52 protein-coding genes, 1 other RNA gene, 2 pseudogenes and 1 other annotated feature are annotated in these 57,061 nt (G+C 53.7%); of the genes and pseudogenes, 20 read left to right on the top strand and 35 right to left on the bottom strand.

Going from position 1 to position 57,061, the window contains the following annotated elements; all coding sequences use genetic code 11:
* Window positions 1-502 precede the first annotated feature (502 nt).
* Window positions 503-2,263, top strand: a complete 1,761-nt coding sequence (locus AC3Y5R_RS07655; protein WP_489920834.1) for a colicin-like pore-forming protein — start codon at window positions 503-505, stop codon at window positions 2,261-2,263.
* A 20-nt stretch (window positions 2,264-2,283) separates the two neighbouring features.
* Here the strand turns inward: AC3Y5R_RS07655 and cui are convergent, their stop codons facing one another.
* The 6 genes and pseudogenes from cui to AC3Y5R_RS07625 form a co-directional block, all read right to left on the bottom strand.
* Complete coding sequence (gene cui, locus AC3Y5R_RS07650; protein ID WP_489920833.1) at window positions 2,284-2,811, bottom strand: colicin immunity protein Cui; 528 nt, start codon at window positions 2,809-2,811, stop codon at window positions 2,284-2,286.
* Between the two features lie 61 nt (window positions 2,812-2,872).
* Window positions 2,873-3,185 (bottom strand): annotated as a pseudogene (locus AC3Y5R_RS07645) (recombinase family protein); the annotation flags it as partial.
* Window positions 3,186-3,320: 135 nt separating this feature from the next.
* Window positions 3,321-4,280 carry a ferrochelatase gene (hemH, locus tag AC3Y5R_RS07640; RefSeq protein WP_489920832.1) on the bottom strand — a complete coding sequence of 320 codons (960 nt, stop codon included), beginning with the start codon at window positions 4,278-4,280 and terminating at the stop codon, window positions 3,321-3,323.
* A 116-nt stretch (window positions 4,281-4,396) separates the two neighbouring features.
* Complete coding sequence (gene adk, locus AC3Y5R_RS07635; RefSeq protein ID WP_158783844.1) at window positions 4,397-5,041, bottom strand: adenylate kinase; 645 nt, start codon at window positions 5,039-5,041, stop codon at window positions 4,397-4,399.
* A 236-nt stretch (window positions 5,042-5,277) separates the two neighbouring features.
* Entirely contained in the window at window positions 5,278-6,150 is an 873-nt protein-coding gene (locus AC3Y5R_RS07630; protein ID WP_489920831.1) for a DUF6024 family protein, read from the bottom strand.
* Window positions 6,150-6,548 carry an NUDIX hydrolase gene (locus tag AC3Y5R_RS07625; protein WP_489920830.1) on the bottom strand — a complete coding sequence of 133 codons (399 nt, stop codon included), beginning with the start codon at window positions 6,546-6,548 and terminating at the stop codon, window positions 6,150-6,152. Before AC3Y5R_RS07625 ends, AC3Y5R_RS07630 begins: the two co-directional genes overlap by 1 nt.
* A 346-nt stretch (window positions 6,549-6,894) precedes the next feature.
* On the opposite strand from AC3Y5R_RS07625, the gene AC3Y5R_RS07620 reads away from it, so the two are divergent.
* Window positions 6,895-7,770 carry a LysR substrate-binding domain-containing protein gene (locus AC3Y5R_RS07620; RefSeq protein WP_489920829.1) on the top strand — a complete coding sequence of 292 codons (876 nt, stop codon included), beginning with the start codon at window positions 6,895-6,897 and terminating at the stop codon, window positions 7,768-7,770.
* Window positions 7,771-7,858: 88 nt separating this feature from the next.
* Here the strand turns inward: AC3Y5R_RS07620 and htpG are convergent, their stop codons facing one another.
* The 4 genes from htpG to dnaX form a co-directional block, all read right to left on the bottom strand.
* Window positions 7,859-9,736: a molecular chaperone HtpG gene (htpG, locus tag AC3Y5R_RS07615; RefSeq protein WP_489920828.1), complete on the bottom strand. Its 1,878-nt coding sequence runs from the start codon at window positions 9,734-9,736 to the stop codon at window positions 7,859-7,861.
* Window positions 9,737-9,834: 98 nt separating this feature from the next.
* Window positions 9,835-10,440, bottom strand: coding sequence for a recombination mediator RecR (gene recR, locus AC3Y5R_RS07610; protein ID WP_158783848.1), 606 nt, complete (start codon window positions 10,438-10,440; stop codon window positions 9,835-9,837).
* The gene (locus AC3Y5R_RS07605) at window positions 10,440-10,769 is read right to left on the bottom strand and encodes a YbaB/EbfC family nucleoid-associated protein (RefSeq protein ID WP_489920827.1); all 330 of its coding nucleotides are present in this window, start codon (window positions 10,767-10,769) and stop codon (window positions 10,440-10,442) included. Before AC3Y5R_RS07605 ends, recR begins: the two co-directional genes overlap by 1 nt.
* Window positions 10,770-10,812: 43 nt before the next feature.
* On the bottom strand, window positions 10,813-12,744 hold the full coding sequence (dnaX, locus tag AC3Y5R_RS07600; protein WP_489920826.1) for a DNA polymerase III subunit gamma/tau: 1,932 nt from the start codon (window positions 12,742-12,744) through the stop codon (window positions 10,813-10,815).
* Window positions 11,407-11,468 (bottom strand) — a sequence feature (DnaX frameshifting element). Its footprint overlaps the gene before it by 62 nt.
* A 483-nt stretch (window positions 12,745-13,227) precedes the next feature.
* Here dnaX and AC3Y5R_RS07595 point away from each other — a divergent pair.
* On the top strand, window positions 13,228-16,803 hold the full coding sequence (locus tag AC3Y5R_RS07595) for a hypothetical protein (protein WP_489920825.1): 3,576 nt from the start codon (window positions 13,228-13,230) through the stop codon (window positions 16,801-16,803).
* Window positions 16,804-16,866: 63 nt separating this feature from the next.
* Here AC3Y5R_RS07595 and apt read toward each other — a convergent pair whose 3' ends face one another.
* Entirely contained in the window at window positions 16,867-17,418 is a 552-nt protein-coding gene (gene apt / locus AC3Y5R_RS07590) for an adenine phosphoribosyltransferase (protein ID WP_489920824.1), read from the bottom strand.
* A gap of 207 nt (window positions 17,419-17,625) precedes the next feature.
* Between apt and priC the strand changes: the two genes are divergently transcribed.
* Genes priC through rsmS form a run of 3 tightly spaced genes read left to right on the top strand, consistent with a single transcriptional unit; the run spans window position 17,626 to window position 18,608 of the window.
* Window positions 17,626-18,156, top strand: coding sequence for a primosomal replication protein PriC (gene priC / locus AC3Y5R_RS07585; protein WP_489920823.1), 531 nt, complete (start codon window positions 17,626-17,628; stop codon window positions 18,154-18,156).
* Between the two features lie 39 nt (window positions 18,157-18,195).
* A complete protein-coding gene (locus AC3Y5R_RS07580; RefSeq protein ID WP_489920822.1) occupies window positions 18,196-18,441 on the top strand; it encodes a GlsB/YeaQ/YmgE family stress response membrane protein in 246 nt (81 codons plus the stop codon).
* Between the two features lie 17 nt (window positions 18,442-18,458).
* Window positions 18,459-18,608, top strand: coding sequence for a pleiotropic regulatory protein RsmS (gene rsmS, locus AC3Y5R_RS07575; RefSeq protein ID WP_489920821.1), 150 nt, complete (start codon window positions 18,459-18,461; stop codon window positions 18,606-18,608).
* Window positions 18,609-18,621: 13 nt separating this feature from the next.
* Here the strand turns inward: rsmS and acrR are convergent, their stop codons facing one another.
* On the bottom strand, window positions 18,622-19,263 hold the full coding sequence (gene acrR, locus AC3Y5R_RS07570; protein WP_489920820.1) for a multidrug efflux transporter transcriptional repressor AcrR: 642 nt from the start codon (window positions 19,261-19,263) through the stop codon (window positions 18,622-18,624).
* A 140-nt stretch (window positions 19,264-19,403) separates the two neighbouring features.
* Between acrR and AC3Y5R_RS07565 the strand changes: the two genes are divergently transcribed.
* From AC3Y5R_RS07565 to ykgO, 4 genes are all read left to right on the top strand, one after another.
* Window positions 19,404-20,588, top strand: coding sequence for an efflux RND transporter periplasmic adaptor subunit (locus AC3Y5R_RS07565; protein ID WP_489920819.1), 1,185 nt, complete (start codon window positions 19,404-19,406; stop codon window positions 20,586-20,588).
* Between the two features lie 17 nt (window positions 20,589-20,605).
* On the top strand, window positions 20,606-23,758 hold the full coding sequence (locus AC3Y5R_RS07560) for an efflux RND transporter permease subunit (protein WP_489920818.1): 3,153 nt from the start codon (window positions 20,606-20,608) through the stop codon (window positions 23,756-23,758).
* Window positions 23,759-23,949: 191 nt separating this feature from the next.
* Window positions 23,950-24,207, top strand: a complete 258-nt coding sequence (locus AC3Y5R_RS07555) for a type B 50S ribosomal protein L31 (RefSeq protein WP_489920817.1) — start codon at window positions 23,950-23,952, stop codon at window positions 24,205-24,207.
* A 9-nt stretch (window positions 24,208-24,216) separates the two neighbouring features.
* Entirely contained in the window at window positions 24,217-24,357 is a 141-nt protein-coding gene (ykgO, locus tag AC3Y5R_RS07550; RefSeq protein WP_489920816.1) for a type B 50S ribosomal protein L36, read from the top strand.
* A 110-nt stretch (window positions 24,358-24,467) separates the two neighbouring features.
* Here ykgO and AC3Y5R_RS07545 read toward each other — a convergent pair whose 3' ends face one another.
* The 4 genes from AC3Y5R_RS07545 to AC3Y5R_RS07530 are packed head-to-tail and all read right to left on the bottom strand — an operon-like array spanning window position 24,468 to window position 27,023.
* Window positions 24,468-25,346 (bottom strand): metal ABC transporter substrate-binding protein, encoded by an 879-nt coding sequence (locus AC3Y5R_RS07545; protein WP_489920815.1) that lies wholly within the window; start codon window positions 25,344-25,346, stop codon window positions 24,468-24,470.
* The gene (locus tag AC3Y5R_RS07540) at window positions 25,343-26,215 is read right to left on the bottom strand and encodes a metal ABC transporter permease (protein ID WP_489920814.1); all 873 of its coding nucleotides are present in this window, start codon (window positions 26,213-26,215) and stop codon (window positions 25,343-25,345) included. The genes AC3Y5R_RS07545 and AC3Y5R_RS07540 overlap by 4 nt, the downstream gene beginning before the upstream one ends.
* Window positions 26,212-26,898, bottom strand: coding sequence for a metal ABC transporter ATP-binding protein (locus AC3Y5R_RS07535; RefSeq protein WP_489920813.1), 687 nt, complete (start codon window positions 26,896-26,898; stop codon window positions 26,212-26,214). Before AC3Y5R_RS07535 ends, AC3Y5R_RS07540 begins: the two co-directional genes overlap by 4 nt.
* Window positions 26,898-27,023 (bottom strand): hypothetical protein, encoded by a 126-nt coding sequence (locus AC3Y5R_RS07530; protein WP_489920812.1) that lies wholly within the window; start codon window positions 27,021-27,023, stop codon window positions 26,898-26,900. Before AC3Y5R_RS07530 ends, AC3Y5R_RS07535 begins: the two co-directional genes overlap by 1 nt.
* Window positions 27,024-27,313: 290 nt before the next feature.
* Between AC3Y5R_RS07530 and AC3Y5R_RS07525 the strand changes: the two genes are divergently transcribed.
* The 3 genes from AC3Y5R_RS07525 (at window position 27,314) to hha (ending at window position 28,439) form a co-directional block, all read left to right on the top strand.
* Complete coding sequence (locus AC3Y5R_RS07525; protein WP_489920811.1) at window positions 27,314-27,667, top strand: hypothetical protein; 354 nt, start codon at window positions 27,314-27,316, stop codon at window positions 27,665-27,667.
* Between the two features lie 143 nt (window positions 27,668-27,810).
* On the top strand, window positions 27,811-28,191 hold the full coding sequence (gene tomB, locus AC3Y5R_RS07520) for an Hha toxicity modulator TomB (RefSeq protein ID WP_489920810.1): 381 nt from the start codon (window positions 27,811-27,813) through the stop codon (window positions 28,189-28,191).
* 29 nt (window positions 28,192-28,220) lie between these two features.
* A complete protein-coding gene (gene hha / locus AC3Y5R_RS07515; protein ID WP_158783865.1) occupies window positions 28,221-28,439 on the top strand; it encodes a hemolysin expression-modulating protein Hha in 219 nt (72 codons plus the stop codon).
* 50 nt (window positions 28,440-28,489) lie between these two features.
* On the opposite strand, the gene ffs is transcribed toward hha, so the two are convergent.
* An RNA gene (ffs, locus tag AC3Y5R_RS07510) (signal recognition particle sRNA small type) lies at window positions 28,490-28,586 on the bottom strand.
* Window positions 28,587-28,811: 225 nt separating this feature from the next.
* Between ffs and AC3Y5R_RS07505 the strand changes: the two genes are divergently transcribed.
* Window positions 28,812-29,123, top strand: coding sequence for an MGMT family protein (locus AC3Y5R_RS07505; RefSeq protein ID WP_489920809.1), 312 nt, complete (start codon window positions 28,812-28,814; stop codon window positions 29,121-29,123).
* A 24-nt stretch (window positions 29,124-29,147) separates the two neighbouring features.
* Here AC3Y5R_RS07505 and AC3Y5R_RS07500 read toward each other — a convergent pair whose 3' ends face one another.
* On the bottom strand, window positions 29,148-29,705 hold the full coding sequence (locus tag AC3Y5R_RS07500; RefSeq protein WP_489920808.1) for a YbaY family lipoprotein: 558 nt from the start codon (window positions 29,703-29,705) through the stop codon (window positions 29,148-29,150).
* Window positions 29,706-29,919: 214 nt separating this feature from the next.
* On the opposite strand from AC3Y5R_RS07500, the gene tesB reads away from it, so the two are divergent.
* Complete coding sequence (tesB, locus tag AC3Y5R_RS07495; protein WP_489920807.1) at window positions 29,920-30,780, top strand: acyl-CoA thioesterase II; 861 nt, start codon at window positions 29,920-29,922, stop codon at window positions 30,778-30,780.
* A gap of 95 nt (window positions 30,781-30,875) precedes the next feature.
* Here the strand turns inward: tesB and amtB are convergent, their stop codons facing one another.
* The 5 genes from amtB to AC3Y5R_RS07470 form a co-directional block, all read right to left on the bottom strand.
* Window positions 30,876-32,165, bottom strand: a complete 1,290-nt coding sequence (amtB, locus tag AC3Y5R_RS07490; RefSeq protein ID WP_158783869.1) for an ammonium transporter AmtB — start codon at window positions 32,163-32,165, stop codon at window positions 30,876-30,878.
* Window positions 32,166-32,200: 35 nt separating this feature from the next.
* On the bottom strand, window positions 32,201-32,539 hold the full coding sequence (gene glnK, locus AC3Y5R_RS07485) for a P-II family nitrogen regulator (RefSeq protein ID WP_009114005.1): 339 nt from the start codon (window positions 32,537-32,539) through the stop codon (window positions 32,201-32,203).
* 265 nt (window positions 32,540-32,804) lie between these two features.
* A complete protein-coding gene (locus tag AC3Y5R_RS07480; RefSeq protein ID WP_489920806.1) occupies window positions 32,805-34,574 on the bottom strand; it encodes a SmdB family multidrug efflux ABC transporter permease/ATP-binding protein in 1,770 nt (589 codons plus the stop codon).
* A complete protein-coding gene (locus AC3Y5R_RS07475) occupies window positions 34,567-36,333 on the bottom strand; it encodes a SmdA family multidrug ABC transporter permease/ATP-binding protein (protein WP_489920805.1) in 1,767 nt (588 codons plus the stop codon). Before AC3Y5R_RS07475 ends, AC3Y5R_RS07480 begins: the two co-directional genes overlap by 8 nt.
* 47 nt (window positions 36,334-36,380) lie before the next feature.
* Window positions 36,381-36,839, bottom strand: coding sequence for an Lrp/AsnC family transcriptional regulator (locus tag AC3Y5R_RS07470; RefSeq protein ID WP_158783289.1), 459 nt, complete (start codon window positions 36,837-36,839; stop codon window positions 36,381-36,383).
* Window positions 36,840-36,953: 114 nt separating this feature from the next.
* Here AC3Y5R_RS07470 and AC3Y5R_RS07465 point away from each other — a divergent pair, with 114 nt between their 5' ends.
* Window positions 36,954-37,991: a PLP-dependent cysteine synthase family protein gene (locus AC3Y5R_RS07465; RefSeq protein WP_489920804.1), complete on the top strand. Its 1,038-nt coding sequence runs from the start codon at window positions 36,954-36,956 to the stop codon at window positions 37,989-37,991.
* A 79-nt stretch (window positions 37,992-38,070) separates the two neighbouring features.
* On the opposite strand, the gene cof is transcribed toward AC3Y5R_RS07465, so the two are convergent.
* Window positions 38,071-38,892 carry an HMP-PP phosphatase gene (gene cof / locus AC3Y5R_RS07460; protein WP_489920803.1) on the bottom strand — a complete coding sequence of 274 codons (822 nt, stop codon included), beginning with the start codon at window positions 38,890-38,892 and terminating at the stop codon, window positions 38,071-38,073.
* A 95-nt stretch (window positions 38,893-38,987) separates the two neighbouring features.
* Between cof and AC3Y5R_RS07455 the strand changes: the two genes are divergently transcribed.
* A complete protein-coding gene (locus AC3Y5R_RS07455; protein ID WP_489920802.1) occupies window positions 38,988-40,688 on the top strand; it encodes an SgrR family transcriptional regulator in 1,701 nt (566 codons plus the stop codon).
* A gap of 66 nt (window positions 40,689-40,754) precedes the next feature.
* Window positions 40,755-41,450 (top strand): 7-cyano-7-deazaguanine synthase QueC, encoded by a 696-nt coding sequence (gene queC / locus AC3Y5R_RS07450; protein WP_489920801.1) that lies wholly within the window; start codon window positions 40,755-40,757, stop codon window positions 41,448-41,450.
* On the opposite strand, the gene AC3Y5R_RS07445 is transcribed toward queC, so the two are convergent.
* The 9 genes from AC3Y5R_RS07445 to bolA form a co-directional block, all read right to left on the bottom strand.
* The gene (locus AC3Y5R_RS07445) at window positions 41,442-41,843 is read right to left on the bottom strand and encodes an acyl-CoA thioesterase (protein WP_489920800.1); all 402 of its coding nucleotides are present in this window, start codon (window positions 41,841-41,843) and stop codon (window positions 41,442-41,444) included. The genes queC and AC3Y5R_RS07445 overlap by 9 nt on opposite strands.
* Window positions 41,844-41,955: 112 nt before the next feature.
* Entirely contained in the window at window positions 41,956-42,348 is a 393-nt protein-coding gene (locus tag AC3Y5R_RS07440; protein ID WP_489920799.1) for a helix-hairpin-helix domain-containing protein, read from the bottom strand.
* 139 nt (window positions 42,349-42,487) lie between these two features.
* Window positions 42,488-44,359 carry a peptidylprolyl isomerase gene (gene ppiD / locus AC3Y5R_RS07435; protein ID WP_489920798.1) on the bottom strand — a complete coding sequence of 624 codons (1,872 nt, stop codon included), beginning with the start codon at window positions 44,357-44,359 and terminating at the stop codon, window positions 42,488-42,490.
* A 199-nt stretch (window positions 44,360-44,558) separates the two neighbouring features.
* A complete protein-coding gene (gene hupB, locus AC3Y5R_RS07430) occupies window positions 44,559-44,831 on the bottom strand; it encodes a nucleoid-associated protein HU-beta (protein ID WP_158783297.1) in 273 nt (90 codons plus the stop codon).
* 220 nt (window positions 44,832-45,051) lie between these two features.
* Complete coding sequence (gene lon / locus AC3Y5R_RS07425; protein WP_489920797.1) at window positions 45,052-47,406, bottom strand: endopeptidase La; 2,355 nt, start codon at window positions 47,404-47,406, stop codon at window positions 45,052-45,054.
* Between the two features lie 189 nt (window positions 47,407-47,595).
* Window positions 47,596-48,870, bottom strand: a complete 1,275-nt coding sequence (gene clpX, locus AC3Y5R_RS07420) for an ATP-dependent protease ATP-binding subunit ClpX (RefSeq protein WP_158783299.1) — start codon at window positions 48,868-48,870, stop codon at window positions 47,596-47,598.
* Between the two features lie 121 nt (window positions 48,871-48,991).
* Window positions 48,992-49,615: an ATP-dependent Clp endopeptidase proteolytic subunit ClpP gene (gene clpP / locus AC3Y5R_RS07415; protein ID WP_024967267.1), complete on the bottom strand. Its 624-nt coding sequence runs from the start codon at window positions 49,613-49,615 to the stop codon at window positions 48,992-48,994.
* A gap of 235 nt (window positions 49,616-49,850) precedes the next feature.
* The gene (tig, locus tag AC3Y5R_RS07410; RefSeq protein ID WP_158783300.1) at window positions 49,851-51,155 is read right to left on the bottom strand and encodes a trigger factor; all 1,305 of its coding nucleotides are present in this window, start codon (window positions 51,153-51,155) and stop codon (window positions 49,851-49,853) included.
* A 322-nt stretch (window positions 51,156-51,477) separates the two neighbouring features.
* On the bottom strand, window positions 51,478-51,792 hold the full coding sequence (gene bolA / locus AC3Y5R_RS07405; RefSeq protein ID WP_158783301.1) for a transcriptional regulator BolA: 315 nt from the start codon (window positions 51,790-51,792) through the stop codon (window positions 51,478-51,480).
* A gap of 172 nt (window positions 51,793-51,964) precedes the next feature.
* Between bolA and AC3Y5R_RS07400 the strand changes: the two genes are divergently transcribed.
* Both AC3Y5R_RS07400 and ampG read left to right on the top strand, forming a co-directional pair.
* A complete protein-coding gene (locus tag AC3Y5R_RS07400) occupies window positions 51,965-52,543 on the top strand; it encodes a lipoprotein (RefSeq protein ID WP_489920796.1) in 579 nt (192 codons plus the stop codon).
* A gap of 48 nt (window positions 52,544-52,591) precedes the next feature.
* Entirely contained in the window at window positions 52,592-54,070 is a 1,479-nt protein-coding gene (gene ampG, locus AC3Y5R_RS07395) for a muropeptide MFS transporter AmpG (protein ID WP_489920795.1), read from the top strand.
* Between the two features lie 16 nt (window positions 54,071-54,086).
* Here the strand turns inward: ampG and AC3Y5R_RS07390 are convergent.
* Both AC3Y5R_RS07390 and AC3Y5R_RS07385 read right to left on the bottom strand, forming a co-directional pair.
* Window positions 54,087-55,685, bottom strand: a pseudogene (locus AC3Y5R_RS07390) (TonB-dependent receptor plug domain-containing protein); the annotation flags it as partial.
* Window positions 55,686-55,826: 141 nt separating this feature from the next.
* Window positions 55,827-56,846 carry a hypothetical protein gene (locus AC3Y5R_RS07385; protein WP_489920794.1) on the bottom strand — a complete coding sequence of 340 codons (1,020 nt, stop codon included), beginning with the start codon at window positions 56,844-56,846 and terminating at the stop codon, window positions 55,827-55,829.
* Window positions 56,847-57,061: the final 215 nt, after the last annotated feature.

Genomic DNA, 57,061 nt, shown 5'->3' with positions numbered 1-57,061 from the left:
TCTTTCCATATTCTGAGAGCAGTACGCCGGAACTGTAAATCCGGCATCAACTCCGTCTCTCCCAATGTTTGAAATAAAAGTTAACATGCATGGTACAGGTTCATCCCTACATTCCCAACATTACCGAAACATATTGATAATTAAAATGTTTATTTTGATAAAGGCGAAAACAGCCCGATTCATTAACATGATGATGGTCCCAAATAGCTGAAATATGCACTGATATGATCAATCAGCAGCAACATATTACGTGGAATCATCGATCAATGAGGTGGTAAAAAAACAATAGATGCCGTAGGGCTGCGGGAAGCACATTATTTATTGCCAACACAGACTGCTGTTCTGAACAACGAACTTCAAAGCATATTCGTTCCCGGGTTCAGGGTTCACTATCGACGAACAGAATGACGGATACTTACACCGGATATGGCGGCATGACACACGATGACGCTATCCCACCTCATTTTATACTCTCGTTAACCATAAGGATGAGGAAAATAATATGAGTAACAGCAACGATCAGGGAACTATGACGGTAAATGGCCCATCATCTGATCCAGGGTCAGAAAGCCCGCGCGGAAATAACGGCGGATCCGGTAATTCCGGTTCCAACGGAGGGAATGCAAACAATTACACGGGAATTTCCAAAACGGCAGGCGATGCCCTTGCCCGTTCGTGTGGTTTGAATCCAACGGATTTCACTGGATATTATGTCCGTGAAGACGGGGACATTATTGGCATCGTTTCCCCTTCTGCACCAGTGAAACCTACGGTGGATGGGTATGTGGTCGGAGTAAACCTTGGCCCCATGCCGCCCAATATTATTGACGGACACAATAAAGATGAAAATGCTGGCGGAATAGTCAACAACAAACAAATAGTAGTTGAGGTAATCAACTTCCGTGGAGATATTTCAGATACACACATTGCCGCGCTGAATAAAATCATTGCCGATAATGAAAAGCTGGCGAACAGCGGCCAGGCTGGTCAAAGGATTGCCCGGGCCAAACAGGCGACGCGGCTGGCACAGGCGGAGCTGGCGCTGATAAATAACGTCCGGGAAAAGCAGGCTGCTGAAGCCAGAGCAAAGGCTGAAGCCGAAGCCCAACGTAAGCAGGCAGAATGGGATGCAACGCATCAGGTGGAGGCAGCACAGAGGGAGGTGGATACTGCACAAGCAAATCTGAACAATGCACGGAATGCGGTCAATGCTGCACAGAACGGCGTAAACGCGGCAAATGCTAATGTTGCTCAGAAAGCAAATGAGTATAACGCTGCTCAGGCAAAGTATGACCGGACAATGCAGGATGTAAAACGGTTCTCCGTTTTTGCCAGCCAGCCAACCCTTCCCGGTTACCGTAATTTCATGGAAGCGGGTAAGGTTGCCGCACAGGATAAGCAAGCCATGGATGCCAGGAAGGGGGAACTTGATGCAGCCTATCATCAACTCAACGCAGCTAATGCAAATTTAAATAATGCTAATGCAGCAATGGCAGCTGCACAAAACAATCAGGTTCAGGCTGATAATAAGCTGGCAGAAGCCAGGTCAAAACGAGATGCCACTGAAAAAGAAAATGCGGCCAGACGTGCGGCAAAAGAAAAGGCAAGAAAAGAGCAGGAAGAATTGGCGCGCCAGCGTGAGAAGGAAGCAGCTGAAAAAGCAAGTAATGAAAAAGAAGCGCTTACCAAAACCAGTGAACTGATTGCTGATATGGGTGACAAGATTGGTGGGCATCTTGGTGATAAATATAAGGCAATAGCTAAAGAAATTGCGGATGATATAAAGAACTTCCAGGGTAAAACGATCCGCAGTTATGATGATGCGATAGAGTCTCTCAACAAAATCACCTCTAATCCCGGCATGAAAATCAACAAGGCGGATAAGGATGTGATTATTAATGCGTGGAAGAATGTTGATGCGCAGGACATGGCAAATAAGCTCGGTAATCTTGGTAAGGCGTTCAAAGTTGCCGATGTGGTGATGAAAATAGAGAAGGTCCGGGAGAAAAGTATCGAGGGATATGAAACAGGGGACTGGGGGCCGCTGATGCTGGAAGTGGAGTCCTGGGTGCTGAGTGGGATGGCTGCCAGCCTGGCTTTAGGACTTTTCTCAGCGACGCTTGGGTTAGCTTTATTAGCCGCTGGAGTTCCAGCCGTAGCTGTGGGGATAATGGCAATTATGGTAGCGGCTTTAGTTGGATCATTGATTGATGATAAAACAGCTGAAAAGCTAAATGAACAGGTCATCAGAGCTGCGAGTTAGGTTTAAGTAAAAGGCGGTAGCTACCGCCTTTCTTTAAATAACTTATAAACGATTATCGGAATATAACATATGGCATAAGTTAAAGAAAAAATGATAGCGTATAAGACAATATAAACCAGTAGCAAGGATAAATCATGTCCGGACAGGAGTCTGAGAGGTATCCCAGCAGTACTTAGCTCCAGGTCACGGAACAAAAAAAAATAAATAAAAAACAAGTAGAAGAATGGACTGAGTATACATGAACGTATAAGAGCACCTCTGTTAGCTGTTTTAGTAATTTTTCGCACCCTTATCGAACACACAAAAAATAATAATGCCAAAAAAGGTGCGCTCTTGCAATAAACATCCATGACTTTTGTCATCAAAGGATTTTTGGAAGATATAACAGCTGGAAGAGAACTGAAGCTGGCTGAAATACTATTCAGGAGTGGGGAGTCAGGATTGTTAAAATAAATCAACAAAACCACCACTAATGGGATAATTCCAATAAACAGGAATATATAAAGGATCTTGTTTGCGAATTTATTGTCTTCTTTGATACTTCTCATTGCGGTTCCTTCGGCTCTGAGTAATTAAATTTAACCCATCATACCCCAGAATTGAGAGTTATTATATTAGATGCAACAACCCGATCAGCTTAGCTGGCTGCTTTGCCCTAAGTATTGTCTGCCGTATCATGCCAAACTCACGGGCAACGGTGCTCACGCTGCTCCCCGCCGTCAGGCGTTCCAGCGCGAATTGTTTCTGTTGATCATTCAGTACAGAGGAGCACCCAAAACTCTTTCCTGATGCTAATACCTGAGTCAGTACGTTCAATTAATAAATCACGTTCAAATTCCGCTACGGCCGAGATGACTTGGATGGTCATTTTCCCTGCAGGGCTGATTAGATCAACGCCGCCCAGCGCCAGACAGCGAACACGATTATGAGTAATAAAATTTGTCGCATCGGCGAGATCCTGCAACATGGAATGATAATAGGCGCGATTAGTGTCAAGATCGGCCAGGAAGATCCTCTGCAGGGATGCTGCAGAGTACGCACATCCCTGTTGCAGGAGTCAGTGCTGGCTGTTGACCAAATCCACCATCATATCAATGTGCAGCTCGTCATCATTCAGCGCAGGAATATATTCAAACCGTGTGCCGCCCGCGTGCATAAAGAACTCCCGGTTCTGCTCGCTGATCTCTTCCAGCGTTTCCAGGCAGTCTGCCGAGAAGCCAGGACTCATGATCTGTACGTGCCTGATGCCTTTGGCGGGCAGCGACTTCATGGTCTCATCGGTATAAGGTGACAGCCAGGGTTCACGGCCAAAGCGCGACTGGAACGTCAGCATCGCGGTCTGGCTGGTCAGGCCCAGAGAAGCCATCAGCGCCTCGCTGGTATCGCGGCAGCGCTGCGGATAGTCATCCCCCTCGTCGGCAAAGCGCTGAGGAATGCCGTGGAAGGACATCACCAGAAGATCCGGTTTGCCGTGCTTCGCGAATGAACGTTTGACGGAGGCTTTCAGCGCCGCGATATAAGTCGGGTGCTCCGCATAGTCACGGATAAACTGCACCGAAGGCAGGCTGCGGTATCCGGCAAAAACCTGAGTAATGCCATCCCACACCGCCGCCACGGTCGAGCAGGAGAACTGCGGATAGAGCGGCAGCACGATAAGCCGGGTGATCCCCTGCGCCATCAGTTTATCAATAGCCGACTTCAGGCTGGGGTTGCCGTAGCTCATGCCCAGCTCAACCGGCATATCCAGCCGTGCCGCCAGCGCATCACGCTGACGCTTGCTGTAAACCAACAGCGGCGACCCTTCGTCCATCCATACGGAGGCATAAAGTTTGGAAACGCGCGGAGAACGAATGGGCAAAATTGCACCATTGAGGATCGGCCACCACAGCCAGCGTGGCGTATCCACCACTCGCTTGTCGCTGAGGAACTGTTTCAGATAGCGTTTAACGGCAGGCGTGGTCGGAGCATCTGGTGTGCCAAGGTTCACCAGCAGCACGCCGGGTTTATCTTGCCTCATTATTTTTCCTTGTCTGGGCATCTCAGGTGATGAAAACGAGACTTATTCTAGCGGAAAACGGCGGGGGGAAAACCAATTGCTGCAGTAGGGGCCAGGCAGGCCTGGCCCCCGATCTCTTAACCGAGGATCTTCGCCAGCTCAGCGCTGACTTCGGAGACTTTACGGGTACCGTCAATTTTATGATACGCGGTGTTACCGGCTGCCGCTTCTTTGCTGTAGTAAGCAATCAACGGAGCAGTCATCTGATGGTATTCCACCAGGCGCTTACGCACGGTCTCTTCCTGATCGTCTTTACGGGTGGTCAGCTCTTCACCGGTCACATCATCTTTGCCTTCCACTTTTGGTGGATTAAAGGTGACGTGATACACGCGGCCAGATGGAGCATGCACGCGGCGGCCCACAATGCGCTCAACGATCAGTTCGTCAGGCACGGCAAATTCCAGCACGTTATCAACTTTGATCCCGGCTTCCTTCATGGCATCGGCCTGAGGAATGGTGCGCGGGAAACCGTCCAGCAGGAAGCCGTTCCGGCAGTCATCCTGAGCGATACGCTCTTTCACCAGCGCGATAACCAGTTCGTCGGTTACCAGTTTACCGGCGTCCATGATCTCTTTGGCTTGTTTACCCAGTTCGCTGCCTGCCTTGACTGCTGCACGCAACATGTCGCCCGTGGAGATCTGCGGAATACCGTATTTCTCCATAATAAACTGAGCCTGAGTCCCCTTACCTGCACCCGGTGCACCGAGCAGAATAATACGCATTGCGTAAATCCCCTTGCGAATCGCTTAAATGATCAAGTTATGTAGGCCAAGAACATACCATCACGGCCCTTTATCCACAAGGAACCCGGCGGTTATCCTCCACGGTGACAGCCTTTGGATGCCCCCCTCTGCAGGTCTGAAGGCATAGCCACCGCTTGATTGCCACACCTGTCCTCCCGTAAGGGATCAAAAGGAGATAAATACACTTTTCGGATAATCGGCTATAAATTGCTCGCTCAGAGCGCCCACAAGCGGCTGAGGGTTTGTTCAGCCTCATCGGTCATATCGACACGCCTTTTACCATCCCCTCTGGACCAGCAGGAGAGGCGAAGCGTGCGCGAGTGAGTAAAGTAGCTGGCCCCTGCTGCTTTCAGTTGCTTTTGCAAAACCTCGCTCAGTGAAGGCACGGTGAAACAGCTGAACGGCAGGTTGGGATCGCTGATGGAGAAAAAATCCATTCCCGCCACATCCCTCATTTGAACTTTTCTGACCTGGGCCACGTTATAAGGCAGCCAGCTCCCGCTCTGAATCGTGCTCAGCGCTTCATCCAGTGGTTTGCTGGAGGCGGTTGACTCTTCAAACAGCCTCAGCTCACTGCGCAGTACCGTACTGAAATCACCCGGACGCAGCGCAATAATCGCCAGACCGACGGCCAGTGAAGCATGCTTGTGCAGCGGCGCGACAAAAATGGAGCTGTGTGCAGTAAGAGTACTGTGCAGGTTGGTAGCGAAACTTTGCGAAGCATCCACGACACCCTTTCCTTTGCAGTGACTCAGTGAGTTCACCGTGCCGGTGTAAGGGTTCACATGGGTGATGATTGGCGCATTACCTGGCTCGTTAAACTGCGAAGCCGGGTGGTGAAACAGCTCGCTGACCGTCTGAAAATGGGCGTGTTTCGCCAGGCACAGCGTAGTCTCCTGCTTATGAAACAGGTGTGAAAGGATCACCAGCCCGACCCGGACCGACTGAACAAAAAAAATATCGTAATCATGCAGCTTGTAGAGCCGGGACAGCTTTTCCCGCAGCTCATCTCTTTTCATGCGTGCCTGCAGGTAAAAGTGTTCACCGTGTCGCTGACGCAGCTGGGGAGAAAAGGAAGAAGCGTCCATTAGTCGATTAACTCTTGTTGATAAAGCAGTGGCATAACGTTGTCGCGAAAAACCGGGCCGATCGGGATTTCGTAAGGTGGCTGACGGTGATTGACCCAGGCCATCGCGAGGATGTTTATGTCAAGCGCGGGCTGACCACTCAGGCCAACCTGATAAACGTGATTTTCGATCGTCAGAGATCCCTGCGCGTCACGGCTGAAAAACAAACCAAAGGGCCGGAAGGTCTGGATCTCTCCCCCCAGCGTTTCGTGCAGCTCGCGCCTGAGGCAGCTGAGGTGATCTTCACCGGCAGCAGGCTGGTCACCGGGCAGCATAAAAAGCGGCGAATCCGGCTTACGAACCAGCAACAGGGAGCGATTCTGAATAATGATGGCGGCACAGCGGACGATAATGCTCATTTACGCTGCAACCGGGAAAAGTGATGTTCAGACGTGATGTGAACAGGGATACCTTGTAACATCAAATAACATGTCACTAGCCGTTTCCCTTCACCACCCCAAAAAATGACGGGCCATGGTTTTCCGGAATAGTGTTTTTTCATTTTTTCCTTCCTTCAACCTGCAACTGGCTGTCATTAACGAGATATCAGAAAATTGGATGCCGTGTGCGGTCCCTTTCCCGGATGGTGTCGTTTCGCTGTCGTACAGGTATCCCCGTCACGCAGGTCAGAGTAAGGAAAAGAGGCTGGACTTTAAATTGATATAAACAGACACTCCCTGTTAGTTTTTCTCACAGAGATCGATAATGCCCGACCTTCCCTCACTCCGCGCCCTGCGCTACTTCCATCAGGCAGCTTTGCACCAGAGTTTCAGCCAGGCTGCCCGGTCGCTGAACGTCACCCACAGCGCCGTCAGCCATCAAATCAAGCAACTGGAAGAGTGGCTGGGTAAGCCGCTGTTTCTGAGGGCCAGCGGGCGGGTGCAGCTCACCTCAGAGGGCGAACGCCTGAAAGTGTGTTGTATACAGACCTTTCGGGAAATTGAGGTGACCTGCGAGAAGATCCGCGCCAGCAATTTCAACAGCCTCTCGGTCTCCTGCGCGCCCAGCTTCCTGGCTCAATGGCTGATCCCGCGCATCAGCCGCTTCAGTGAACGGCACAAAGATATTGCCCTGACCTTTCAGACGCATGTGGAGATTGACAGAGTACGCAGCAAACAGACCGATGTGCTGATCCTCAGCCATGAACAGCGCGTGCAGGAGGATATTGCCGCCACGCTGATCACCGTCGATTATATCGGGCCGGTCTGCTCGCCGGATTTTGGCTATCACGTCACCTATGCCAGCGACTTCTCCACCCTGCCTCTGCTGCATGCCGATACCAAACTGCATGCCTGGGCGGAATGGGCAAAGAAAACCGGGGCAAAGGGGGATTTCTGGGCGGGAAAACACTTCGATAATCTGACCCTGGGGATCCAGGCCGCGCGAAACGGGCTGGGAATTATCATGACGCCGCAGATTCTGGTGAAGAATGAGATCCGGGAAGGTACGCTGATTGCGCCGTTGGGGTTTGCTGAAGTGGACAGGGCGACCTGGATGATGGTGAAAGCGACGCGCAAAGATGAGCCGGAGATTGAGATGTTCAGGCGCTGGCTGCTGGAAGAAGCGGGGATGGTCGGCTGAGAAAGCGGGCGGAATAAACTCCGCCCGTGGATCAATCATTGCTCCCTGAGTGGACGAATTTATTTGCCCACTCAGGTGCCGGCGACAATTAACCCAGCAGCAGCTGGTTCATGCGGCGGATAAACAGGTTTGGATCTTCCAGCGTGCCGCGCTCGGCAAACATCGCCTGATCCAGCAGCAGCTCAACCCACTCCGCAAAGCGGGTTTCGTCCTGCGTGTCCGCAGCACGTTTAACCAGCGCGTGATCCGGGTTCAGCTCGAACAGATACTTCACTTCCGGTACGTCCTGGCCCGCAGCAGCGAACAGCTTCGCCATCTGGGTGCTCATGTCGTTGGCTTCGGTGGTGACAATCGCCGGAGTATCGGTCAGGCGATGCGTCAGACGCACTTCCTTCACGCGGTCACCCAGTAGCGCCTTCACGCGCTCCACAAACGGCTCCAGCGCCTTCTGTGCCTCTTTCTGCTCTTCGCTCTCTTCCTCATCGGCCAGCTTAGACAGCGCCTCATCCGCTTTGCTGACGGACTGGAACGACTTGCCGTCAAACTCGGTGAGGTAGCTCATCATCCACTCATCGATGCGATCGGACAGCAGCAGCACCTCGATGCCTTTCTTACGGAACAGCTCCAGGTGCGGGCTGCTTTTCGCTGCCGCATAGCTGTCGGCAGTGATGTAATAAATCTTATCCTGACCCTCAACCATGCGGCTGACATAGTCTTCCAGCGACACAGTCTGTACTGCCCCTTCGCTGCTGGTGGAAGCAAAACGCAGTAGTTTAGCGATGATGTCGATGTTATTCGCATCTTCCGCCGGGCCTTCTTTCAGCACCAGGCCGAACTGCTGCCAGAACTGCTGATACTTCTCTTCGTCATCCTTCGCCACTTTTTCCAGCATCTGCAGCGCACGCTTGCTCAGGGCGTTACGCAGGTTCTGGGTAATGCGGCTGTCCTGCAGGATCTCACGGGAGACGTTCAGCGGCAGATCGCTGGAATCTATCAGGCCACGTACGAAACGCAGGTAGTTCGGCATAAACTGTTCGGCATCGTCCATGATAAACACGCGCTGCACGTACAGTTTCAGGCCGTGCTTGTGGTCGCGGTTCCACATATCCCACGGAGCCTGGGTCGGGATATACAGCAGGCTGGTGTATTCCTGCTTCCCTTCCACCCGGTTATGGCTCCAGGTCAACGGATCGGCAAAATCATGGGAGACGTGCTTGTAGAATTCTTTGTACTCCTCCTCGCTGATGTCCGACTTGCTGCGGGTCCACAGCGCCTGGGCTTTATTGATCTTCTCCCAGCTGGTGGTGTCGTCTTCTTCGTTGCGGGTTTCGATTTCCACCGGCAGCGCAATATGGTCGGAATACTTGCTGATGATGCTGCGCACGCGCCAGGCATCAAGGAATTCATCCTCGCCTTCGCGCAGGTGCAGGGTGATCTCGGTTCCCCGCTCATCTTTGCTGATATCGGCGATGGTGTATTCACCCTCGCCCGCTGATTCCCAGAACACACCTTCATCGGCGCTGGCACCGGCTGCACGGGTACGCACGGAAACCTTATCGGCCACGATAAACGCGGAGTAGAAACCGACGCCGAACTGACCGATCAGTTGGCTGTCTTTCGCCTGATCCGAGCCCATCGACTCCAGGAAGGATTTGGTGCCGGATTTGGCGATGGTGCCCAGGTTTTCAATGACTTCGTCACGTGTCATCCCGATGCCATTGTCGCTCAGCGTCAGGGTCCGGTTTTCCTTATCAACAGAAACCCTTACGCGCAGGTCGCCGTCCCCCTGATAGAGATCCGGCGTTGACAGAGCGCGGAAGCGCAACTTGTCGGCGGCATCAGAGGCGTTGGAGATCAGCTCTCGCAGGAAGATTTCTTTGTTTGAATAGAGGGAATGGATCATCAGGTGCAGAAGCTGTTTTACCTCTGACTGGAAGCCACGCGTCTCTTGTCCTTTCATGGTCATTGCTACCTCATCGGAAACGTATTGGTATAGGTTGAGGTGAAGAATGGGGGCAATTGGCAGGATTTCAAGACGGCACGATGAATCGTGCCGCTGAATGACTAAAATCTAATCTTGTGTCGCCCGGCGAGAGAGTGCGACAGCGTGGTGCCATCAACCATCTCCAGCTCGCCGCCAACCGGTACGCCGTGAGCGATACGGCTGGCTTCAACGCCATACTGCCCGCATATTTCAGCGATGTAGTTAGCGGTCGCCTCCCCTTCCACCGTGGGATTGGTGGCGAGGATCACTTCCTGAATCGTCTCTTTCTCCAGCCGCTGTTCCAGCCGGTCCAGTCCGATATCATTGGGACCAATACCATCGAGTGGGGAAAGGTGGCCCATCAGCACAAAGTAGCGACCGGCGAACTGCCCGGTCTGCTCGATGGCATAAATGTCCGCCGGACTTTCCACCACGCAGATCAGGCCGTTTTGCTGACGGCGCGGATTGGCACAGATGGTGCAAATTTCCTGCTCGGTAAATGTCCGGCAGTCGGCACAGTGGCCAATTTCAGACATCGCACGTGTCAGGGCCTGCGCCAGGCGCATCCCGCCGCTGCGGTCACGCTGCAGCAGCTGGAAGGCCATGCGCTGGGCCGATTTCGGCCCGACGCCGGGCAGGCACCGCAGCGACTCCATCAGGCTTTCAAGGAGCGGGCTGGTTTGCATCAGAACGGCATCTTGAAGCCAGGCGGCAGCTGCATACCGTTAGATACGCCAGCCATTTTTTCTTTCTGCGCTTCAGCAACGCGACGTGCAGCATCGTTAAAGGCTGCAGCAACCAGATCTTCCAGCATGTCTTTGTCATCTTCCAGCAGGCTGGGATCCACTTCCACGCGACGGCAGTTGTGTGCGCCATTGATGGTGACCTTCACCAGACCTGCGCCTGATTCACCGGTGACTTCAAGCGCCGCGATCTCTTCCTGCACCTGCGCCATCTTGTCCTGCATTTGCTGGGCCTGCTTCATCAGGTTACCCAGTCCGCCTTTTCCAAACATAGTTTTCTCTCTCAGATCGGGCCGCGCCCGAAAGCGCAGCGTTTCAAAGGGGGCGTATACTCTCTTCATCCACATCTGCATCGAAGAACCGACGCAGCGTCTGAATATGATTATCCGCGATAATTGACTGACGCGCCTGCGCCAGCTTTTCTTCATAAATTTTCTGACGCCACTCCAGCGGAGTTAACACCGCGGGATTATCGTCTTCAAGCAGCGTTAATTCAACCGGCTGGCCTGCCGCCTCGCTCAGCACCTCGGTAAGGACTTTCTGTGCCGAAGGGGAATTCAGGTGGCGCTGGCTGGAGCGAAGATGCAGCGTGATGCCGCTTTCTGTCTGCTCTTTCCAGGCGTTCAGCGCCAGTTGCTGCACCAGTTTCGGCAGCGTCAGCCCGGCAATTTCCGCCGCCCAGGCATCACGCTGCTGCGATTCTGCTGCCAGTTTCCCCATCAGTTCCGGGGTCTTTTCATGCTCCAGCGCCGAGCGTAAAGCCTTTGGCGTGGCTACCGGTTCTGGCTTCACTTCGGCGGTTTGCGCCTTCCAGCGATAAGCTTCTTTTTTTACCGGCACGTCAGGCTCAGAGGCAGCCTGCCGCTTCTGACCGCGCTCGGTAACTGAAGCCAACCGCTCCAGTGCCGAACTTGCCGGCCGCGCATTCTGCGCTGCCGGCTCACTCTTTTTTGGTTTGGTCACTCCCTGCTGGCGCATTAACTGTGTTCGCGCCTGCAGTAGCTGGCTGGTTGTATCAGGCAAATTCGCCTGAGGCTCTGCCGCCTGCACCGTATGGGCCGGAGTATCGGCGGCCGGGGCGACGGCAGGTCTGCTCTGGACTGGTGAAGGCTGGGCCTGTGGCATCATTGCAGGGCGGGCCACCGGTTCGGCAATCACCTGTTTGGGATGAAAGGCCAGCGCACGCAACAGCGTCATCTCCACACCCATGCGACGATCCGGTGCCAGTGGCAGTTCTTTACGCCCCATCAGCAAAGTCTGGTAATAAAGCTGGACATCCGCAGGGGGTAATACTCTGGCCAGTTCGCGCAGGCGCTGTTCTACAGCGGCAAAATCGTCGCCGGACGCCGAGGGCAGCAGCTGGATCATCGCCACACGGTGCAGCAGCGTCAGCATCTCCACCAGTAACGCTTCCCACTCCACGCCTCGCGAAGCGGCCTGGTTAAGCAGTGACATCACCTGCTCGCCTTCAGCATTGACCAGCGCCTCAATTAACGCCAGCGGCTGCTCGTCATCAAGCGTGCCGAGCATATCGTTTACGGTAGCCGTGGTCACCTGTCCCTGCCCCATGGCAATCGCCTGATCCGTCAGGCTCAGCGCATCACGCATGCTGCCGTCGGCCGCTCTGGAGAGCAGTTGCAGCGCCCGTGCTTCTGCTGCAATCTTCTCTTCCTGCAGAACGTGCTCCAGCTGACCACGGATCTGCGCCACATCCAGTGCCTTAAGATGGAACTGCAGGCAGCGGGAAAGAATGGTTACCGGCAGTTTCTGTGGATCGGTGGTTGCCAGCAGGAATTTCACGTGCTCCGGCGGCTCTTCCAGCGTTTTCAGCAGCGCATTGAAGCTGTGTCGCGAAAGCATATGAACTTCATCGATCAGGTAGACCTTAAATCGACCGCGGGCAGCCGCATACTGGACGTTGTCCAGCAGGTCCCGGGTGTCTTCAACTTTGGTACGTGAGGCGGCGTCAATCTCAATCAGGTCAACGAAGCGACCCTGTTCGATCTCACGACAATTATCGCATTGCCCACAGGGGGTGGCAGTGATGCCGGTTTCACAGTTCAACCCTTTAGCGAGCAGCCGGGCAATGGTAGTTTTGCCCACGCCGCGCGTACCGGAAAACAGATAAGCGTGGTGAATACGGCCAAGGGACAGGCCATTAGCCAGCGCGGTCAGAACGTGCTCCTGACCGACAACATCTGTAAACGCTTGCGGACGCCACTTGCGGGCCAGTACCTGATAGCTCATTAACACTTCATCGTTGATGGATAAATAATTGACCTAAACCTCGTTAAACCGCAGTTTAGCCTTGATTCGTTACTTCGCGACAGTGTACCAGTACGTTTGATGCCATTCCTATACCTTTGAGTAAATCATGCCAATGAAGGCCGCCACACCTGGCTTTCAGGAAGCACATTTAACAACAATCAGAACCTTATTCACAAATTCAAACCAAATAAACCCAATAATAACCTGATAATCATTAAAATAAACAGTATCAATTTCTAACTGTCCTAATTAAAATCAAAGAAGGAAGAAAAGGTGTTATTTTATTTTGGACCCAAAAAGACATCGGAATGATGAAATAAATTACCCTTTAGAGTCAGTGTAAATAGTATATTTGCGATTTTAATGTTTTTCACTACCCTATGATAATAGTCGTTTTTTATAATAATCAGTGTAACGGATACACTTAATACCTTGTTAACAAAAAGATAATGGAATATAAAAATGCAAAAACAAAATGCCAAAAAGGGCCCCACCCTTCTCGCTGTAAGCACCCATCATCCCTTTATTAAAGCTATCAATACGATCGCCATTATCAGTCTTCCTTTTCTTGGAACGATGAATATCACTTATGCCAGTGAAGATGTGGCCATCGGGACTCAGGGTGGAAGTGGCGGCAGCGGAAGCTCAGCCAGCAGCGCAGGGGGGGCCACGAACGGAAGCAATGGCAGCAGCGGGGCTAATGCCAATGGTGCCAGCAGCGGAGGTAACGGCAGTAATGGAGTAACCGGCGGAAATGCCGCCAGTGGCACTTCAGGCATCAACGGAAATGATGGTGCTGCCGGAACGGATGCAACCTCGGCTTTACGCAATGTAAAAGGCCAGCTGGGAACACTGCAAATTGGCGGTGCCGGTGGTGAAGGCGGAGCCGCAGGCCAGGCCTCAGCAGGAACGGCCGGTGGAACCGGCGGCGCGGGAGGTAACGGTGGCAACGGCGGCTCGACAGGTTCCGGTGGTGATGGCGGCGACGGAGGAAATGGCGGTAACGGCGGTAATGGCGCGGACGGCGGCAACGGCGGCGTCGGTGCTGCTGGCGGTAACGGCAACCTGACCATCACCTCCAGTAATTTTACCACCACGACGGCCACGATTGGCGGAACAGGTGGCAATGCCAGTAGCGGAGAAGCAGGCCAGGCTGGCGGAAACGGCGGCGCAGGTAACAGCGGCGGCGAAGCTGGTGTGGATGGCCTTCAGGCCGCAGGTGGTCTGCCTGGTTATGGCGGGAAAGGCGGTAACGGCGGGAAAGGTGGTAACGGCGGCAGTGGTGCAAACGGTGCATCAGGCGGCACTGGCAGCCTGACGCTGAACAGCACCACTATGACCGTCAAAAGTGCGTTAACACTTGGTGGTAATGCCGGTGCAGGTTCCAACGGCGGCAACGGCGCGACCGGCGGTAAGGGCGGCGATGCGGGTAAAACCTCTGAGGATTACGTTGACACCAATATCACCGGTGAAGTGGGTGACAGCGGAAACGGCGGAACGGCCGGAGCGGGTGGCAACGGCGGCCAGGGTGCTGACGGCGGCAACGGCGGCGCAGGTACACTGACGCTGACTAACAGCGCCGTAACCGCGCAGTCAGTTGCTCTTGGTGGCAATGGTGCCAACGGTGGCAACGGTGGCAACAGTGGGACGAACGGAAAATCCGGTGCCGTTGACGTCACTGCATCAGCAGGTGCCGGTGCAGCGGGCGGCAAAGGCGGTAACGCAGGCAATGGCGGCACAGCGGGTGCAGGCTCACTGGTTGTCAGCAGCAGTACGCTCAATGTGACCAGCGGGATCCAGGTTGGTGGCGTCGGCGGTAACGGTGGTAATGGTGGCGCCCTGCAGGGCAGCTCCGCAGCCGGAACCGGCGGCAATGGTTCCGATGGTGCATCCGGTACCCTGACCTTCACCAACAGCGTCATCAATAACAAAGGTACGCTGACGCTGGGGGGCCAGGGTGGCAGCGCCGGTGACGGTGGTATCACCAACGGAGCCAGAGGCAGATCGGGCAACGGCGGCGCGGCAGGCAATGGCGGCGACGGTACTGCTATCTTTGAGAGCGGCAGTGGGCAGATTGGTAGTGATGTCCAGATCGGCGGTCTGAATGGCAGCAAAGATGGCGTGTTGAACAGCGGTTCGCTGGTACAGTCAGCGGGACTGGGCGGTGCCGGACTGCTGGAAATTCGCGGCGGTACCTTCACCGCCGGAACGCTGACTCTGGGGGTGGCAAATCTGTGGAGTGCACTGACAGATACCCTGACCAGCGCAGAAAATCAGTTCCTGCAGAGTGGCGGTACATTCCAGGTTGGCAGCACCGTGCTGAATAATGGCAGCCTGACTATCAGCAATGGTACTTACGCCAGCCAGACCCTGGAAGCGAATCAGGGCACGCTGACCGTCAGTGGTGACGGTACCGCCATCTTTGGATCAACCGAACTGGACGCCAACAACTGGCAGGAAAACGTGGCACTGATGCAACAGGATCGCCAGCTGACCTTTAACGGCAAGCTGATCCTGAGCGGCGACACGACTCTGGATCTCTCCAGCCCTGACCTGAACTGGCGCGTGGGCGGCGATGAGTTCACTTACGGCCTGGGTGACTCTTCCCTGACCGTGGTCAATGCCCGCTCCTATATCGATTCAGGCAACGCGGCGCTCTCTCTGGGTTACGGCCAGATTGATAAAAACGCCTACCTGCTGGTGATGACGGATGGCGGCGTTACGGCCGGAGAGACGTTTACTGCGGTAACCGGGTCTGGCCTGCAGGGGCAGGTTTCTCCAGCCTGGCAGGATGCCAACATCAGTACCACCAGCAGGTTGCTGACCGCGAAGCAGACCGCCGGAACGGATGCCACGCAGATCACCATTGAAAATGCCGATCTCAGCACCAGCCTCCCAAGACTCTCATTCCGGACGGCCAGCCTGATGAATGCAATGAGCAGCCAGATCGGGGTGGATGTAAATGCTGACAATGCGGCACAGCAATTCGTGTCGAAAGCGATGGATGTCCGTTATGTCAGCGATGCCGGAACGGCTGCACGTCTGATCGAATCAGCGGTGAATATGGCCTCAATCGCCAACGTGGCCGGAACCAGCTTCCAGGTCATGTCAGCCACCGCGAAAACCCTGTCCAGGCATCTGTCAGAGGGACAACACTTCTTCAAAGGCACACCGCTGGAAGAAGGGTTCAACCTGTGGACTTCCCTGCTGTATGACAACAGCCGCCTGTCTGGCTATAACTCTGGAGGCTTTGATGCGAAAACCAAAACATGGCTGGGTGGCATCTTTATTGGCGGTGAGGATACACTGATCACCGAGGCGGGTGGGATCCTGAAAACGGGCGGATCACTGAACATTGGTAAAGGGAAAAGCAAAGCCAGCGGCAACCTCTACCCGGTGAAGAACGACATCGATTTCTGGGGCGCTTCCCTGTACGGCAGTTGGATCAAAGAGAACTGGAACCTGATTGGCGACCTGAACTTCTCCAGCGTCAGCCACAGCATGAAGCAATCGCTCGACCCGGTGACCGGTTATTCAACCCTGTCCGGGGATGCAAAATCGACGATTATCAGCGCCGGTCTGACCCGCGAGTATGTGTTTGAAACCGAATATGTCGACATTATGCCGCACCTTGGCATTCGTTATACCCTGCTGAAAAACGACGATTTCAATGCCACAAGTGAAGGGAAAACGCTGTTTAAAAACGGGTCTAACTCTCTGTCTCTGTGGTCTGTGCCGCTGGGTGTCAGCTTAAGCAAAGAGTACAAGAATGACTCTGGCTACACGCTGAAACCGGCACTGGATTTCTCCTACATCGCTACCGGCGGTGACACAACCAGCGGCACCAAAGTGTCAATGGAAGGCGTCAGCGGCTCAGCATGGAGTGAATCCCGTATCGCTGACAGCTCGGCATACGCGGCCAGCGCCGGTATTCAGTTGCAGAAAGGCAATATGACTTACGGTCTGGGCTACGGCGTCCAGAAGTCATCCAACGAAACGTCTCAGGCCGTTTCTGCTTCATTCAACCTGAAGTTCTGATGATAAAAAAGGCTGGTTACGCAAAGTAACCAGCCTTTTTCAGCAGCTCGCTGCCAGAAGATATTAGTGGCCCGGGAAATTCACCAGGCTGAAGCACTCAATCCCCATCGTGTTCAGGCGCGCTTCCCCGCTCAAATCGAACAGATTAATGATAAAAGCGGCATCTTTCACTTCACCACCGGCACGACGGATCAGTTTTGCTGTGGCTTCGATCGTTCCACCTGTTGCCAGCAAATCGTCTACCACCAGCACAACATCACCCTCCGCTATCGCATCACAGTGCAGCTCTAACTGGTCGGTACCGTATTCCAGCTCATAGCTTTCGGCAAACGTTTTGCGCGGCAGTTTGCCCGGCTTACGCACAGGAACAAAACCCACGCCCAGTCCTAACGCCACCGGAGCACCGAACAGGAAGCCACGGGCTTCGGTTCCCACCACTTTGGTGATGCCTGCATCACAGAAACGATCAACCAACAGTTCAATACTGAGTGCGTACGCTTTTGGATCTTCCAGCAGGCTGGTCACGTCGCGGAACAGAATGCCCGGCTTTGGATAATCCGGGATGCTTTTGATACTGTTTTTAAGGAATTCAAGCTGCTGAGCAGTTGCGGTCATAATGTTATGCCTGGTAAATACAAATCTGACTCGCGCAGCTTCAGAGGCTCTTGCGAACTGATTCGCAGAGTCTGACGGACCGTCTGGGGGGAAGCCGCGCACGAAAACGACCAAATCTATGCAAACCGGCCGGTAAATGCAACCGCGGAAAGCAAAAGTAGCTCAGATAAGGGTATCATATTCTGGCTGATTACCGGAGAGAACAAGATGAAAAGTGCCCACCTGCTGGCGCAATTAGAAGCAAAGCTGGAAGAGCTGGCACAGGCTGTGGCGCCCCATGCGAATAAAAGAACGCCAAAGGCCCGTTTCGACAGCCAGCTGTTCCACAGCCACAGTACCCGACTGGGCGATTATCTGGAGGAAGTACGCCAGAGTCTGAACCAGCTGAAACAGAGTGTGAGCGCCCAGCGAACGGAGCGCGTAGCCTGGATGGCTGAACGGGTGGTGTTGCAGATGGGCGCACTTCAGCGGGAGCTGGCGACCCAGACTTTGCGCAAGGGAGAAACGCGAGAAGAGCCGGAAAGCGAAAACCTTTATGAAAAACTGGCGAAACATCAGGATTATGAGCGCCGCCTGCGCGCCATGATTGCGGACCGGGAAAGCCAGCTGGCGCTGCAGGAGACGCTGGCCCAGCAGCAAACGCTGCAACGGGAGATCGCCACTCAGGAGGGCCGCTTACAGCGTTGTCTGCAGGCGCTGAAGAGAATTGAACGCGCCATTGAAAAACGTGAACACTAGCTATACTAGCTGCATACCATTTTTGACTGGAGACAACGGATGGGACTTCTCTCCTGGATCATCATCGGGTTACTGGTGGGTTTTGTCACCCGGCGTTTTTTCCCCGGACGCCCCGGTGGACTGATCGCCACACTGGTCCTCGCTGTGGTCGGTGCATTGATCGGCGGCTATATCAGCGCCTTCTTTGATTACGGTACGCTGGCCGGAATGGATCCCAGAGCGATGCTGATTGCCCTGGCCGGTGCGCTGATTATGGTGCTGCTGGTCAGAAAACTGCGGATCTGAAGTTATTAAGGAACGCCATGTCGCTTGAAACCGCCCCGGAAGAAGTAAAGCTGGCCGTAGATTTGATTATGCTGCTGGAAGAGAATGCCATTGCGCCCCACACCGTGCTGGCTGCGCTGGCTATTGTACAGAGGGATTTTGAGAAAAAATTAGCCGAAAAAAGTTAAGCGCTCCCCCCTGTCAGGCCGGGAGAATACGCAATGAAGGGCTGTGTTTCAGCATATCGATCAGCACTTCCACCAGTTGCGGAGTGTCCGCGACCAGGTCAAAGCTTTCCGGCATAAACAACCAGTTTTCCATGATGCCGGTGATGTAGCCACGTATCACTATCGCCGTACGACGGGTATCCAGGTTTTCCGGCAGTTGACCAGCGGCCATACACTGACGCAGCACGTCTTCAATCTTCTCGTAACATTCAAGGTACAGAGTCTGCTGCATCATCTGTAAAGTGGTCATTTCACCCACGAACTCACATTTATGGAAAATAATTTCCAGAAGTGCACGTCTGCGGGTATCCCTGACTGTTGCTTCAAGCACATACGAAATCATGGCCCGCATCACTGACAGTGGATCTGAGGGATATTTTAATTGATACTCAAGCTCTAAGTCTTCCAGACCGGACTCGGACTGCGCCCATATTTCATTGAGCAGATCGGTTTTGTTTTTGAAATGCCAGTAGATTGCACCCCGCGTCACCCCCGCCGCAGTGGCGATGTCGGCCAGTGACGTTTTAGACACACCGTATTCGGAGAATCTTTCAATTGCCGCATCAATGATGTGATTTCGCGTTTCTAATGCCTGTTGTTTGGTTTTTCGTGCCATAGGGTGATTTTTACAAAAAGGTGCACTTACATACATTTGCGAATGTATGTACCATAGCACGACCATAATTTAAACGCAGCAATGGGTTTATGGGTTTGTGATCCATTGAACAATCGATATCGGACACTCGAGGTTTATTTATGAACAAAAACAGAGGGATAACGCCTCTGGCGGCCGTTCTGATGCTTTCAGGCAGCTTAGTGCTGACAGGATGTGATAATAAAGAAGCGCAGCAAGGCGGACAGCAGCAGGCACCTGAAGTAGGTGTTGTTACGCTGAAAAGCGCTCCGCTTACCGTCACTACCGACCTCCCGGGTCGTACTTCCTCGTTCCGTGTTGCAGAAGTTCGCCCTCAGGTTTCGGGCATTATTTTAAAACGCAATTTCGTGGAAGGCAGCGATATCAAGGCTGGAGAATCTCTTTATCAGATTGACCCGGCTACCTATCAGGCGGCTTATGACAGCGCCAAAGGCGATTTAGTGCAGGCACAGGCCAATGCTCAGATCGCGGCCCTGACCGTAAAACGCTACAAACCTCTGCTGGGCACCAAATATATCAGCCAGCAGGATTATGATACTGCCGTTGCCACAGCGAGCCAGACCGCCGCTGCGGTACAGGTTGCAAAAGCCAACGTTGAAACTGCCCGTATCAACCTGGCCTATACCAAAGTGACTTCACCAATCAGTGGCCGCATTGGCAAATCTTCCGTGACGGAAGGTGCGCTGGTGCAGAGCGCACAGACCACTGCGCTGGCAACAGTACAGCAGCTTGACCCACTTTATGTCGACGTCACGCAGTCCAGTGAAGACTTTATGCGCCTGCGCTCAGAGCTGAACTCCGGCAAGTTACAACAAAACAACGGAAAAGCTCAGGTCAAACTGTTACTGCAGGATGGTAGCGAATACGCCCAGGCCGGAACATTGGAATTCTCTGATGTGACCGTGGATGAGACCACTGGCTCAATCACTCTGCGTGCGGTATTCCCTAACCCTGACCACTCTCTTCTGCCAGGAATGTTCGTGCGTGCCCGTCTGGATGAGGGAATCAACCCAAGCGCGCTGTTAGTGCCTCAGCAGGCGGTTACCCGCACGCCGACCGGCCAGGCAACCGCGATGGTGGTGGGTGCAGATAATAAAGTTGAAGTGCGCAATCTGACGACGGATCAGGCTATCGGCGATAAGTGGCTGGTGACTGGCGGTCTGAAAGAAGGCGACAAAGTGATCACCGTTGGTGTTCAGCGTGCCAGACCGGGTGCTCAGGTTACCCCGCAGGAAGTGAGTACAGACAGTGCCGGGCAGGCAAAGTCTGAACAACCGCAGTCTTAAACAGGAGCCGCTGATACATGGCTAAGTTCTTTATCGATCGCCCCATCTTTGCATGGGTAATCGCCATCATTATTATGCTGGCGGGCGTGCTGTCGATTCTAAAACTACCGATCGAGCAATATCCCAATGTTGCGCCGCCGGCAGTGCAGATCCGCGCCGTTTACCCGGGAGCTGATGCGAAAACGCTGCAGGACTCAGTAACGCAGGTTATTGAGCAAAACATGAACGGTATCGATGGCCTGATGTATATGTCATCGAACAGCGATTCCTCCGGTACCTTACAGTTGACCCTGACCTTCCAGTCAGGCACTGACCCGGATATCGCCCAGGTTCAGGTGCAGAACAAACTGCAACTGGCAACGCCGTTACTGCCACAGGAAGTCCAGCAGCAGGGGATCCAGGTTCAGAAATCCTCCAGCAGCTTCCTGATGGTGGCCGGTTTCGTCAGTGACGATGGCAGCATGACGCAGAATGACATTGCGGACTACGTGGCCTCGAATATCAAAGATCCTATCAGCCGTACCCCCGGCGTGGGTGATACCCAGATATTCGGTGCTCAGTATGCGATGCGCATCTGGATGGACCCGCACAAGCTGAATAACTTTCAGCTGACGCCGGTCGATGTCATCAGCGCCATTACCGCGCAAAATGCCCAGGTCGCCGCAGGTCAGTTAGGAGGGGCTCCGCCAATCCCTGGCCAGCAGCTTAACGCCTCCATCATTGCGCAGACCCGTCTGACCTCTACCGACGAATTCGGCAAAATACTGCTGAAAGTCAACTCAGATGGTTCACGCGTATTGCTGAAGGATGTGGCAAAACTCGAGCTCGGTGGTGAGAACTACGAAATCATTGCGCGCTATAACGGCAAGCCAGCGTCCGGTATCGGTATCAAACTGGCGACCGGTGCGAACGCACTGGATACAGCAGCGGCGGTAAAAGCGGAACTGGCTAAACTGGAACCGTTCTTCCCGGCCGGACTGAAAATAGTTTACCCTTACGACACCACACCGTTCGTTAAAATTTCCATTATGGAAGTGGTGAAAACGCTGATCGAAGCAATCGTGCTCGTATTTATCGTAATGTACCTGTTCCTGCAGAACTTCCGCGCTACGTTGATCCCAACGATTGCGGTGCCGGTAGTATTGCTGGGGACCTTTGCGATAATCAGCGGCTTTGGTTACTCGATAAACACCCTGACGATGTTCGGGATGGTACTGGCGATAGGACTGTTGGTGGATGATGCCATCGTGGTGGTGGAGAACGTCGAGCGTGTCATGTCCGAAGAGGGACTGCCGCCGAAAGAAGCCACCAGAAAATCGATGGAGCAGATCCAGGGCGCACTGGTAGGGATTGCGCTGGTCCTCTCTGCGGTCTTCATCCCGATGGCCTTCTTCGGAGGATCAACCGGGGTTATTTATCGCCAGTTCTCAATTACGATTGTGTCGGCAATGGTGCTGTCGGTGATTGTGGCATTGATCCTGACGCCTGCCCTCTGCGCCACCATGCTCAAACCGGTCCCAAAAGGCGACCACGGAAAGACCACCGGATTCTTCGGCTGGTTTAACCGCATGTTCGACAAGAGTGCTCATCACTACACCGACAGCGTTGGCCATATCATTCGCAGCACCGGCCGCTATCTGGTGATATACCTGCTGATCGTGGTGGGGATGGCATATCTCTTCCTGAAGCTGCCAACCTCTTTCCTGCCGGAAGAGGATCAGGGGCTGCTGCTGGCTCAGGCCCAGTTGCCAGCAGGCGCAACGCAGGAACGTACCGAGAAAGTACTGGATCAGGTTTCGGATTACTTCCTGACCAAAGAGAAAGATAACGTTCGCTCGGTCTTTACCGTTAACGGCTTTGGTTTTGCCGGTCGTGGACAGAACACCGGTATCGCCTTCGTAAGCCTCAAACCATGGAAAGAGCGTGAAGGAGCGGCCAATAAGGTCGACGGCATTGCCGGACGAGCCATGCGGGCCTTCGGCGCGATCAAAGATGCGATGGTGATCCCGTTCAACCTGCCAGCGATTATCGAGCTCGGTAACGCCACCGGCTTTGACTTTGAGCTGATTGACCAGGCTAACCTGGGGCATGATGCGCTGACCAAAGCCCGTAATCAGCTGTTGGGGGCAGTAGCCAAGCACCCTGACACGCTGGTTGGTGTACGTCCGAACGGTCTGGAAGATACGCCACAGTACAAGCTGACGGTTGATCAGGAGAAAGCAGAAGCCCTTGGCGTCTCTATCTCTGACATTAATACCACGCTGGGTGCTTCATGGGGCAGTTCCTACGTCAACGACTTCATCGACCGCGGTCGTGTGAAGAAGGTATACGTAATGGGCCAGGCGGACTCCCGTATGCTGCCGGATGATATCAATAAATGGTACGTGCGTGGCTCAGGTGGTCAGATGGTGCCGTTCTCCGCCTTCACCTCGGCTAAGTGGCAGTATGGTTCACCGCGTCTGGAACGTTACAACGGTCTGCCGTCAATGGAAATCCTTGGTCAGCCAGCACCGGGCAAAAGCTCCGGTGAGGCGATGGGGCTAATGGAACAGTTGGCGGCTCAACTGCCAGCGGGAATTGGTTATGACTGGACAGGTATGTCCTACCAGGAACGCCTCTCCGGCAACCAGGCTCCCGCCCTGTACGCCATCTCTTTGATTGTGGTGTTCCTGTGTCTGGCGGCGCTCTATGAGAGCTGGTCAATACCGTTCGCGGTAATGCTGGTTGTCCCGCTCGGAGTTATTGGTGCGCTAATCTTTACTACGATGCGTGGACTGAGCAACGATGTCTATTTCGTCGTGGGCCTGCTGACCACGATTGGCCTGTCGGCGAAGAATGCGATATTGATCGTGGAATTCGCCAAAGATCTGATGGAGAAAGAAGGTAAAGGCCTCATAGAATCGACGCTGGAAGCGGTTCGTATGCGTTTACGTCCGATTCTGATGACCTCACTGGCCTTTATCCTCGGCGTACTGCCGCTGGCTATCAGTACCGGTGCAGGTTCCGGTGCGCAGAATGCAGTCGGTACCGGTGTAATGGGCGGGATGGTGACCGCGACTATTCTGGCAATCTTTTTTGTACCGGTGTTCTTTGTGGTGGTTCGCCGCCGCTTCAGCAAGAACAAGGCAGAACTGGAACACGGTCATCCGGAAGAGCATCATCAACACTAATCCCTGCTATTAAACAGACCGAAGAGGCCGCTTATGCGGCCTCTTTTTTTTGGCCGCAGAGATTAAAGACGTACTTTTACCCTCTGCGTACTCTGAAAAGTCGTTTATGCCTCAATGCCTGTTGCAATCTGAAAACAGCACGCGCATAATAATTGTTATATTATAACATACCAAAATTTCAGTGGGGATTTATGAAAAAGGATATTCATCCTGCTTACCGCACCGTGGCGTTCCACGATACCAGTGCCAACACCTATTTCACCGTTGGCTCCACCATCAAAACCGAAAGGACAGTGGAGCTCAACGGTCAGGTCCTGGCCTACGTGGCGCTGGACGTCTCTTCTGCTTCCCATCCGTACTACACCGGCAAGCAGAAAGAGTTTGCCAAAGAAGGCAGTGCACATCGCTTTAATCAGCGTTTTGGCCGTTTTTTCCCACCCGCTAAGTAAGGAGTCAGCATGCAGGTTCTGAGTTCACTGGCTTCGGCCAAAAAGCGTCATAAAGATTGCAAAGTCGTGCGTCGTAAGGGGCGTATCTACGTGATCTGCAAAACTACCCCCCGGTTTAAAGCCGTACAGGGAAAAAAGAAAAAACGCTGATCGGTAAAAACTGTGCCTGCGCCGGAAACGCAGGCCTGAACTTCAGAGTTAATGCCGCATAATGCGGCTTTTTTTCGCCGGTAAAAAAGGGCCTCCCTGCCCCGTACTGCTTACTTCATGCTGGAGAGCATGGCATTAACGTTATGCTTAAACGCTGCCACATAGCTATCCGCCGCGCCGCCTTTTTTGGCCAGCGCTTCCGGGTAAAGTTCACCACCTGGTTGAGCGCCCGTTGCGGAAGCAATCTGTTTTACCAGGCGAGGATCGGTCTGGTTCTCAATAAAGTAGCTACGGATATGTTCTTTTTTCAGCTGAGTGATCAGCCCGGCCACGTCTGAAGCGCTGGCTTCAGATTCCGTTGAAAAGCCGACCGGTGACATAAAGCTGACGCCATAGCGCTGGCCGAAGTAGCCGAAAGCATCATGGCTGGTCAGTACCTTACGCTTCGCTACCGGCACGGAGGCAAAGCTGGTTTCGGCCCATTTATCCAGTTTCTGCAACTGGCTGACGTAAGCCGAACCTCGCTGGCGAAAGTAATCTGCATCCTGCGGATCCGCAGCGATCAGAGCGTTCATCACGTTGTTCGCATAAACCACGCCGTTTTGTATGCTGTTCCAGGCATGCGGATCGGTGATGGTTTTGCCCTCTTCTTCCATGGAACGGGTGGCGATCCCCTGAGAGGCAACAATCACTTTGCCTTTATAATCAGACGCTGAAATCAGGCGATCCATCCACCCTTCCAGGCCCAGTCCGCTGACAAACACCATGTCCGCTTTTGACAGCGCCTGGCTGTCCTGTGGAGTAGGTTCAAAGCTGTGCGGGTCGCCATCCGGCCCGACCAGATTTTTCACTCTGACGTGATCGCCGCCCACTTCCTTGACGATATCGCCCAGCACAGAAAAACTGGCTACCGTTTCCACAGTTTTTGCCATCGCCAGCGGGGAGATAAAAATCGCCGCAACAGCCAGCGCTACAGATAACTTCTTCATGCTTTCTCCTTACCAACTGAAAAAGGGCGTGCGCGGAAAATTCCGCCACAGGGCCCGACTAAAATAGAGACAAAAAACAGAATGGCGGCGCTAAGCACCACCGCCGGTCCGGCAGGCAGTGACAGATAAAAAGAGGCAATCAGGCCGCTGAAGCTGGCGATCAGTGCGAGGATCATCGCCGAAGCGATCATCCCGGGCAGTTCCTGCCGCCAGAAGCGGGCCGCAGCGGCGGGCAACATCATCAGGCCCACACACATCAGCGTGCCAAGAACCTGGAACCCGGCGACCAGATTGGTCACCACCAGGATGAGGAAAATGCCATGCACCAGCGGAGCCACCCAGCGGCTCTGCGCACGTAAAAATGTCGGGTCAAATGCATCAATCACCAGCGGACGATAGATTGCCGCCAGCACCAGCAGGGAAACAGCCGCAATTCCGCTGACCAGCATAATTGAGGGGCTATCCACCGCCAGCAGCGAGCCGAACAGCACATGCAGCAGATCGACACTCGATCCGCGCAGGGAAACCAGCGTCACCCCTAAGGCCAGCGATCCCAGATAGAAACCGGCAAAGCTGGCATCTTCCCTTAAGGGGGTGTAGCGGCTTACGGCACCGGAGAGTAGCGCGACTGACAACCCGGCAATCACGCCACCGGTCCCCATTGCCACCAGTGATAACCCTGATATCAGGTAACCAATTGCCGCACCAGGCAACACCGCATGGGAAAGTGCATCACCCACCAGGCTCATTCTGCGCAGCAATAAAAAGACGCCCAGTGGTGTGGCACTCAGCGACAGTGCCACACAGGCCACCAGCGCCCGACGCATAAAACCAAACTCAATAAAAGGCTGCACCAGCGCAAGAGTCATCTTTTCTCCTTAACGCGGCTGAAGTTGAGTTGGGTGACGGCTGAACCCAGCCCTGACCATTCGGCATGACTGCCCTTCAGGCGAAGCGTCTGCGGGAAATGCTTCTCCACCGTCGCCATATCGTGCAGCACCACTATCAAGGTACAACCGGCCTGATGCCGCTCTTCCAGCAGCGCCAAAAGCAAATCGGTGGTGTGGCTGTCCACGCCGGTAAAGGGTTCATCAAGCAGTAATAAGGAAGCATCCTGTACCAACAGACGGGCAAACAGCACGCGCTGCAGCTGACCGCCAGAGAGCGTACCCGGCTGGGCAGTGGCAAAATCCTGCATGTTGACCTTTTCCAGCGCGTTGATCACCGTCTGACGCATGCTGCGATTAATGGCGCCAAACCAGCCACAGCGTTTCCAGCAGCCCATCGCCACCAGGTCAAAGACGCTGATCGGAAAAGTGCGTTCAATTTCAGATTGCTGAGGAAGCCATGCCATACTGGCGCGTGGTTTTGGCAGGCTGACCGAGCCGGATACCGGAGGAAGGAGACCCGCCAGCGTCTTCAGTAAAGTGGATTTTCCGGAACCATTTGCGCCAACCAGAGCGGTCATTGATCCCTGTAAAAACTCGCCATCAAGCGCAGGGGTTACCGCCCTGCCCTGATAGCCAACGGTGAGTTTATTGAGTGTGATCATCAGGAGACGGCCCAGTAAGTAAAGACCAGCAACAACACGACCACCGCACCGGCTAAGGTCAGGCGCATTAAAGCAGACTGCGTCAGCAGCGTTCCATTACGGGTTAAAGAAGAGAGTGAGGACATCGCGCATAACCCAAATAATGTTATAACATAACAATATTCTACGATCGCTGATGCCGTAAAGCTTTGGGCAAAGTGTATCTAAGTATGACTAACCTCTCGCCAACGATGAGAGGCGTTATATAAAATATTTTCAACTTCCTGTTTTTTTCTATCGCAGAAAGAGAATTTGTCTACTAAAATAATTAACAGTCAAATCATCGAGATAGTTAGTGTCGACTTTCAGGAGCTTGATTATTTCTCGGTAGAGACCAATTATCTCTATAAGCATTAATTAACTCTGTGGAGAAAAAATGCGCAAACGTATTCCATTCGCATTTAGAGGAAATGAAGGCAATCTGCAGACAATGGCACAAAATATTCAGCAGATTATTCCCAAAATAGAAGCAGAGCTGACCGGTTCGCTGTTATGGTATTCTCAAAATGCTCAATATGTTCCCGATAGCATAAAAATTATTTCTATAGAATATTCATCTGAATCGCGTTATAAGATGACATACAGCTTTCGCTGGGACGTTTTCAACGCCTGTCTGGATATTGATGCCTGGCAGACAACAACCGAGACGGTCAATTTTGAATGCCAGCCTGATGCGCTGATTTTTGATTTCATCGAGACTACCCAGCCCACCGTCGCTGACGAACTGTAATTTTGAATAAGAGCATTACAAATACAATTTAAGCAGGTTATATTTAATTATACACAGACACTGGTTTTATTATCGCTTCCAGGCATTCCACTCGCTGAAAGCCTGCGCTGACGGCACCAATACTCGCTATGGAGGGGAAAAAGATGGACGAATACTCACCGAAAAGGCATGATATTGCCCAGCTAAAATTCTTGTGTGAAAGTTTGTACGACGAAAGCCTCGCGACGTTAGGTGACAGTCACCATGGCTGGGTTAACGATCCTACTTCAGCAATCAATTTACAACTTAACGATTTGATTGAGCATATTGCAGCTTTTACGATGAATTACAAAATTAAACATATCGAAGATAGTGAACTGATTAGTCAGATTGACGAATATCTTGATGATACGTTTATGCTCTTTAGCAATTACGGCATTAATGTTCAGGACTTGCAACGCTGGCAAAAATCAGCGAAACGCTTGTTTAACATTTTCGCAGAGGAATGTGCTCACGTCACCGCACAGGCGAGCCATTCGTTTTAGCAACCCTTTATATTTTCAACGGTTTAACAATGACAGATAAACTTCTGACCAAAACTGATTATCTTATGCGTTTAAGAAAGTGTCGTTCGATTGATACTCTTGAACGAGTAATCGAGAAAAACAAATACGAATTGTCCGATAATGAACTTGCGGTTTTCTATTCTGCTGCTGACCATCGCCTTGCTGAACTGACTATGAATAAGCTCTACGATAAGGTACCGGTAGCAGTCTGGAAATTCGTGCGATAAAAGTGGTGTGGGATATTGAGCTGTTCGGACAAAGTCGAATTGGGTGGGGACCCTGCCAGCTACATCCCGGCACACGCGTCACCTGCTGCGGCTGCTTCCTTCCGGATCTGACCGAGTTCACAAGTTAGCATTGCGGGAGAACCAACCGGGCCCCCATTGAAAAGCTCCATGTGATGGAGCGAGGGCATTATCAATGAACCCCGGAGCAATTGCAAGCCCGCCCCCGATGACCGTTGTTTTCTTGTGCAACTCTGCTATATGATTGTTTTCAAAGCTTTCCTTTTGGCTGGCTGCCTCGCTGTATAACTTCATGAAATCGCTTCAGATGTTGCCCACTTTCGATTACTGTTATGGTCGAAAGAGGTAAATCCCATGACTGAACAAGATACTTTCCAGCAACGCATCTGGCAGATTGTCGCCGCCATCCCTTATGGCAGAGTGACCACTTATGGTGAAATCGCCCGTCTCGCCGGTTCGCCGCGCGCCGCGCGTCAGGTTGGTGGCGTACTGAAGCGCCTGCCCAGAGGCAGCAAGCTGCCGTGGTATAGGGTCATTAACCGGATGGGGGAAATTTCCTTAACGGGAGATAATCTCGATCGTCAGCGGCAGGCGCTGCTGGCTGAAGGCATTGAAGTGAGTGCCGAAGGTAGAGTCTCCCTCAGCCGCTACCGCTGGGAAATATAAACCGCCCCGCGAGGGGCGGAAAAATCACATAGAGGAAGGTGCAGGCACGGATGAGGATGGCGAAACTTGTGTTGGAGAAGTGGATGGCAGAGTGGTTGCCGCCCCACTCTGCGACGGAATAGCCACTGAAGGAACCGGAACTAATATCAGCTCTTCTTTATTTCCACCGTTATTGATCACCTGTTTTACCGTATCGGTAATAAAGGCCAGTTTGCCGTCAACAGTAATCGCCGCGCTCAGCAATATCCGGGCATTTGGCTGAATGTCCGCCGGATTATAGGGCAGGATAAATTTGAAGGGTGCCTGTTTACCGTCGGTTCTCACCACGCGCTGGGAGAGGACTTTGGACGGTGCATCCGCAAGCGAAGCATCCGACAGCGTCACGGTCAGAACTGCGTCAGGCGGCAGGGCCACTCTCTGACGAATATAAAGGGAACCACTGACGTTTGGCTGACGGATCGTCGACTGCTCTCCCGCCACCTGGGAAGCCAGCGTTGCCGTTGGCACATCTTTTCCTTTCTCCGCACAGCCGGAGAGCGCAACCACCAGAGCAGCACCAGTAAGCATTGGCCAGACTTTCATTGATTTATTCTCCTTATGATCAATGCAAATTATCTCGGTTCATTACAGACAGAGATTCCCTGTTCCGTAAGTCTTAATTCTGGCACAAATTACTGATATTTTCCTGCAAGCCCTGCGATTACGCTTTTCCGCTGCCTATTCGTGCCCCAACCCGTTGACGGAAACTGGTCGGATCTCGCAAACTGACAGGGAGACTACTATTGAGGACGCCGTGATGAGTCACGCACTACAAGACCTGTTAAATTTATTGAATCTGGAAAAGCTGGAAGAGGGGCTGTTCCGCGGCCAGAGTGAAGATCTGGGCCTGCGCCAGGTGTTTGGAGGTCAGGTGGTGGGTCAGGCACTCTATGCCGCCAAGCAAACGGTGCCAGCCGATCGCATCATTCACTCCTTCCACAGCTATTTCCTGCGTCCCGGCGACAGTCAGAAGGCGATTATTTATGATGTGGAGACGCTGCGTGACGGGCAAAGCTTCAGCGCCAGGCGCGTCAGTGCTATCCAGAATGGCCACCCGATTTTTTATATGACCGCGTCATTCCAGGCTCCGGAAACCGGATTTGAGCATCAGAAGCCAATGCCACAGGTCGTGGGTCCGGAAGATCTGCCAACCGAAAGCGAGATCGCTAAACAGCTCTCACATTTCATTCCGGAAAGAGCGCGGGGAAAATTCCTGTCGGAAAAGCCTTTTGAAATTCGCCCGGTGAAATTCAACAACCCGCTGAAAGGCCATGTTGATGAGCCGGTGCGTCACGTCTGGCTACGGGCTAACGGGACAATGCCGCAAGACAAACGCACCCACCAGTATCTGCTGGGTTATGCCTCGGACTTCAATTTCCTGCCGGTGGCGTTGCAGCCGCACGGCAAAGGTTTTCTCGAGCCGGGAATGCAGGTCGCGACAATTGACCATTCAATGTGGTTCCACCGGCCGTTCGATTTGAATCAGTGGCTGCTGTACAGCGTGGAGAGCACTTCAGCCTCTGGTGCCAGGGGATTTGTACGGGGCGAATTCTATACTCAGGACGGCACGCTGGTCGCCTCCACGGTACAGGAAGGGGTGATGCGCGTTCGTCAGTAATGCCGTTCTTCTTTCTGCACAACGTAAAACGGCCCCTTACGGGGCCGTTTGTCATTTTATTGTTTTAAAGTCGCACTGCTTTTCTTACGCTCAGCTTACTGGTTGTAAGCATTCTCACCGTGGCTGTTTACATCCAGACCTTCACGCTCCTGATCTTCCGGAACACGCAGACCTACAATCATGTCAGCCACTTTAAAGGCGATAAAGGCAACCACACCGGTCCAGACAATGGTCACACCGACGCTGAACAACTGGATCCAGACCTGGTGAGCCATGGTCACGCCTTCGGCATAACCCACGCCACCCAGAGAAGAGGAAGCGAACACACCAGTCAGGATACAGCCCACGATGCCACACACGCCGTGTACACCGAACACATCACAAGGGTCATCCACGCGCAGCCATTTCTTCAGGGTGGTCACACCCCACAGGCCAGCCAGCCCCCCCACAATACCGATAATCAACGCACCGCCAACACCCACATAACCACAAGCTGGGGTAATAGCCACCAGACCGGCAATCACGCCAGAGCAAACGCCCAGCAGTGAAGGTTTGCCGCGCAGAGCCCACTCACCGAAGGTCCAGCTCAGCATCGCACCGGCAGTTGCCATTACGGTGTTCAGGAAGGCCAGGCCCGCGATTTCATTGGCTGCACTGGCGGAGCCAGCGTTAAAGCCGAACCAGCCCACATACAGAATTGCGGTACCGGTGAAGACCATTGGCAGATTGTGTGGTTTAAAGGCTTCTTTACCAAAACCAGCACGTTTGCCCACCAGATAAGCCCCAACCAGGCCAGCCACAGCGGCGTTGATGTGCACCACAGTACCGCCCGCGAAGTCCAGCGCGCCGTCCTGAGCCAGCAGACCACCTGACCACACCATATGGGCAATAGGCAGATAGGAAAAGGTCAGCCAGATCGCCACAAAAATCAGTACCGCGGAGAAGCGAACACGTTCAGCGATTGAACCAACAATCAGCCCCACGGTGATACATGCGAAAGAAGCCTGGAAAGAGACGTGGATATACTGATAGAAAGTGCCAACCAGTGCGGTCAGCTGGATGTTTTTCAACATCGCCATGCTGAAGCCGCCGAAGAAGGCATTACCTTCACTGAAGGCCAGTGAATAGCCGTAAACCATCCACAGCACGCAAACCATAGCGAAGGTCACGGAGACCTGGGTCATCATCGATAGCACGTTTTTAGCGCGGATCAGGCCGCCGTAAAACAGGGCAATGCCGGGTAACGTCATAAACAACACCAGCGCGGTGCAAATCATCATAAAGGCGTTGTCGGCTTTATCTACCACCACCGGTGCTGCCGCCATCGCGAGCGACGGTAACAGGGTCAGGCTGGCAAGGCCAAATACAGCGAGTTTTTTGTTCATTTTATCCCATCCCATCACAATTCTTAGCCCCGAGATTACAGTGCGGCTTCGTCAGTTTCGCCAGTACGGATACGAATGACTCGCTGCAGTTCTGCAACAAAGATCTTACCGTCACCAATTTTACCGGTGTATGCAGCTTTGCTAATCACATCAATCACTTCATCAAGCTGATCGTCTGCAATCGCAATGTCTATTTTTACTTTTGGCAGGAAGTTCACGCTGTACTCAGCACCGCGATAAAGCTCTGCATGCCCTTTCTGGCGACCAAAACCTTTCACTTCGGTTACGGTCAGCCCCTGAATACCGATAGAGGACAGTGCTTCACGCACGTCTTCTAATTTAAACGGTTTGATTACCACGGTAACCAGCTTCATACGATCCCCTCCAGGTATTAAAAACAGTTGTTTCGCCCGACATGGACTGATTAAAGCAAAGGCTGTGCCATATATTTAAAAATGGCATTTTTCAGACGATTAGTCAGTCCGGCTCTGAGTCTGCCCCTCGCTGCTAAATTTCGCATATGCCTTTGGGGGATAAAGCAGCCACAAAAAACGCACCATAAAGGTGCGTAATGATTCAAGGCTGTGCAAAAGACCATTTTAAGGTCGGTTCGCGCCTGTTATTGGTGCAGCGAGACGGTCAGATTTTCAGTGCTTCACCAGCCTCCAGCTCTTCTCCGACCAGCTGTAACTGATACATTTGCCAGTAGCGCCCCTGTTTCTCCAGCAGCTCCCGGTGGCTCCCCTGCTCCACGGCACGGCCACGGTGCAACACCAGAATGGTGTCCGCCTCGGTAATGGTGGAAAGACGGTGGGCAATGACCACCAGCGTGGTCTGCTGGCGAACCGCCCGCAGAGCTTTCTGAATAGCCTGCTCAGTGCCGGAATCGATGTTGGCCGTGGCTTCATCAAGGATCAGGATTTCCGGTGCGGCCACCAGCACACGGGCCATGGCCAGCAACTGTTTCTGCCCGACCGACAGAGTGTTACCCTGCTCACCCAGCCGGGTATGAATGCCGTCAGCCAGGCCTCTTGCCAGCCCTGCCAGCTGCACCGTTTCCAGAGCCTGCCACACCGCCTCTTCACTGATATCCCGCCCGAGCGTAACATTGGCAAAGAAAGTGTCGGCCAGCACCACCGGATCCTGCTGTACCATTGCCACACTCTGCCTCAGTGCACTGTGGGTGAGCGAAGTAAGCGGCCTTCCATCAAGGCGAATTTCACCCTGAACGATGGGGTAATACCCCATCATCAGGTTGGCGAGGGTGCTTTTTCCGCTGCCGGTGTGCCCCACCAGCGCCACAAAGTTTCGGGACGGCACCTGCAGGTTGATATCGCTGAGAACGTTGCGGTCGTCGCGATAGGCAAAGGTCAGATTTTCGATATCGATGGTCCCCGACGTCAACGGCCGGGTATCACTGCCATAGCGCTGGCGCGGCGCATCCATCAGCTCAAAGATCCGCTCGCCTGCCACCACTGCCTGCTGCAACATCGACTGCTGAGTGGTCAGCTCGATCAGCGGCTCATTCAACCTGCCGAGATAGCTGATAAACGCATAGAGCACGCCCACTTCAAAGCTGCCTCCGGAAGAGAAGCCAAACAGCATAAGCAACCCGCAGAGGATCAGCGCGGAGAACAAACTGAGCAGCGGACGCAGCAGGAAGCCGTCCAGTCGCAGTGTCTCCATCCTTGCCAGATAGTGGGAACGGCTGGCCTCGCCCATTCGTTCTCCAAAGCGGGCCTGCTGGCGGAACTGCTGGATCACACTCATCCCATTAATCACTTCATTGAAGCCGTTATTGATATCGGCCAGATAACTACGCACCCGACGCACAATTGGTGTGCTGTAACGCTGGTAGATCAACATGACGGCGATCACTGCCGGGAAGATGGCGAGAGCGACCAACGCCATCCGCCAGTCCAGACTGAACATCGCCACCAGCATTGCACCAATAAGCGCGGCGCTGCGTAGCACGGTCGCCACCACCGTGACGTAGAGGTCGCGGACCACTTCAGTATCGTTGGTCACGCGGGAAATTATTTGCCCGACTGGCTGAGTATCAAAGGCGCTCAGAGGCTGTCGCAGTGCGGCATCCATCACGTCCGTACGCAGGCGCTGAACCACCCCGACAGCGGCCTGGTTGAACAGCAGCGACTGCCAGTAATGCAGCGAGGCCGCAAGGATTTGCAGCAGGATAAAGCTGACTGCCAGACCGGCCACCAGCCCCACCGGCATACGGTGTTTTGCCACCATATTGTCGATAAAATAGCTGACCAGCACCGGGCCAAGCACTTCCGCCGCCGCCGCGATCCACAGCAACAGTACCGCCAGCCCGAGGGATTTACGCCACGGCGATCCATAACTCAACAGCCTTTTTAACGTCGGCCAGAGTTGGGGCAGATTAGCCATGGGGAACCCCCTTCTCGATTTCATCTTCGTCCAGGGCGGCTTCAAGTTGCTGATAACGATACATATCCTGATACCAACCGCTTTGCACAGCCAGGTCTTCGTGCCGGCCGCGCTGGGCCACAGCGCCATTCTGCATCACCAGAATTTCACTGGCTTCAGTCAGTGCCGAGAGCCGGTGAGCGCTGATAATTACCGTTCTTCCTGCTCCCCACCTCCGGAGGTTATGCAGGATCAGATGCTCGGTGCGGCCATCCACTGCCGAAAGCGCATCATCGAGGATCAGGATTTCGGCATCCAGCAGCAGCGCCCTGGCAATGGAGATGCGCTGCTTCTGCCCGCCGGACAACATCACGCCACGCTCGCCGACTTCGGTCTCGTAACCCTGCGGCAGCCGCAGAATGTCATCATGAACGTTGGCCAGTCTTGCGGCCTGTTCAATGTCTACCCGGCTGGCCGCAGGACGCCCCAGCGCAATATTGTTGGCTACCGTATCAGAGAACAGGAAAGGGGTCTGGCTGACCACCGCCATCCGGCTGCGCCAGCTGTCCAGCCGGATCTGCGGCAGCGGAATGCCGTGGTAGCGAATATCGCCCTGAGCGATATCAAAGTGGCGCTGGATCAGACTCAGCAGGGTACTTTTTCCTGAGCCGGTCGGGCCGCACAACCCCAGCATCTGGCCAGGTTTAACGCTGGCATTCACGTGGCGCAATGAAGGTCTGGCACCGGGATAGCAGAACTCGCGGATGGCAATCTGCAGATGACCACGCTCTTCCGGCAGTGTTTTGCTGCCGTCTTCCACCGCCGGAGCCTCGGCCAGCAGCGAACGGATCCTGCTCCACGCCGCGCTGCCACGCTCCACGATATTAAACATCCACGCCAGCGCCAGCATTGGCCAGATCATCAGGCCCAGATACATCACAAAGCTGGTCAGTTGCCCCAGCGTCATCTCGCCGTGCCAGACCAGCCAGCTGCCGCCGCCAACCGCCAGCAGGTTAGACATGCCGATAGCGATATAGATTGTGGGATCAAAACGGGCATCAACGCGGGCCACGCGCAGGTTTTTCTTCCCGGTGTCGCGGGCGATTTCGGCAAACTGTCCGGACTGGTGATCTTCCAGGCCGAAAGCCTTGATCATCCGGATACTGGTCAGGCTTTCCTGAGTCTGATCGTTCAGCGAGGAGAACGCCGCCTGCGCCAGCTTGAAGCGCTGATGCAGCTGATCGCCATAGCGCTTGATCACCAGCGCCATGATCGGCATCGGCAACAGCGCCAGCAGGGTCAGCTGCCAGCTGATTTGCGTGCTCATCACGATCAGCACTGCCAGCCCCATCACCAGCGAATCGACCAGCGTCAGCACCCCTTCGCCAGCGGCGAACACTACGCGATCCACATCGTTGGTCGCGCGGGCGATAAGATCCCCGGTACGATGGCGCAGGTAGAATTCAGGGTGCTGACGGCTAAGCTGCCGGTAAAAGTCCTGGCGGAGTTCAACCGCCAGCTGATAAGAAGCACCGAACAACAGCACACGCCAGACGTAACGCAGCAGATAGACCACCACGGCAGTGATCAGCATTACGCCGATCCACATCATCAGCCGCGATCCGCTCATCTGTTGGTGAGTCACGCCATCCACAATAATGCCAACAATTTTCGGTGGCAGCAGCTGTAGCAACGCGATAATAATCAGCAGGAACACGGCCCCCAGATAGCGCCGCCATTCGCGAATAAAGTACCAGCTTAATTGGCTAAACAGTCGCACAGTAAACATCCCGGTTAAGATTGAGCGAGGTGATCATCAGGCGGCCATCAGTTCAGCGGCAACGCCGTGGTGTATTTTATCTCTTCCATCGCAAAGCTCGAAGTGACGTCCAGCAAACCTGGAACCCCGTTCACTAAACGCTTATAAAAGGCATCGTAAGTCTTCATATCGGCTACCTGAATACGCAGGAGGTAGTCGTATTCCCCGGCCATGCGGTAGCAACCCATCACTTCCGGCATCCCCTGCACCACTTCAACGAACTGCTGATACCAGCTGCTGCTGTGCTGCTGAGTTTTGATCAACATAAAGGCAGTGAGTGACAGTGAGAGTTTCTCCGGATCTAACAGCGCCACCCGGCCGCGAATATAGCCCTCATCTTCCAGCCTTTTCAAGCGTTTCCAGCACGGCGTAGTGGTCAGATGGACCGCATCAGCCAGCGCCTGCAGCGACAGCGTACAGTCCTGCTGCAGGAGCGCCAGTAGTTTCAGGTCGGTTTTATCTGTCATTTGCCACTCCAGGAGAATAAATTTCTCTTAAAGGCCGATTATAAAGCAAAGAGAGTAAACCTTTTTTCCCGTTAATGCCGTACTCTTTAGCAAAATTTCACCAGGGCAGAACAGATGAACGACTCATGGGTTTCCCGTGCAATACAAGAGATTAACGCCGATGTGCAGCGCTCGGCCGATACCCACCTGATGCGGGTGCCGCTGCCTGCTTATCCTGGCATCTGGCTCTACCTGAAAGATGAAAGCACCCATCCGAGCGGCAGCCTCAAGCACCGGCTGGCGCGATCGCTGTTTCTCTATGGCTTGTGCAACGGCTGGATTAAAGAAGGCACGCCGATTATCGAAGCCTCTTCGGGCAGTACCGCCGTTTCCGAAGCCTATTTTGCCCGTTTGCTCGGCCTGCCGTTTATTGCAGTGATGCCTGCGACCACCGCAAAGCGCAAAGTCGAACAGATCGCTTTCTACGGCGGCCGCTGCCACTTTGTCTCCGATCCCTGCCAGATGTATGCAGAATCAGAGCGGCTGGCTCGCGAGCTGAACGGCCATTTTATGGATCAGTTCACCTATGCGGAGCGCGCAACCGACTGGCGCGGCAATAACAATATCGCCGACAGTATTTTTCAGCAGATGAAGAGCGAGCCGTTCCCCATTCCGGACACCATTGTAATGAGCGCCGGTACGGGCGGCACCTCGGCTACTCTGGGCCGCTACCTGCGCTATCAGGGCCATCCGACTAAGCTGATGGTGGTGGATCCGGAAAATTCAGTCTTCTTCGAATACTGGCACCTGCGTGACATGTCACTGAGCAATGCCTGCGGCAGCAAAATTGAAGGGATCGGTCGTCCGCGCGTCGAGCCCTCTTTTATTACTGAAGTGGTCGATCAGATGCTCAAAGTGCCCGACGCCGCCAGTATCGCCACCATGCTGTGGCTGGAGAAACAGCTGGGGCGTAAAGCAGGGCCGTCCACCGGTACCAATGTCTGGGGTGCCCTGACGGTAGCGAAATGGATGAAGGAAGAGAATCGCAATGGTTCGATTGTTACGTTGATGTGCGACAGCGGCGAGCGTTATCTGGAGACTTACTACAATCCGGAATGGGTGACGCAGAACATCGGTGATATCAGCGCATGGCAGCAACAGCTTCTGGATTAAGTTTGCATACATGGCTGGTCTGGTGGCCGGGTGGCTGATAAAAAGCCGGACATCCTCTCCGGCACACTGGAAGCGGGCCTCAGTATTCGGGGGAATAGGCGAGGTTTGGGTTGGTAAGCCAGTGGTTAAGATAATGAGACACGCCCTGTGTCTCGCAATGTCCGATAACGGGTAAATGGGGCAGCAGCGCTTTCAGCTGGCTCATCGCATTGCCCATGATAAAACCGCGTCCGACGCTTTCCAGCATTTCACGGTCGTTCATGGCGTCGCCAAAGGCCATGCACTCAGCCAGGCTCAGGTCCAGCGAGGCGGTCAGCGCAGCCAGCGCGCTGCCTTTATTACAGCCCACCGGCATCACTTCCAGACAGTGCCGCGCAGAGAAACAGAAATGGGCACGATCGCCCAGTGCATCACGCAACTGACCCTGTAGCTGGCAAAGCTCTTCATGATCGGCAATAAAACAAATTTTCGTCACCTGGTGTGCCGGAAGGCGTTTCAGGTCGGTGAGCTGATAGCGGAAACCACTCATCTGATGGGCATGGAGAACTTCCGGGACATCGTCCTGTGTCAGCCAGCCGTCGTCGTTGAACACGTGCAGACTGGCAGTGGTATCCCAGCGGGTGTGGATCACCTGTTCGGCCACCTCCGGTGACAGGTCAGTGCCTGCCAGCAAATTGCCCTGCTGGTCATGAACGCGGGTGCCGTTACCGCTGATCAGATAAGCACTGAGCTGCAAACCGGCAATCAGCGGCTGCATCTCCTGCCAGTGACGACCGGTGGCAAAAGCCAGGACCACGCCGCGTTCCGCCAGCGCATGGAGCGCCCTGATGGTGGTCGTTCCTAACTGATGGTCAGGCATCAATAAAGTGCCATCCATATCAAACGCTGCCAGACGAGCCATTGCCACTCCTGAAGATGATTCACCGATGGCTGAGTATCCCCTGGTATTTACGGAACTAATAGTGAATACTTTTGAAAAACTGTTCCGGGTTTACTATGCGTCAGCTCAATCGCCTTAACCAGTATCAGCGCCTGTGGCAAATCAGTCAGGGCAAAATGCAGCTGACCAGCGTGGCAGAGATTGCCCTGCACTGCTTCTGCAGCGAGCGGCATGCCCGTACCCTGCTCAGCCAATGGCAGCAGCAGGGCTGGCTGAGCTGGCATTCGCAGCCCGGCCGGGGCAAACGCGGCGAGTTGAGTTTTATCGAATCTCCCGAGCACCTGCGCAGTGGCCTGCTGCAACAACAGCTCGATCAGGGGTTGCCTCATCAGGCCCTGCAGCTGGTGCAGATCGAACCGGATCAGCTCAGCCAGCTGCTGAAACCCTTTATGGGCGGCCAGTGGCTGGATGACCGCCCTACGTTACGTATCCCTTACTACCGGCAGCTCGATCCACTCGATCCCTCAGAACTGCCCGGACGGGCGGAGCAGCATCTGGCGAAACAGCTGTTTTCCGGCCTGACGCGCTTCGAAGATGATCAGGTAGTGGCCGATCTGGCCCACCACTGGCAGTGCAGTGAAGACGGGCTGAGCTGGTTTTTCTTCCTGCGCCCGCAACTTTACTGGCACAACGGTGAGCGAGTCTCTTCACAACAGCTACTGCAACGCCTGCAACAGATACTGGCTAACCCGGAAGGACAACGGCTGCTGAGCAGCGTTAAGTCGCTTTCCCTGCCGCAGGCAATGTGCCTGCGCATCGATCTGCATCAACCGGACAACTGGCTGGCTTACCGCCTGGCTACCGTACCCTGCCTGCTGACCCATCCGGAAGATAAACAACTGGGCACCGGTCCGTGGCGTCTGGCCAGCTGGTCTGCCGGGCTGGTCAGAATTGAGAACCATGAACGCTATCATGGTGCCCTGCCGCTGATGCAGGCGGTGGAATACTGGATCACCCCGCAGTTGTTCGATAAAGCGCTTGGCTCCAGCTGCCGCCATCCGGTACAGATTGCTATCGGTGAGAATCATGAACTGTCGCTGCTGCGTCCGGTCAGCCGCCGCATCAGCCTGGGCTTTTGCTATCTGGCCCTGCGCCCCAACACCAACCTCTCGGCCTGGCAGGCACTGTCACTGATGACGTTAATCCGCCGTAAGCAGCTGGTCGATCAGCTACCGCTGGAAGAAGGTCTGATCATGCCCAGCCAGGAGATGCTGCCCGGCTGGTCCCTGCCTGAAACGCAGCCATACCATGACGAGCCTTTGCCGGAGAAGCTCAGCCTGCACTACCACCTGCCGGTTGAGCTGCATGTGATGGCGGAAAAACTTAAAGAGGTGCTGGCCGGGGAAGGCTGCGAACTGACGCTGCATTTCCACAACGGAAAAGACTGGCGGGGCTACAACGGACTGGAGAGCGCCGATATTATTATGGGCGACCGGCTGATTGGTGAAGCGCCGGAGTTTACCCTGGAAAGCTGGCTGCGGCTCGATCCGTTATGGCCGGCGGTTTTGGGAAAAAAGGATTTTGCCAGACTGCTGAACAGGCTCAGCAAAATTCAGCAGGAGCCTGATGAAGCGCTGCGCCTGCAGGGGCTGCGTGAGACGTTTCAACAGCTGATGGCACGGGCGGCAGTGACGCCACTGTTCAACTATCGTTATCAGGTCAGCGCCCCGCCGGGCGTGGAAGGCATCGCGCTGAATGCCTGGGGATGGTTTGATTTTTCCCGCGCGTGGATCCCGCCGCCGGTGGCAATCCCGTGAACAGGTCTGGGCTTCCGCTCCATCAGGCAGTACCATACGGCGCAACAAATAAATAAGGTGAACAGTATGAAACGTGCAGTAGTGGTTTTCAGCGGTGGTCAGGACTCAACAACCTGTCTGATTCAGGCATTAAAGCAGTATGACGAGGTGCACTGCATCACCTTCGACTACGGCCAGCGTCACCGCGCGGAAATCGATATTGCGCAGCAACTCTCCCGCGATCTGGGTGCCCGTGCGCACAAGGTGCTGGACGTAACCCTGCTCAATGAGCTGGCGGTCAGCAGCCTGACGCGCGACAGCATTCCCGTCCCTGCTTACGATCCGGATGCCAGCGGTCTGCCAAGTACCTTTGTCCCGGGCCGCAATATCCTCTTTCTGACCCTGGCTTCAATCTATGCATACCAGGTTGAAGCCGAAGCGGTGATCACCGGCGTGTGTGAAACTGACTTTTCCGGCTATCCCGACTGCCGCGATGAGTTTGTGAAGGCCCTGAATCACGCGGTAGAGCTGGGAATGGCGCGCCCCGTACGCTTTGAAACGCCGCTGATGTGGCTGAACAAAGCGGAAACCTGGGCGCTGGCCGACTACTGGCAGCAACTGCCGCTGGTGCGAAACGAAACTCTGACCTGTTACAACGGCTTGAAGGGCGACGGCTGTGGCGAATGTGCTGCCTGCCATTTACGCGCCAGCGGGCTAAAGGAGTATCAGATCAGCAGCGCTACCGTGATGCAGGAAATGCAGCGCAAGACGGGTTTACGCTGACAGCATCTGCTCCATCCTGCGCTTCAGCTCTCCCTCCATCGGCTGCGCTTTTTGCGTGCGCAGATCGATACAGACAAAGGTCAGCCGTGAATCCGCCACGGCTTCGCCGCCCGGTGACAGGATGACGGTCTGACCAATCACCCCGCTTTTGCCCCCCAGCTCCAGTAGCTGACTGTTGATTTCCAGTACGTCGCCAAGCACCGCCGGGCGGCGATAATTAATATTGATATTCACCACCACAAAAGCCAGCCGGTTTTCCGTCATCCAGTCAAAGGCCTCCAGCTTTTCCAGCCAGGCCCAGCGCGCCTCCTCCAGAAATTCCAGGTAGCGAGCATTGTTAACGTGCTGATAGACATCCAGGTGATAGCCGCGAACTTTAATCGTGGTCTGCATAGCGCTTCTGCCCCTTTTAAAAAATAGAGGTCACACCAACTGGTATGACCTCTGACAGATTAGCAGCCCGCCATTAAGCGGGAGACGCGCTTTCGCAAAGTCGCGAAGGCGATCACAGTTTCAGCCGTGACAGATTCCGCTCCACCAGCGCATTGCCCATCCCCGGCACCTCTTTCAACTGTTCGACCTGAGTGAAGTCGCCGTACTCCTCGCGGTAGCTGACAATAGCCTGAGCTTTTTTCAGCCCAACGCCATTCAGCGCGGCGGCCAGCTCCTCAGCCGTTGCCTGGTTAATGCTGACCTGACCGCCCAGTGCGGACGGAGAAGCCACCTGGCTGCGTGGAGAGCTGTTCTGACCAGCTTCTGCGCTGGCCTGCCCGCTCACCGGTGCACTGACCTGTCCGGTGGCCGTTGCCACTGTGTTCGCCTGTTCGGCCTGAGCCGGTAACATTGCAGTACCAATCAGTAAGGCAAAGCTCAACGCTGAAACTACTTTGTTTTGCATGCTGTTTTCCTCCATGTGTTTGACAGCGAAGCCAGGGTACTCCTGCCCCGGCACCATCACAAACGGCAGAAAACAGAAATGGAAAAGGCCGCATAAGCGGCCTTTGATATTGCATTGCGTTGCAAAAAATGTGCGAGGCTTACTGGGCCTGTGCAGCTGCACCGTATTTGATTTTGCCTTCTTTACGCAGGTTGCTGAGCAGAGCTTCAAACGCGATCTGCGCGTTGTTCTGCGTCACGCCCTGAATCATCGCTTTCTTCTGCCCATCCGGCATTGAACCGCTGCGAACCTGATCCAGCGCCACCAGCACCACATTGCCCTGACCATCTTCACTGACCGCATAACCCGGCTTGTCTTTCTCCGGCAGCGGCATGGTAAAGGCGGACTGGGTGATGGCATCCTGACCGTTACGGGTCAGCGTTTTCTGCGCGCTGAAGCTGAGGTTAGCCGCTTTCATCGCCTCATCGCCTTTGCCCGCTTTCAGATCGGCCATCAGCTTCTCTGCCTGCGCTTTCGCTTCTTTCTGCGCTTTTTCAGTTTTCAGCATGTCGGTGATCTGAGCGGTCACTTCACTCAGCGGTTTCACCGCTTCAGGTTTGTGGGCACTGATACGCAGCACAAAAGCACGGTCGCCATCGACGGTAATGATGTCCGAGTTGCTGCCCGGCGCGCCGTTCTCACCGACCAGGCCGCCGTTGAAAATAGCCTGCTCTACTGGTTTGAAGTTCAGCTCTGCCGGAGGGGTGTCGTGGCTGAACCAGCCCGTCTCCACCGCTTTTACGCCTGCGGCTTCTTCAGCACCTGCCAGTGACTCGTTGTCGTTGCTGGCTGCATCACTGACTTTCTGCTGCAGTTTGTAATAGGCATCAACCGCTTTTTCCTGCTTCACTTTCGCGGCAATGTCGTCATGAACCGCAGACAGTGGTTTGACCTGCTGTGCCTGCACATCATCCAGGCGGGCGACAATAAAGCCCACGGAAGACTTAATCACGCCAGAAAGCTGACCTTTCTGAGTAAGGCCTGCGTTTTTCAGCTCGTCCGGCGTGGTGTCCGGCTCCAGCCAGCCCATGTCACCACCGTTACGTGCGGAGATCGGGTCAGCTGATTTCTGCTTTGCCAGCGCGGCAAAGTCACCGCCTTTTTTCAGCGCATCCAGCACCGACTGGGCATCAGCCTCAGTTTTGGTCTGAATAATGCTAAAGCGGCTGCGCTGCGGCTGGGTGTAATCCGCCTGATGCTGATCGTACCAGCTCTGGATATCGCTCTCGCTGGCCGTTTCCTGCAGGGAAGCCGCATCCAGTTTGATATAGCTGACGCGGAACTGCTCAGGCGTCATGAAGTTGTTTTTGTTCTGCTCGTAGTAGTTCTTCACTTCTTCGTCGCTGACGGTCTGTTTTGCGCTCAGTGCGCTCACATTGATCGTCGCTTCGCGCACCAGACGCTCCTGAGAAACCAGAGCGGCCAGCGCATCGGTTTCACCCTTCAGCATAAAGTCGGTGCCAGTGACAGAGGCCACCAGCTGCTGGGTGGTCAGCTGCTTACGCAGTGCTTCCGCATACTGATCGGCCGAAAAGCCCATATTATTGATAATGCCCAGATATTTGGCGTTGTCGAACTTGCCGTTAGTCTGGAAAGCGGGCTGGCTGAAGATCGCCTGCTTGATCTGTGCGTCGCTGATCGCCAGGCCGAGGTCTTTCGCATACTGATCCAGTAAGCGTTCATCGATCAGCTGAGACAGCGCCTGCTGGCGGACCTGCTGCAGATAGGCCGGGTTGCTCGCCAGTTGGGAGAACTGATCGCCCAGCTGCTGCTGCTGGCGTGAACGCTCGCTGGAGAACGCTCTTTCAAGCTGTGCGCGGCTGATTTCCTGCCCGTTAACTTTGGCTGCATAATCCCCGTTGCCGCCAATCAGGTAGTTGCCCACCCCGGTCAGGATAAAAGACAGGCAGATCAGACCCAATATAATTTTGAGCACGACATGGTTCGACGCCGCGCGTAAATTGTCCATCATGGTGTGACAACACTCCGCTGTAGTGTGAATGTAAAACCTTGAGCTTTCGTCCCACGTTCCCAGGAACGCTCCACGCCGCTGCGTATCAGGCCCGGTGATCGTTGAAAAAAAGGCACATCAGTATCCTGATGTGCCCCGTATGGTACATGAGAACGCCTGGACAGTCCTCATTGTGACCAGAGAAATTGCTCAGAACGCCTTAATTAACGGCGTCTTTCAGCGCTTTACCGGCACGGAAGCCTGGTACTTTACCCGCTGGAATAGTAATTTCTTTGCCGGTTTGTGGATTACGACCGGTACGCTCTGAACGCTCACGAACAGAGAAGGTCCCGAAACCGACCAGCGCGACTTCATCGCCTGCTTTCAGGGAATCAGAAACAGAACCCATAAAAGCATCTAATACACGTCCGGCTGCCGCTTTAGAAATATCAGCATTTGCAGCGATTTTGTCGATCAACTGTGACTTATTCACTCAATCATCCCCTATGATTATTCACTTCGCGGTCAGGCTTCCCACCTGCCACGAACGCGCATCAGTTATGTAAGATTTTTGTCTGTTGAGCCGTAACAGGATGCCGCATGCTTTGGCCTTCACTGGCTTAACAGCCCTCTAAATTAGCGGCACAAAAAAAAGCTGGCAAGTCCGAATTTGCCTGCCAGCTCTGGTTTTGTGGTCTTTTTGTCTTAAATCACTATTTTGCGGTGGCAACCTGCATGCCGTAAGGCGCATTTTGCAGTGCCAGGGTCAGCACTTCCTCAATACGCTTGACCGGATGGATGTCCAGATCGGCAATAACGTTGTCCGGGATCTCTTCCAGATCGCGTTTATTTTCGTCCGGGATCAGCACGGTTTTGATGCCACCACGGTGTGCAGCCAGCAGTTTTTCTTTCAGGCCGCCGATTGGCAGAACCTGACCGCGCAGCGTGATCTCACCGGTCATCGCAACATCGGCACGCACCGGGTTACCTGTCAGGCAGGAGACCAGCGCGGTGCACATTGCGATACCGGCACTTGGACCATCCTTCGGCGTTGCCCCTTCAGGAACGTGCACGTGGATGTCGCGTTTTTCATAGAAGTCGCCGTTGATACCCAGCTTCTCCGCACGGGCGCGCACCACGGTCAGCGCTGCCTGAATGGACTCCTGCATCACTTCACCCAGTGAACCGGTGTAGGTCAGCTTGCCTTTGCCCGGCACGCAGGCGGTTTCGATGGTTAGCAGGTCGCCGCCTACTTCCGTCCACGCCAGACCAGTTACCTGACCCACGCGGTTTTCGCTGTCGGCACGACCGTAGTCATAGCGCTGTACGCCCAGATAATCTTTCAGGTTGTCCGCATTGATCTCAATATGCTTGATGGATTTGTCCATCAGCAGCGTTTTCACTGCTTTACGGCACAGCTTGGACAGTTCGCGCTCAAGGCTACGCACACCAGCTTCGCGGGTGTAGTAACGGATGATGCCCACAATCGCGCTGTCATCCACGGTCAGCTCGCTTGGCTTCAGGGCATTACGCTCAATCTGCTTGGACAGCAGGTGCTGTTTGGCAATATTGAGTTTCTCGTCCTCGGTGTAACCCGACAGGCGGATGACTTCCATACGATCCAGCAGCGGAGCCGGGATGTTCATTGAGTTAGACGTTGCCACGAACATCACGTCGGAGAGATCGTAATCCACTTCCAGGTAGTGATCGTTAAAGGCAATGTTCTGTTCCGGATCGAGCACTTCCAGCAGGGCGGAAGCCGGATCGCCGCGCATGTCAGAAGACATCTTGTCGATCTCATCCAGCAGGAACAGTGGGTTTTTCACCCCAACTTTCGCCATTTTCTGGATCAGTTTGCCCGGCATGGAGCCGATATAGGTACGGCGGTGACCACGGATTTCCGCTTCGTCACGCACGCCACCCAGCGCCATCCGCACATATTTACGGCCTGTAGCTTTGGCGATGGACTGACCCAGAGAGGTTTTACCCACGCCAGGAGGTCCCACCAGACACAGGATCGGCCCTTTGATTTTGCTGACGCGGCTCTGCACGGCTAAATATTCCAGGATACGGTCTTTCACCCGCTCCAGGCCGAAGTGGTCGGTATCCAGTGTTTCCTGCGCCTTCACCAGATCCTTCTTCACCTTGCTGCGTGCGTTCCACGGAACCTGCACCATCCAGTCGATATAACCACGAACCACGGTAGCTTCAGCAGACATCGGCGACATCATCTTCAGCTTCTGCAGCTCGGCTTCGGTTTTGTCACGCGCCTCTTTCGGCATTTTCGCCGCGTCGATTTTGCGTTTCAGCGCTTCATTTTCGTCAGGCGCATCGTCCATCTCGCCCAGCTCTTTCTGAATCGCCTTCATCTGTTCGTTCAGGTAGTACTCGCGCTGGCTTTTTTCCATCTGCTTTTTGACGCGGTTACGGATGCGCTTCTCAACCTGCAGCAGGTCAATCTCCGACTCCATCATCGCCATCAGATATTCCAGACGCTCGTTCACATCTGACATTTCCAGCACGGACTGTTTATCCGCCAGCTTCAGCGGCATATGGGCGGCCACGGTATCGGCCAGGCGCGCCGCATCCTCGATGCTGTTCAGGGAAGTCAGCACCTCGGGAGGGATTTTTTTGTTCAGTTTGATGTAGCCTTCAAACTGATTGATGGCCGTACGCACCAGCACTTCCTGCTCGCGCTCGTCAATTTCCGGCGAGGCCAGGTACTCGGCCTGGGCAGTAAAGTGGTCGCCATTGTCAGCCAGCGTGGTGATATGCGCACGCTGCAGACCTTCTACCAGCACTTTAACCGTACCGTCAGGCAGCTTAAGCATCTGCAGGATGGAAGCCACGGTCCCTACAGAGAAGAGATCGTTAATGCCAGGTTCATCCGTTGAAGCCTCTTTCTGAGCGACCAGCATGATCTTTTTGTCATGATCCATGGCCGCTTCAAGGCAGCGAATCGATTTTTCACGGCCAACAAACAACGGAATTACCATGTGCGGATAAACCACTACGTCACGCAACGGCAACACAGGGATTTCAATGCGTTCAGAACGCTCAGGATTCATAGAGCTCTCTCTTAGTTTAATTTCCGCCAGGGTGATGGGAACCGCAACAGACACTCATAGCAGTTTTACCCACAGGTAGTTGAGTATATGGGGATGAATATAAGACATTCAACGTTCTGTGCGAGAGAAAAACAAAAGGGGGAAAAATTTCCCCCTTTTTAAGATAACTGACTGGAAAGATGTGGTTATTTATTCACCAGAAGCCTGCTGCGCTTCGTGTTTTCCATAGATCAGCATCGGTTCGGTCTGGCCGTCGATCACTGAATCGTCAATCACCACTTTTTCCACGTCGTCCATTGAAGGGAGGTCATACATGGTATTCAGCAGCGCACCTTCCACGATGGAGCGGAGGCCACGTGCACCGGTTTTGCGTGACATCGCCTTTTTGGCAATCGCCGTCAGGGCTTCGTCGCGGAACTCCAGCTCCACGCCTTCCAGATTAAACAATGCCTGATACTGCTTGGTCAGGGCATTTTTCGGTTCGCGCAGAATCTGGATCAGCGCTTCTTCACTCAGTTCATTCAGCGTTGCCACGACGGGCAGGCGACCGATAAACTCAGGGATCAGACCAAATTTTATCAGATCTTCCGGCTCAACCTGTTCCAGCAGCTGACCTTCCGTCGCTTTCTGCGATTTGCCTTTCACCGTGGCACCAAAACCAATACCGGATCCGGTTTCCACGCGCTGCGAGATCACTTTATCCAGGCCGGCAAACGCACCGCCACAGATAAACAGGATTTTGGAGGTATCAACCTGCAGGAATTCCTGCTGCGGATGCTTGCGTCCACCCTGCGGTGGCACGGCAGCCACGGTCCCTTCAATCAGCTTCAGCAGTGCCTGCTGAACGCCCTCACCCGACACGTCACGGGTGATGGAAGGGTTATCAGATTTGCGGGAGATTTTATCGATTTCATCGATATAAACGATCCCACGCTGCGCTTTCTGTACGTCATAGTCGCACTTCTGCAGCAGCTTCTGAATGATGTTCTCGACGTCTTCACCCACATAACCGGCTTCGGTCAGGGTGGTGGCATCGGCCATGGTGAACGGAACGTCCAGCAGGCGAGCCAGGGTTTCGGCCAGCAGTGTCTTACCGCTACCGGTCGGGCCGATCAGCAGAATGTTACTTTTGCCAAGCTCGATGCCGTTGCTGGTATCGCCGTTACGCAGACGTTTGTAGTGGTTATAGACCGCCACTGCCAGCACTTTCTTCGCTCTTTCCTGACCGATAACGTAATCGTCGAGGTGATGGCGGATTTCATGCGGCGTCGGCAGCGCACTACGCTCGCGATGCGGCGCGACTTCTTTAATCTCTTCGCGAATGATGTCGTTACACAAGTCGACACATTCATCGCAGATATACACTGACGGGCCGGCAATCAGCTTGCGCACTTCATGCTGGCTTTTGCCGCAAAAAGAGCAGTACAGCAGCTTTCCTGAACCGTCTTTGCGCTTATCTGTCATCAGTTAACCTCTTCTGTTTTTCTTCGTCCGCACTTTATTGCGGCGATGATGCCGCCTGGCGGCACCCTCATTCGTCGCTTACGCCCCTGCAGTAACTATAGACGACTCAGAGGCGATGGGCTTAAGTGCGATGCGTCAGAATGGAATCTACCAGACCATACTCTACAGCTTCGCTGGCGGACAGGAAACGGTCACGTTCTGTGTCACGCTCGATTTCTTCAAGAGTTTTGCCCGTATGTTCCGCCATCAGCTCATTCATACGCTGTTTGACCTTCAGGATTTCACGCGCGTGGATTTCAATATCCGTCGCCTGGCCCTGGTAGCCGCCCAGCGGCTGGTGGATCATCACGCGGGAGTTTGGCAGGCAGTAACGCTTGCCTTTGGCTCCGGCGGTCAGCAGGAACGCGCCCATGGAACAGGCCTGCCCCATACAGATGGTGCTGACATCAGGCTTGATGAACTTCATGGTGTCATAGATTGACATACCCGCAGTGATCACGCCGCCAGGGGAGTTGATGTAAAGGTGAATATCTTTTTCCGGGTTCTCAGCTTCCAGGAACAGCATCTGGGCGACGATCAGGTTCGCCATATGATCTTCGACCTGACCGGTCAGAAAGATGATACGTTCCTTGAGCAGGCGGGAAAAAATGTCGTAAGAGCGCTCTCCGCGAGAGGTCTGCTCAACCACCATTGGCACTAATGCCATATGAGGTGCTGTTTGTTCACGTTCGCCACTGTATGACATTATCGTCTCCTGGATAAATTTCACTTGGCCGGATACCTATCTGGGGATGCTGCCCCACTGATTCAAGCATAACAACGTTTTTATCAACTGCTAACCAGGAAAAGTAGCTTAGTCGATAATTTGCCGGATAAATGAGCGAATAAGCGCTGTTATCCCACTCCGCGCATCTGATAAATGCAAAAAGCCCGCGATCGTCACAACCGCGGGCTTTTGATTATCCTTCAGAATCAGTGAATCAGGCCGTCTGGGTCTGGTTCATCAGTTCCTGGAAGTTAGTGGCCTTTTCGGTCACTTTCGCTTTTTCCAGCACGGCTTCAACAGCCTGCTCTTCCAGAGCGACGTTACGCATGTTGTTCATCAGCTCGTTGTTCTTGCTGTAGAACTCAATCACTTCACGTGGATCTTCGTAAGCAGAAGCCATTTCTTCGATCAGCGCTTTAACACGGTCTTCGTCAGCTTTCAGCTCGTGAGTGCGGATTACTTCACCCAACAGCAGTCCAACAACAACGCGGCGCTTAGCCTGCTCTTCGAACAGCTCACGTGGCAGTTCCAGAGCCTGCTTCTCGTTGCCGCCAAAACGCTGTGCAGCCTGACGCTTCAGCACGTCGATTTCGCCATCGATCAGTGCAGTTGGCACTTCGATATCATTAGCGCTGACCAGACCGTCGATTGCCTGAGTCTTGACACGGTTACGCACGGCACCTTTCAGCTCACGCTCCATGTTTTTACGCACTTCGGTGCGCAGACCGGCTACAGAACCATCTTCCACGCCGAAACGCTTGATGAACTCTTCGGTGAATTCTGGCAGTTCACGCTCTTCAACTTTCTTCAGCACGATTTCAAACTTCGCTGCTTTCCCTTTCAGGTTTTCAGCGTGGTAATCTTCCGGGAAGTTCACGTCGATAGTGAAGGTTTCGCCAGCTTTGTGACCGACAACGCCCTCTTCAAAACCTGGGATCATACGACCCTGGCCCATCGCCAGCACGAAGTCAGACGCTTTGCCGCCTTCGAACTCTTCGCCGTCTACAGAGCCGGTGAAATCGATGGTGGCGCGGTCTTCTGCTTCTGCTGCGCGGTCAGTTTCTTTCCAGGTGGCCTGCTGCTTACGCAGGGTGTCCAGCATGGTGTCAACGTCGGCGTCAGTCACTTCCACAACCGGTTTTTCAACTTCGATTGCTTCCAGACCTTTCAGCTCAACTTCCGGGTACACTTCAAACTCAACGGCGTAAGTGAAGTCTTCACCGGTTTTGTATTCGCCTGGCACGTAGTTAGGGGCGCCAGCCGGATTAATTTTCTCTTTGATGATAGCGTCAACAAAGTTGCGCTGCATCAGATCGCCCAGAACGTCCTGGCGAACAGAGGCGCCGTAGCGCTGTGCCACGACAGTCATTGGCACTTTCCCTTTGCGGAAACCATCAATACGTACCTTTTTAGATACGCTGACCAGCTCGCTTTTCACCGCGTTTTCGATCACATCTTTATCAACGGTAATCGTAACGCGACGGCCCAGGCCCTGAGTTGTTTCTACTGAAGCTTGCATCTTATTACCTCAAAAAATCACGTGCTCGGTCAACTTCAGACCCTCCCTGCTCCGCAAGAAACAGGGTAGAGACTAAGAACCGGGACCGCTTCTGATGTCAGAACCGCATTCCCTGTACCAGAAGCGTCCCGAAGACATTCCGGAAAAATAGACGCAGCATTATAGCGACAACCTCAAAGCGAGTCGAGGCTGCTACCGCCTCCCATTTCGCTAACTTGGCTTCTTTTGCCTCACAAACCCGATAAAAATCGGTCTTGCGCATGCATTTTTCCCCATAAACAACAAAGCGGCCCGCAGGCCGCTTAGCATTAAAACAGGATAATCAGGCCAGCGTTCCGGCTCCCCGGCAGTTCGGCGAGGCTGGAACCGTGTCCTGCAGCCCTTCCCACTCTTTCTCAGTGTAGGTATGCAGAGCCAGTGCGTGGACGCTTCCGGCCAGCTCATCCGCCAACGCCCCATAGATGGCACGGTGGCGCATCAGAAATCTCTGATTAAGGAAACTGTCGCTGACAATCACCACTTTAAAGTGGCTTTCTGCACCGGCGGGCACGTTATGACGGTAACTTTCGTCATGAACCTCAAGATGCAAGGGAGCAAACGCCGTTCTTAACTTTGCTTCTATTTGTTCGCGGATCATACCTTTACTCCTCTACTACAGCGGGCACTAACCCATCCCTTTAAATATTAGCTGGTTTAAAAATGCAAGGCGATGAATTTACGCGCTCTGAGGGCTTCCTCTTGGCTTAAGCGATGTTATGATGACCGCAGTAACGTCTGCACTAAACCTTTTAGTTACCGAGAAAATAAGCATGTTAAAAAAAATATTTTTCCCTCTGCTGGCCGTATTTATTCTGGCTGGCTGTGCAAGCAACAGCAACACACTCACCGTATCTCCGAAAATTCAGCTGCCGCAGCAGGATCCCAGCCTGATGGGCGTGACCGTCAGCATCAATGGTGCCGATCAGCGCAGCGACCAGGCGCTGGCCAGGGTTAACCGTGACGGCCAGCTGGTCACCCTGACCCCTTCCCGCGATCTGCGCTTCCTGCTGCAGGAAGTGCTGGAGAAGCAGATGGGTGCTCGTGGTTATATGATTGGCCCTAACGGCGCAGTTGATCTGCAGATCGTGGTTAACAACCTTTACGCTGACGTGACTCAGGGTAACGTGCGTTACAGCATCACCACTAAAGCAGACATCTCGATCATCGCAACCGCCAAAAATGGCAGCAAGCAGGTGAAAAACTACCGTCAGACCTACAGCGTTGAAGGAGCATTCTCTGCCACCAACGCCAAAATCACTAACGCAGTTAACTCCACGCTCAGCGACGTGATCGCCGATATGGCTCATGACACCAGCATTCACGAGTTCATCAAGCAAAACGCCCGTTAATTTGCCTTTGCCCGCCACTGCGGTGGCGGGCCGTGTTTTAAGGTCCGTATGCCCAGTCACTATCTGCAGATCTTTACCCAACGTAATGCCGCCCTTCTTCTGATCCTCGGGTTTGCCTCTGGTTTACCTCTCGCACTGACTTCCGGCACGCTACAGGCATGGATGGCAGTGGAAAACGTTGATATCAAAACCATCGGCTTCTTCTCTCTGGTGGGCCAGGCTTATGTCTTCAAATTCCTCTGGTCACCGCTGATGGATCGCTACACGCCGCCGTTTTTAGGCCGTCGTCGCGGCTGGCTGCTGGTGACACAGATCCTGTTGATCGTCGGCATCGCGCTGATGGGCTTTATGAATCCCTCCCGTGACCTGACCCTGCTGGCCGCGCTGGCGGTGCTGGTCGCCTTTTGTTCCGCCTCGCAGGATATCGTGTTTGATGCCTGGAAGACGGACGTGCTGCCCGCCGAAGAGCGAGGCAGCGGTGCGGCAATCAGCGTGCTGGGTTACCGTCTGGCAATGCTGGTTTCCGGTGGGCTGGCGCTGTGGCTGGCTGACCGCTACTTCGGCTGGCACGCAATCTGGTGGGTGATGGCGGCAATGATGATCCCTGGCGTGATCGCCACGCTGATGGCGAGGGAGCCGGATGATGCCATCGTGCAGCCTAAAACGCTGGAAGAAGCGGTGATTGCGCCACTGCGTGACTTCTTCAACCGCAACAACGCCTGGCTGATCCTTTCGCTGATTGTCCTTTATAAGCTGGGCGATGCATTTGCCCTCAGCCTGACCACCATCTTCCTGATCCGCGGCGTTGGCTTTGATGCCGGTGACGTCGGGCTGATCAACAAAACTCTTGGCCTGGCCGCAACAATTATTGGCGCACTTTACGGGGGCGTACTCATGCAGCGTCTGAGCATGTTCCGTGCGCTGATGTTGTTTGGCATCCTGCAGGCCGTTTCCAATCTGGCCTACTGGGGGCTGGCGGTCACCGATAAACACCTATACAGCATGGCAGCGGCGGTCTTTGTTGAGAACCTGTGCGGTGGTATGGGCACGGCTGCTTTTGTCGCACTGCTGATGACGCTGTGCAACAAATCCTTCTCGGCGACCCAGTTCGCCCTGCTCTCGGCACTTTCTGCCGTTGGTCGTGTCTATGTCGGGCCGGTAGCGGGCTGGTTTGTCGAAGCCTGGGGCTGGCCAACATTCTATGCTTTTTCAGTGGTGGCTGCGCTGCCGGGGCTGCTGTTGCTGGCAGGCTGTAAAACCACACTGGAGCGGGCGCAAAGCGGTGAAGACTTTACTCCCCGCAGCCACTTCACCAGCGGCTATCGCTGGACGCTGAGAGCGCTGAAGACCGGCGCAGCCCTGGTAGCGGCCGGTCTGATCCTGCTGGCTTTAAGGGCTACCGGCTGGCTTGATGCCGGTGCCCTTGTGAACCTGCTACTGCAAAGCGGCATGATTCTGGCCGTGGCGGGGATCGTCTGCGGCAGCCTGCTGGATTACCTGGCTCTGCGCCGCCCCCATCAGGTTTAGCCTGCGGGCTGGAGTATCAGAAACGGTATTCCAGCCCGGCCCAGAACTGCCTTCCCGACTCGTCAAAACCTTCTGTCAGCGCATACTCTTTATCAAAGAGATTCTGAACAGCCGCGTTAACGCTGAATCCCTTCCCGAGTTGCAGGTCCATACGAAGATGGCTGATCGCATAACCTGCTGCTTTACGGGTACCAGCATTGTCGCTGTAACTGGCTGACCGCGCTTCTTCCATCAGCGTCATACTCCAGTTTTCAAGTCAGTTGAACGTAACCCAGGTAGTCAGTGTTTGCGTCGGCAGCCCGGTAATTTTACCGGCAGAACGCTGCTTCACCTCACTGTGGATCAGGCCATAGTTCAGGCCCACTTTAGCTTTTTTGCCCATTGCGCCGTTCAGCCCGAAATCCAGCCCGCGATAGTTCACTTCACCGCTGTTACGGTTCTGTACCGTCTGCGCATCGATATCATGGCTGAGAATGGTATTGCTCAGATGATTGTAAAAAGCACTGATCTCATAGCGCCAGAGTTCACTCAGTGCGCCATTCCAGCTCATGTCAACGCTTTGCGCCCGTTCCGGCTGAAGGTGAGGATTCACCAGCGCGGACACGGCATAGGCCGGACGAGAGGTGGTATAACGTTCTTTTTGCGTCGGAAAACGGGTTCTGTCCGCCAGCGAGAAGGAGAGCGTATCACCACCCATCAAATGGTATTTCATCAGCGTCTGCCAGTTAAACGCATGCTGACGATTGCCGTCATAGCGGGTGAGAGTGCCGTTACTTTCATGTTTCAGTCCTTCAAGGCTTTGCCGCCAGTCATAGCTGATGCCCGCAACCGCATCCAGAGCATCGGTGACAGCCCACTGATATTCCGTCGCCAGCGACCAGGTCCGGTCAGCATAACGATCAACCGGGCCATTTTTAGAGCCCTGCTCGCGGTGCACATCGTCTTTCCAGTGTGTGGCAAAGGAGAGCAGATCGCTGTCACGCACGTTAGCAGCCAGTTGCAGACTTGCTCCGTTGCTGTAGTCGTCATAATGGCTGTAATTGCCCTGCTTATTCCGCAGCGCCGCAGCAGAGTTATACATCAGCAGGGTATTCTTAAATGTGTCGTGATAGACCCGGGATTTCAGAGTGAACCCCCCCCCTAATGCTGTGATACCCTGGTAGTAAAGACTTTGCTTATCATATTCAGGCCACTGCCAGTAGCGTGGCTGCACGGCAGCGGTTCCGGCATACGGCGGGCTGTTTTTATTGCTCTGCTGGCCGATCCAGCTGAAGAGATACTCATCGCTTTCACGTGGGGTCCAGCCCAGCTTAACCATTCCGCGCTTATCCTCTGACGCCGAGTTACTGCGTTTGCCGTTCTCTCCGGCTATCGGGTTGGTCACACCGTGCGCAAGTCCGGTGAAATCCCTTTTCAACTGGCTGCCGTTGAGCTGCAGGAACCCGCTGTCAGCTTTCATGCCCAGAGAAGCATCCATGTCCCTGGCGTTGCGTTCACCCCGACTCCAGCCCTGCCGGTAGCCAATGCGGCCTTCCAGTGGTTTTTTCGGCTGCTGAGTGGTGAGATTAATCGAACCGCCCAACTGATTCGGTCCCTGCAACAGCGAGGTATACCCTTAATAGACGTTTGGCATATCGAAAACAGTGTTTTCACTTATTACAAGTCGACAAAAATGTGAAACACTTATGATAAATAAGGGTAAGGATTCTTTTAATTAGATTAGCTACATCTAATTCTGATACCCAGAAAAAATTCATTAAGTAACGATGTCAATTTCATGAAGAACAAAGCTCTCTCTAACCTCTCCAAAAGGTATTGTTAACAAAGGCGTTAAATCATCACCATACATGTATCCATTCGAGACGGGTCTGACCTGTACACCCCCAGCTTTTGGATAATAAAGATCACCAGTAAAACCGTCATTTCTTATCGTAAACTGGACTGAACTACCATAATTATGTTGCGGGTTTAACTGCATCCCACAGGCAATAAGGAAATGCAAAATCGAATCCTTATTTTTTATTTCATCTTGACGAAATTCATAATCGTTAGAATAATCCGCACATATAGAAATGACAAAAGGAATGCCAGGTAAAACGTCATTATTGAACGTTGGACCGTATTCTTCAGAGCTATGTTCTGCTGCGACATCTGATGTGTCAATTATCCCTATGGAAAATGTATGGTTTCTTTCACCAACATAATAATATATCTTCCCGTTTTCCTGGTCGAACCCCTCACCGTAATCATTATAGGCATTTCCCCGCTTTGGCCACATTGATATATTGACGTCACCATCGGACGGAAGGTTAAAATTATCAACGCATAAAAGATAATTGATAGCATCGAATAAATTATTTTCGATGTTAACGAGGGTTCCGACCGTTCCAGACAGGAAAACAATTTTACCGCAACTTTCTTCTGGATATTTAAGGATGATGGACTTGACTATATCAGAAAGGTTATCCATGTAGTACTCAGTAATGTAATTAATCTCACTCAACTCTCGTAATGAATACCATGATATGTTCCAGAAGAATTCCGGAAGTGTAAAGAACAGACACTCTCCCTGTCGGGCATCATTTTGAACAGCAATTTCTAAATAAGTATGAATTAGCTCAATTTTTTCAGTTACTTTTTTTTCAATATAATCTTCGATAGACTCATCATCTTCCCGATCAGGCTGTTCGATCGGCGGATAATCAGGAGACGGGGCATTATGCATAGGGTTCGGGTATAAAGTGCGAACATTCAGCGAAGCGATATTGATTAGCATCTAACACTCCTGGGATTATTGACGTATGGATCATAACTTCTAATTATGGCGAGTGATGATATACAAGCCCACAAAAGATACTGTAGTACATTTCCTAGTCAATTGGACAAGCTGGATACAACACTCATGCGTCATGGTGGTTCTGTCGCATTAAGGCTGCGTCAGGTAACATGCTGTTTTTTTGTGATGTTTCCTGCCCATGTCCCTGACCCGAA

It is taken from the genome of Erwinia sp. 009765445 (genome assembly GCF_058137865.1).
This window is presented reverse-complemented; position numbering and strand designations above follow the sequence as displayed.

Bases quoted from the DNA above. Each gene is read 5' to 3' on its own strand.
- AC3Y5R_RS07655 (WP_489920834.1), top strand. From the start codon at position 503: ATGAGTAACAGCAACGATCAGGGAACTATGACGGTAAATGGCCCATCA.
- cui (WP_489920833.1), bottom strand. From the start codon at position 2,811: ATGAGAAGTATCAAAGAAGACAATAAATTCGCAAACAAGATCCTTTAT.
- hemH (WP_489920832.1), bottom strand. From the start codon at position 4,280: ATGAGGCAAGATAAACCCGGCGTGCTGCTGGTGAACCTTGGCACACCA.
- adk (WP_158783844.1), bottom strand. From the start codon at position 5,041: ATGCGTATTATTCTGCTCGGTGCACCGGGTGCAGGTAAGGGGACTCAG.
- AC3Y5R_RS07630 (WP_489920831.1), bottom strand. From the start codon at position 6,150: ATGGACGCTTCTTCCTTTTCTCCCCAGCTGCGTCAGCGACACGGTGAA.
- AC3Y5R_RS07625 (WP_489920830.1), bottom strand. From the start codon at position 6,548: ATGAGCATTATCGTCCGCTGTGCCGCCATCATTATTCAGAATCGCTCC.
- AC3Y5R_RS07620 (WP_489920829.1), top strand. From the start codon at position 6,895: ATGCCCGACCTTCCCTCACTCCGCGCCCTGCGCTACTTCCATCAGGCA.
- htpG (WP_489920828.1), bottom strand. From the start codon at position 9,736: ATGACCATGAAAGGACAAGAGACGCGTGGCTTCCAGTCAGAGGTAAAA.
- recR (WP_158783848.1), bottom strand. From the start codon at position 10,440: ATGCAAACCAGCCCGCTCCTTGAAAGCCTGATGGAGTCGCTGCGGTGC.
- AC3Y5R_RS07605 (WP_489920827.1), bottom strand. From the start codon at position 10,769: ATGTTTGGAAAAGGCGGACTGGGTAACCTGATGAAGCAGGCCCAGCAA.
- dnaX (WP_489920826.1), bottom strand. From the start codon at position 12,744: ATGAGCTATCAGGTACTGGCCCGCAAGTGGCGTCCGCAAGCGTTTACA.
- AC3Y5R_RS07595 (WP_489920825.1), top strand. From the start codon at position 13,228: ATGCAAAAACAAAATGCCAAAAAGGGCCCCACCCTTCTCGCTGTAAGC.
- apt (WP_489920824.1), bottom strand. From the start codon at position 17,418: ATGACCGCAACTGCTCAGCAGCTTGAATTCCTTAAAAACAGTATCAAA.
- priC (WP_489920823.1), top strand. From the start codon at position 17,626: ATGAAAAGTGCCCACCTGCTGGCGCAATTAGAAGCAAAGCTGGAAGAG.
- AC3Y5R_RS07580 (WP_489920822.1), top strand. From the start codon at position 18,196: ATGGGACTTCTCTCCTGGATCATCATCGGGTTACTGGTGGGTTTTGTC.
- rsmS (WP_489920821.1), top strand. From the start codon at position 18,459: ATGTCGCTTGAAACCGCCCCGGAAGAAGTAAAGCTGGCCGTAGATTTG.
- acrR (WP_489920820.1), bottom strand. From the start codon at position 19,263: ATGGCACGAAAAACCAAACAACAGGCATTAGAAACGCGAAATCACATC.
- AC3Y5R_RS07565 (WP_489920819.1), top strand. From the start codon at position 19,404: ATGAACAAAAACAGAGGGATAACGCCTCTGGCGGCCGTTCTGATGCTT.
- AC3Y5R_RS07560 (WP_489920818.1), top strand. From the start codon at position 20,606: ATGGCTAAGTTCTTTATCGATCGCCCCATCTTTGCATGGGTAATCGCC.
- AC3Y5R_RS07555 (WP_489920817.1), top strand. From the start codon at position 23,950: ATGAAAAAGGATATTCATCCTGCTTACCGCACCGTGGCGTTCCACGAT.
- ykgO (WP_489920816.1), top strand. From the start codon at position 24,217: ATGCAGGTTCTGAGTTCACTGGCTTCGGCCAAAAAGCGTCATAAAGAT.
- AC3Y5R_RS07545 (WP_489920815.1), bottom strand. From the start codon at position 25,346: ATGAAGAAGTTATCTGTAGCGCTGGCTGTTGCGGCGATTTTTATCTCC.
- AC3Y5R_RS07540 (WP_489920814.1), bottom strand. From the start codon at position 26,215: ATGACTCTTGCGCTGGTGCAGCCTTTTATTGAGTTTGGTTTTATGCGT.
- AC3Y5R_RS07535 (WP_489920813.1), bottom strand. From the start codon at position 26,898: ATGATCACACTCAATAAACTCACCGTTGGCTATCAGGGCAGGGCGGTA.
- AC3Y5R_RS07530 (WP_489920812.1), bottom strand. From the start codon at position 27,023: ATGTCCTCACTCTCTTCTTTAACCCGTAATGGAACGCTGCTGACGCAG.
- AC3Y5R_RS07525 (WP_489920811.1), top strand. From the start codon at position 27,314: ATGCGCAAACGTATTCCATTCGCATTTAGAGGAAATGAAGGCAATCTG.
- tomB (WP_489920810.1), top strand. From the start codon at position 27,811: ATGGACGAATACTCACCGAAAAGGCATGATATTGCCCAGCTAAAATTC.
- hha (WP_158783865.1), top strand. From the start codon at position 28,221: ATGACAGATAAACTTCTGACCAAAACTGATTATCTTATGCGTTTAAGA.
- AC3Y5R_RS07505 (WP_489920809.1), top strand. From the start codon at position 28,812: ATGACTGAACAAGATACTTTCCAGCAACGCATCTGGCAGATTGTCGCC.
- AC3Y5R_RS07500 (WP_489920808.1), bottom strand. From the start codon at position 29,705: ATGAAAGTCTGGCCAATGCTTACTGGTGCTGCTCTGGTGGTTGCGCTC.
- tesB (WP_489920807.1), top strand. From the start codon at position 29,920: ATGAGTCACGCACTACAAGACCTGTTAAATTTATTGAATCTGGAAAAG.
- amtB (WP_158783869.1), bottom strand. From the start codon at position 32,165: ATGAACAAAAAACTCGCTGTATTTGGCCTTGCCAGCCTGACCCTGTTA.
- glnK (WP_009114005.1), bottom strand. From the start codon at position 32,539: ATGAAGCTGGTTACCGTGGTAATCAAACCGTTTAAATTAGAAGACGTG.
- AC3Y5R_RS07480 (WP_489920806.1), bottom strand. From the start codon at position 34,574: ATGGCTAATCTGCCCCAACTCTGGCCGACGTTAAAAAGGCTGTTGAGT.
- AC3Y5R_RS07470 (WP_158783289.1), bottom strand. From the start codon at position 36,839: ATGACAGATAAAACCGACCTGAAACTACTGGCGCTCCTGCAGCAGGAC.
- AC3Y5R_RS07465 (WP_489920804.1), top strand. From the start codon at position 36,954: ATGAACGACTCATGGGTTTCCCGTGCAATACAAGAGATTAACGCCGAT.
- cof (WP_489920803.1), bottom strand. From the start codon at position 38,892: ATGGCTCGTCTGGCAGCGTTTGATATGGATGGCACTTTATTGATGCCT.
- AC3Y5R_RS07455 (WP_489920802.1), top strand. From the start codon at position 38,988: ATGCGTCAGCTCAATCGCCTTAACCAGTATCAGCGCCTGTGGCAAATC.
- queC (WP_489920801.1), top strand. From the start codon at position 40,755: ATGAAACGTGCAGTAGTGGTTTTCAGCGGTGGTCAGGACTCAACAACC.
- AC3Y5R_RS07445 (WP_489920800.1), bottom strand. From the start codon at position 41,843: ATGCAGACCACGATTAAAGTTCGCGGCTATCACCTGGATGTCTATCAG.
- AC3Y5R_RS07440 (WP_489920799.1), bottom strand. From the start codon at position 42,348: ATGCAAAACAAAGTAGTTTCAGCGTTGAGCTTTGCCTTACTGATTGGT.
- ppiD (WP_489920798.1), bottom strand. From the start codon at position 44,359: ATGATGGACAATTTACGCGCGGCGTCGAACCATGTCGTGCTCAAAATT.
- lon (WP_489920797.1), bottom strand. From the start codon at position 47,406: ATGAATCCTGAGCGTTCTGAACGCATTGAAATCCCTGTGTTGCCGTTG.
- clpX (WP_158783299.1), bottom strand. From the start codon at position 48,870: ATGACAGATAAGCGCAAAGACGGTTCAGGAAAGCTGCTGTACTGCTCT.
- clpP (WP_024967267.1), bottom strand. From the start codon at position 49,615: ATGTCATACAGTGGCGAACGTGAACAAACAGCACCTCATATGGCATTA.
- tig (WP_158783300.1), bottom strand. From the start codon at position 51,155: ATGCAAGCTTCAGTAGAAACAACTCAGGGCCTGGGCCGTCGCGTTACG.
- bolA (WP_158783301.1), bottom strand. From the start codon at position 51,792: ATGATCCGCGAACAAATAGAAGCAAAGTTAAGAACGGCGTTTGCTCCC.
- AC3Y5R_RS07400 (WP_489920796.1), top strand. From the start codon at position 51,965: ATGTTAAAAAAAATATTTTTCCCTCTGCTGGCCGTATTTATTCTGGCT.
- ampG (WP_489920795.1), top strand. From the start codon at position 52,592: ATGCCCAGTCACTATCTGCAGATCTTTACCCAACGTAATGCCGCCCTT.
- AC3Y5R_RS07385 (WP_489920794.1), bottom strand. From the start codon at position 56,846: ATGCTAATCAATATCGCTTCGCTGAATGTTCGCACTTTATACCCGAAC.